This window comes from Methylobacterium sp. M6A4_1b, from assembly GCF_053345175.1.
In genome coordinates, this window is the sequence record NZ_JBKEZQ010000022.1 from 1 (window position 1) to 56,701 (window position 56,701).

Consider the following 56,701-nt stretch of genomic DNA (forward strand, 5'->3'; position numbering starts at 1 on the left):
GCCCGCACGAGCGTCGCCGTCGCCTCGGAGACCGTCGGCCTGGCCCGGCCGCGCCCGAACCTGGCGGCCCTGCGACCCGCCCTCGATCCCGTCCTGGCCGCCCTCGCCCTGGTCCTCCTGGCCCCCCTGCTGGTCCTCGTCGCCCTGCTGGTGCGCCTCGACAGCCGCGGCCCCGTCCTGTTCCGCCAGACCCGAACCGGCAAGGACGGGCGCGCCTTCCAGATCTACAAGTTCCGCACCATGCGCGTGCTGGACGACGGGGCGGTCGTGCACCAGGCCACCCGCGGCGATGCCCGCGTGACCCGCGTCGGCGCCCTCCTGCGCCGGACCAGCATCGACGAGCTGCCCCAACTCCTCAACGTCCTCCAGGGCGACATGGCCCTGGTCGGTCCCCGCCCCCATGCCCTGGCCCACGACCTCTATTACGGCGCCGAGATCCCGACCTACCGCCAGCGCTTCGCCGTCAAGCCCGGCATCACCGGCTGGGCCCAGATCAACGGCTCGCGCGGGCCCACCCCCACCCTGGCCGACATGCAGCGCCGCGCCGCCCTCGACCTCTGGTACATCGAGAACCAGAGCCTGCGCCTCGACATCCAGATCCTCGTACGCACCGTCCTCGCCGAAATCACCCGCCGTACCAACGCGTTCTGAGTGAAGCGCCGGACGCCGTCGCGCCGGGTTCGGGCAAGTGCCTTTCTGGTGAGCAGAGCTTCGGCGCTTCGGAGCCGGGCGAAAGCAAAATCTACGATCCGCGCCGATCGGTGAGATCCTGGCCGATGCGCTCCGCCGAAATCCATGGGCCTAAGAGGTCAACGGATTGAAATGGTGGAAGACGCGGTGGCGGTCCATTTCCAAGATCCCGTGATCCCGCCGGATCGCCCAGACGATCAGCCCCTTCTCCAGAAACTCTCCTGCCACGGCCAGCGCTTCCTCCTCACCGCGCAGGGCAACGTGGACGTGGGGCGTGATGTCCTCTTCCGTCAGACCGGGTTCGACCGGCTCGCTCCAGTGGACGGTCCAGGACATGGGAGTCTCCTTTCAGGGCGTGAGCCCGCCTCGCCGACGGGCTGGGTTCGTGGTGCGTGGCCGGTGCGTGTGCGCCGGTGGCTGCACGCGAGCGACGCTCATACAAAGCGTCCGGTACCCGAGGCAATGAATGCGCCGGTCGCCTGCTGGTGCCGCGAGGCCGTCCGTCTCGAAGGCGGCCAACCTCGCGAGCACCCGTGCACGAGCACCTGTGATGGAAACGCGCTCGACCCTGGCCCGCGGCGGTCCCGCGAAGGTTTTTCAGCGTCATCGCCGGCGGGAGGCAAGATCCGGTGCCAGTCACCGGCCTGATGACGGCGCGGGGACCTGTGCCGGCTGCCGGCGTCTGTTCAGCCGGGCGTGCCGCGTTCGATTTCCGATGTCTTTGCCATGCGCCGAGTCCCCGCGACCGATTCCAACCCGTTCCGGCTCCAAAACGGGAACGGATTCACTACGAAGCGCTTGTTGGCTGGATGCGCAACCGGCGTGTCGACGGAAGATGGAAATCATGACGAAACTTGCGATCGCTCTGGCCGCCAGCACCCTGCTCGGCGCCATCGGACTGACATCCGCATCGGCCGCTCCCGTGATGCCGGCGCCGGCCGTCGCCGTGGCCGGTGACCAGGGCGTCGAGCAGGTGGCCTACCGTCGGCACCACCAGGGCATGCGCCACCATCGTCATCACCGCCGCATGCACCGCATGCCGCGCTCGCGCATGATGAGCGATCCGAACTCCCGCAACCCGTCGCAGCCCGGCTATCAGCAGCAGAAGGGCAACACCTCGGGCGGCCCGCGCTACTGATCCCTGTCCGAGGCCCAAGCGGCCCGTTGTCGATCGGGGGCTGGCGTGCTCGGCACGCCGGCCCCTTCTGCGTTCGGACCCGAGGCGTCGCCGCGGTTTCTCCCCAGGCCAGACGCACCGCCGCGCTGATCCTCGGGCGGCCGCTCTGCTATGCTGGCGCCATGTCACAGCGTCCCGCCCGCTCCGTCGCCAAGACCGGTTCCGCCCCCTCGGACTACACCACCAGCGCTGCCGTCCTCGACACGGTCGGCGCCACGCCGATGATGGCGCAGTACATCGAGATCAAGGCCGCCAACACCGACTGCCTGCTGTTCTACCGGATGGGCGACTTCTACGAGCTGTTCTTCGAGGATGCGGAGATCGCTTCGCGCGCCCTCGGGATCGTGCTCACGAAGCGCGGCAAGCACGGGGGGGCCGACATCCCCATGTGCGGCGTTCCGGTGGAACGTGCCGACGACTATCTCAGCCGCCTCATCGCTCTGGGTCACCGCGTCGCCGTCTGCGCGCAGACGGAGGACCCGGCCGAGGCGAAGAAGCGGGGTCCGAAATCCGTCGTCCGGCGCGAGGTGGTCCGCCTCGTCACGCCCGGCACCATCACCGAGGATCGCCTCCTCGATCCCGCCCGCGCCAACGTCCTGCTGGCGATCGGCCGGCGCAAGGCCGGCGAGACGGCCTCCGTCTACGGGCTGGCCGCGGTCGACATCTCCACCGGGCGCTTCGCCCTGAGCGAGGTCCCGGCGGGCGAACTGGGTTCGGCCATCGCCCGCCACGATCCGCGCGAGATCGTCCTGTCGGAGGCGATCCATGCCGATCCGGCCCTGGCGCGGCTCTGGCGCGAATGCCCGGCACCCGTGACCCCGCTGGCCCAGGCCGAACTCGAACCGTCGGCGGCCGAGCGCCGGATCAAGGCGCAGTTCGGCGTCTCCACCCTGGAGGGCTTCGGGCAGTTCGGCCGGGCCGAGATCGCCGCCGCCGGGGCGGCTCTGCTCTACATCGAGCGTACGCAGATCGGTGCGCGCCCGACGCTCTCGCCACCGACGCGGGAAAGCTCGGGGGCGACCCTCTCGATCGATGCATCCACCCGGGCCAATCTCGAGCTGACCCGGACCCTTTCCGGCGAACGCAGGGGCAGCCTGCTGGACGCCATCGACCGGACCGTCTCGGCGGGCGGGGCCCGCCTCCTCGCCGAACACCTCGCCGGCCCCCTGACCGACCTCGAAGTGATCCGCCACCGCCATGCGGCGGTCGAGTTCCTGGCCGACGACGCCGCGACCCGCGCGGCCGTCCGCGACAGCCTCGCCCGGGCGCCGGACCTCGCTCGCGCGCTCTCGCGCCTCGCCCTCGGACGGAGTGGACCGCGCGACCTCGCGGCGCTGCGCGACGGCCTCGACGCGGCGCAGGACCTCGCGGACAGCTGCGCCGCCCTGGAGCGCCTGCCGGAGGATCTCGTGGCCGCCGCGACCCGACTGGCGGCGGTCGACCGCGCCCTGGTGGCGGAACTCCGTGCGGCCCTGGCCGACGACCTGCCCCTGAAGCGTCAGGACGGGGGCTTCGTGCGCGCGGGCTACGATGTCGAGATCGACGAGAGCCGCTTGCTCGGACAGGATTCCCGGAAGGTCGTCGCCGCCCTGCAGGCACGTTACGCCGAGCAGACCGGCTGCCGCACCCTGCGGATCAAGCACAACAACATGCTCGGCTACTACATCGAAGTGCCGCAGGGGGTGGGCGAGGCCTGCCTCAAGGGCGTGCTGCGCGAGACGTTCATCCATCGCCAGACCATGGTCGACGCGATGCGCTTCACCAGCGTCGAGCTCGGCCAGCTCGAGAGCCGGATCTCGGGCGCGACCGACCGGGCCCTCGCCCTGGAGAACGCGGTGTTCGACGCCCTCGCGGGACGGGTCCTGGCGCAGGCGACCGCCATCGCCGAGGTGGCGGAAGCCCTGGCCGGCCTCGATGTGGCCGCTTCCCACGCCGAGCTTGCCGTCGAGCGCGACTGGCGCCGGCCCGTGGTCGACGAGAGCTACGCCTTCGTGGTCGAGGGTGGGCGCCACCCGGTGGTGGAGGCGGCGCTGCGGCTTTCCGGTGCGCCCTTCATCGCCAACGATTGCGACCTCTCGGGGGAGGGGCGTGGACGCATCCGGCTCGTCACGGGGCCGAACATGGGCGGCAAGTCGACCTTCCTGCGCCAGAACGCGCTGATCGCCGTCCTGGCGCAGATCGGCGCCTTCGTTCCGGCGACCCGCGTTCGTCTCGGCCTCGTCGATCGGCTGTTCTCCCGCGTCGGGGCGGCCGACGATCTTGCACGCGGGCAATCGACCTTCATGGTCGAGATGGTCGAGACCGCCGCGATCCTGAACCAGGCGACCCGCCGCTCCCTCGTCATCCTCGACGAGATCGGTCGCGGCACCGCCACCTTCGACGGTCTCTCCATCGCCTGGGCCTGCCTGGAGCATCTTCACGAACAGAATGGCTGCCGCGCCCTGTTCGCGACCCATTTCCACGAGCTCACCGCGCTCGGGCAACGCCTGTCCCACCTCGACAACGCGACCTTGCGTGTGGCCGAGCACAAGGGCGAGGTCGTCTTCCTGCACGAGGTGGTGCCGGGCGTGGCCGAGCGCTCCTACGGGCTGCAGGTGGCGCGGCTCGCAGGCCTGCCGGCAGGCGTCATCGCGCGGGCGGGGTCTATCCTGAAGCATCTGGAAAAGGCCGAGCGCGACCGCCCGTCCCGTTCCCGCATCGACGACCTGCCGCTCTTCGCCAATCTCGCGCCGCCGCCGATGCCGGAGCCGACCCCCGAGGCGCCCGACGACGCCTTGCGGCTCGCCCTCGACGCCATCGATCCCGACGCGCTGACACCGCGCGAGGCCCTCGAGGCCTTGTACCGGCTCAAGGCCGCGGGCGGCCACGGCAACTGAGGCCGTCTTCGATGGCTTCCATCCCGACGCGTGGGGCCGACGTCGGGCGCAGATTCCGGCTGCCCGCAAGCGGCGCCATCCCGGGTGTCATCCGCGCAGGGTGAGCCGGCCGCCATTCATGCTGAATTCGTTCAGGCGCTTCAGGAACGACATGCCGAGGAGGCTGGTGGTCAGGCGCCCGCGCGGCATCACCAGGCCGTTGACGCCCTGGACGGTGATGGTGCCGATCCGCATCTCGCGAACGCGGATCGCCGCCGCCATGGCGACACCATTGGCGGTCTGGACCGGAACGCGGAAATCGCGTTCGCTCACCCGCAGCCCGGCGCGCTCCGCATCCTCGTAGGTGAAGGCGCAGGTCGTCGCCCCGGTATCGACCAGCATGCGCAGGCGCTGCCCATCGAGCACGACGTCGGTGGAGAAGTGTCCCTGCGCATCGGCGAAGAGAGTCATGGTGCCCGGGCCGCTGCGGACGTGTGGGGGCGGCGAACGCTCCGTGAGCGGCGTCGCGACCGCGGCACTCTCCGGGGCCGTACGCTGGAATCGATCCGCCAGGCCGACGGCCCAGATCGCCGCCGCCGCCGTCACTCCGAGCGCCCATACGATCGGTCGCGTCATCCAGTCCATCCCTCGCCGAGGCCGAAGGTTAGGGCCGGGAGGGTGAACGAGCCGTCGGCAGCGGGCCGGATCTCGGGCGCCAGCGCCAGCGACCCGGTTCTACGGTTTCGAAGTCGCTGACGATCTCGATCGCATTGCGGGGGCGCGATCCCGCCGGGGTCAAGTGGACAGGGCGGCGATTGCGGATCGAAACGTGTCCTGTCCGACCCCGGCGAGTTGCTTCGCGCAGGCCTTCTGGGCCGCCTGCCAGAGCGGATAGGCTTCGTTCAGCAGGTGGCGACCCGCGTCCGTGAGCACGATGCGCCTGACGCGGCGATCGTCGGCGTCGGGTCGGATCGCGAGGAGCTCCCGGCGCTCCAACGGCTTCAGGTTCGCCGTGATGGTGGTCCGATCGGAGGCCAGATGCTGTGCCAGGGCCGTGACGGTGGGGGCTTCGTCGCGCACCAGCATCATCAGCAGGGTGAACTGCCAGTTCGACAGACCCGTCGGCCGCAGGGCGGCATCGTACCGGCGCCCGATCGCGCGCGCCGCCCGCTGGGCCGCGAAGTTGAAACAGGCCTGCTCGACCGTGGCGGCGACGGCCGGGGTGAGATCGGGTGAACGCGTCATGCGGCGTCCCTCTTCGGGTTGATACCAACCCTATAGCCGATCGATCCCGCTTTGGGACCCGCACGACCCCATCGGTGCGGCCTGAGGTGAAACATTGACATCAACCTATGTGCGCCGCAGCACAGCGATCGCAGGCGGAACGTTTATATCAACGTTATCGCAACGAGCAGCGGTGCTTCGCCAGGACGGCGAGCGGGATCCGAAGCTCGCATACGGGAGAAAGACCATGACCGTTCGGACCACATTCGCCGCTGTCCTCGTCGCCGGCCTCGCCGTCGCCGCCGCTCCAGCCAACGCCGCCGAACCGCGCACCTATCAGGCCTGGGGCCACACATTCGAGGCGCCGGACCAGCTTTCGGCCCAGATCGTTCTGCCGGCGGGGCGCGTCGGCACCCGCGTGACGGCCGCCCCGGTCGCGCCAGCGCGAGCCTACACCGCCGGCGGCACCGTTGCCGCGCGGGAGTTCGCACCGGCCGAAGCGACCCGGACGCTCAACGTCTGGGGCGCACGGCTCGACGCTCCAACGCGCTGACCGGACCGACATACCATCGTCACCGCCGCACCATCATTGATCAAGTCGATACCGACTATTGAAAGCATCTGTTTGAATGATGGTGCAGTGCAAATACATTGCGATCACCGAACGGGGCACGAACCCCCGGAAAACCAAGGACCTTCATCATGACCCTCCGTACTCTCGTCCTCGCGACTCTCGCGACGGCCAGCCTGGCCAACACCGCCCTGGCGGACGATCGCACCTTCCTCACCCCGCCCCTGTATCGTGAGCAGGCCCGCGTCACGGCCGCCGTGCGTCCCGCTTCCGAACTCACGACGACGCCCTCGCTGACCCCGCGAGCACCCGTTGCCCGGCGGAGCGTCGCTGAGACCGCCGACGCGTCCGTCCGTTGAGACGGCCGCCCCGTGCATCACGGCAGGCATTTTCCGAACCGCGCTCCAACGGGACGTCTCCCGTTGGAGCGTTCTCGTTTCGAGCTGAGATAAGCACCGGGAGACCGGCCGAATCATCCGACCCGTCGTGAGTTCGAAGGGAGACAGGGCGTCCGCCGCGCGAGCCGGTCCCGTCGAACGGCATGCCGGGCCGCCACAGCTCGATGGCGATCCATATGGGAGTCCGGGCCTGCTCGATGGCCTTCAGGGAAGCCGGTCGATCCGAAACGACCCCATCGGGAAGACACCTCGGTTGCGCCGCGCGACGCTTGCGGGTATAGGCCGCGCCAGCGCCCGCCAGACACCCTTGGAGGCACGGGCGCTTCGGGGAACGGGACTTCGACGATCGAGGCTCGGCCGTCCGTTTCGGGCGGCCTTTCGCGTTTCTCCGTAATTTTCATTTTCAAAAGGATCACGCCATGAGCGCAGTCAAGACGCTTGAGGCCGTGGCACGCGACCGGGTCGGCAAGGGGGCCGCCCGGGCCGTTCGTCGCCAGGGTCAAGTTCCCGCGGTCATCTACGGAGGCGGTCAGGCGCCGCAATCCATCGCCATCGACCTCGTCCGCGTCCGCACGCTGATCTACGCCGGTGGCTTCAAGACCACCCTGTTCGAGATCAACGCCGGCGGCAAGAAGACCCGCGCGATCCCGCGCGACTTCCACCTCGATCCGGTGTCGGGCGTGCCGATTCACGTCGATTTCCTGCGGGTCGTCGCCGGCCAATCGATCACGGTCGAGGTTCCAGTGCACTTCGTGAACGAGGACGCGGCGCCCGGCATCAAGCAGAACGGCGGCACGCTCAACATCGTGCTCCACACGCTGCCCCTCGAAGTCGCACCCGACGCGATCCCGGAGGCCATCGAGGTCGACCTCACCGGTCGCGAGATCGGCGATGCGATCCACATCACCGAGGTGAAGCTGCCCGCCGGCGCGACCTTCACGGGTGAGCCCGAAGCCACCGTCGCCAACATCGTGCCGCCGACCGTTCTCGGCGCCGAGGTCGAGGCCGAGGAGGCCGCGATCGCCGAGGCGCAGTCCGCCGAGGCCGCCGAGGAGAAGGCCGAGGAAGAGGCTTCCGAGGAAGCCGCCGAGGACGAGAAGAAGGAGGATTGAGGCCGGGGCGCAAGCCCTGTCCCGTCCCATCCCTGCGGGTGCCCCGGCCATCAGGTCGGGGCATCTCCGTTTCCGGAGCCGCGCTCCGCAGTCCCTCGAGAAAATCTGTCTGGATCGATTCGTGCCATGCGCCTGATCGTCGGCCTCGGCAATCCCGGCTCCCGCTACGCCAAGAACCGCCACAACATCGGCTTCCTCGCCGTGGACGAGATCGCGCGCGTGCACCGCGCCGGGCCGTGGCGCCGCAAGTTTCAGGGTGAGATCGCCGAGGTTGCCCTCGGCAGCGAGCGGGCGATCCTGCTCAAGCCGCAAACCTTCATGAACGAATCCGGGCGCGCGGTGCAGGAAGCGCAGCGCTTCTACAAGATCGCCCTCGGCGACGTGATCGTGCTGCACGACGAACTCGACCTCGCTCCGGCCAAGTTGCGGGTGAAGACGGGCGGCGGCAATGCCGGCCATAACGGGCTGCGCTCGATCACGGCGCAATGCGGCAACGATTATCGCCGGGTCCGCCTCGGCATCGGCCATCCCGGGGACAAGGCGCTGGTGCACGCTTACGTGCTGAATGATTTCGGCAGGGGCGAGGAGGCCTGGGTTGACGACCTCAACCGGGCCATCGCCGACCACGCGGCCCTGCTGGCCGCGGCCGAGGATGCGAGCTTCCAGAACAAGGTCCACCTCGCCATGGCGGGGCGCGGCTGGGACGACGTCAAGCAGGTGAACGCGCGCGATTGACCGCGGCGGCCACATCGGATTTCACGCGGGCAGGCTTCCAGCGGACCCGCGAACGGACAGGTGACCCATGGGCTTCAAATGCGGCATCGTCGGCCTGCCGAACGTCGGCAAGTCGACCCTCTTCAACGCGCTGACGCAGACGGCGGCCGCACAGGCGGCGAATTACCCGTTCTGCACCATCGAGCCGAATGTCGGTGAGGTTGCGGTGCCGGACCCGCGCCTCGACGATCTGGCGAAGATCGCCGCGTCGAAGGAGATCATCCCGACCCGGCTCACCTTCGTGGACATCGCCGGCCTCGTGCGCGGCGCCTCGAAGGGTGAGGGCCTGGGAAACCAGTTCCTCGCCAACATCCGCGAGGTCGACGCCATCGCGCACGTGGTCCGCTGCTTCACCGACGGTGACGTGACCCATGTCGAGGGCAAGGTCGATCCGGCAGCCGACATCGAGACCATCGAGACCGAGTTGATGCTCGCGGACCTCGACAGCCTGGAGAAGCGCGTCATCGCCCTGGAGAAGAAGGCGAAGGGCGCCGACAAGGAAGCCAAGGAAACCCTCGACCTCGTCCAGCGCGCCCTGCCGCTGCTGCGCGAGGGCAAGCCGGCACGCCTCGTACAGCGCAAGCCCGAGGAGGAGCGTCTGTTCCAGAGCCTCGGGCTGATGACGGCGAAACCCGTCCTCTACGTCTGCAACGTCGACGAGGGCGATGCCGACAAGGGCAACGCCTATTCGGAGGCGGTGATGGCCCGCGCCGAGGCGGAGGGGGCCAAGGCCGTGGTGGTCTCCGCCAAGATCGAGAGCGAGATCGCCGTGATGCCGCTGGCCGATCAGGGCGACTTCCTGGAGGCCGTCGGCCTCGCCGAGCCCGGCCTGAACCGCGTCATCCGGGCCGGCTACGAACTCCTCGGCCTCATCACCTACTTCACCGTCGGCCCGAAGGAAGCGCGCGCCTGGACCATCGAGAAGGGCACCCGGGCCCCCGCCGCCGCCGGCGTGATCCACACGGATTTCGAGAAGGGCTTCATCCGCGCCGAGACCATCGCCTTCAACGACTACACGAGCCTGAAGGGTGAGGCGGGCGCCAAGGAGGCCGGCAAGTTCCGCCTCGAGGGCAAGGAGTACGTGGTGCAGGACGGCGACGTGCTGCACTTCCGCTTCGCCAACTGATCCGAAACGGGCGGGAGCGGCCTCGCGCCCGCCTCGCCGGGCCGCGGCCTGCGCCCCGGCCCGTGATCCCCACTGCGTGAAAGGACCCGCATGACCGGCATCGCCTTCGAGGACTTCACGCCCGGCGCGGTGATCGAGGGGGGGCCGGTGACGGTGACGGAGGCCGAGATCATCGCCTTCGCACGGGACTTCGACCCGCAGCCGTTCCACCTCGATCCGGAGGCCGCCAAGGCGACCTTCGTCGGCCGGCTGATCGGCTCCGGCTGGCAGACCGCCGGGTTCGGGATGCGGCTCCTGCAGGCGCACGTCTTCCGCGGCGCGACCTCGATGGGCTCGCCCGGAATCGACGAGCTGCGCTGGCTCAGGCCGGTGCTGCCGGGCGATCGCCTCAGCATCTCGGTCCGGGTCGACACCTGCCGCGTCTCCAACACCAAGCCGGACCGCGGCTTCGTTGGCTTCGCCATGACCGTCCTGAACGGCGACGGCGAACGCGTGATGACTCAGATCTTCACGGTGATGTTTCCCCGCCGCGGTGCGGCGCCCCTGCCGCCGCGGGCGGTGTCCCTGCAGGAGGTCGTGCCGCCCGCTGAGTCCGATGACGCCGAACGGCTCTCCTTCCTCGAAGCGGCTCCCATCGGCGCAATGCGGGACCTCGGCGCGCACCATTTCACGCCGGATGCCGTGATGGCCTTCGCGCGGGCCTACGATCCGCAGGCCTTCCATCTCGATCCCGAGGCCGCGCGCCACACCCATTTCGGCGCGCTCTGCGCCTCCGGCTGGCACACCGCAGCCGCCTGGATGAAGCGCCTCCACATCACCCGCGGCCGCGACGTCGTCCATACGGCGATGTCCGGCCCCGTCCCGCAGCTCGGCCCCTCGCCGGGCTTTCGGGACCTGCGCTGGCTCGCGCCGGTCTATGCCGGCGACGTCATCCGGTACGGCTGCACCCTGGTCGACAAGCGCGAGACCGCGTCGCGCCCTGGCTGGGGCCTCGCGACCCACCAGAACACCGGTGTGAACCAACGCGGCGAAAAGGTCTTCGCCTTCACCGGCTCGGTGTTCTGGCAGTGGTCCCCCGACGCTTGAGGCGTCAGGCGGCCCTGCGCCGCTCCGGATAGAGGCTCAGCAGCCCCTCGGCATCGGCCGAGGCGATGCCGCGTTCGGTGATGATGCCGGTGACGAGGCGGGCCGGCGTCACGTCGAAGGCGGGGTTCGCCACGGGGCTTCCCGGCGAGACCACCTCGACGGTGGCGAAGCCGCCATCCGCCAGGCGCCCGGTGAGATGGGTGACCTCGCGGCCGTCGCGCTCCTCGATCGGAATCTCGCGCACGCCGTCCTGCAGGGTCCAATCGATCGTGGAGAAGGGCAGGGCGGCGTAGAACGGCACCCGGTTGTCGCTGGCGGCCAGCGCCTTCAGGTAGGTGCCGATCTTGTTGCAGACGTCGCCCGAGGCCGTGGTGCGGTCCGAGCCGACGATGCAGACGTCGATGGCGCCGTGCTGCATGAGGTGCCCGCCGGCATTGTCGGCGATGACGGTGTGCGGGATGCCGTGGGCATTGAGCTCGAAGGCCGTCAGGGCCGCGCCCTGGTTGCGCGGGCGGGTCTCGTCCACGAAGACGTGGACCGGCACGCCGGCCTCGTGCGCCACGTAGATCGGAGCGAGGGCCGTTCCCCAATCCACGGTGGCGAGCCAGCCGGCGTTGCAGTGGGTCAGCACGTTGATCGCCCGGCCCTTCTGGCGATGAAGGTCGCCGAGGATCCGCGCGCCATGGACGCCGATGGCGTGGCAGCTCTCTACGTCCTCCTCGGCGATGCGCCCGGCTTCGGCGTAGGCGAAGGCGGCCCGTTCGGATTCCGGCACCGTACGGAGCTTGGCGGCGACGCGGTCGAGGGCCCAGCGCAGGTTGATCGCGGTCGGGCGCGTGGCGGCCAGCGTCGCGACGGCCCGGTCGATGCCGGCCTCGGAGGCATCCGCGCGCAGGCCGAGGGCGAGCCCGTAGGCGGCGGTCACACCGATGAGCGGGGCTCCGCGCACCACCATCGTGCGGATCGCCACGGCCGCGGCGTCGAGGTTCGAGAGCGTCTTCAGCTCGAAGGCGAAGGGCAGGCGCGTCTGGTCGATCACCGCGACGGAGGCGCCGTCCTCGGCGGGGAAGATGGTGCGGTAGGGCTTGCCGTCGATCTTCATGGGGCGGGTCCGGATGCTGGCGGGGCCGAGGCCCGTGGCCTCTTCGTCGGATCGCGTTTACGTCAGAATGCGCTTCGGAGGCCAGCTTGCAGCCTGGCCTTTGCGGAATCGGACACGCTCAGAATCGCAGGGGCCGCACGCGCTTCACCTGCGGGATCGCGGCGATCCGGACCAGGACCGCGTCGCTCACCGGCGCGTCGATGGCGCAGAAGCAGATCGCGTTGCCGCCCTTTGAGTCGCGCCCGAGGCTGAAGGTCGCCACGTTGACGCCGGCCTCGCCCAGGACGCTGCCGAAGCGTCCGATGAAGCCCGGCTGGTCGCGGTTGCGCACGTAGAGCATGTGCTCGGCGAAGGCGGCGTCGATCGGTATCGAGCGGATCTCGATCATGCGCGGCTTGCCGTCGTGGAAGACCGTGCCGGCGGCGTCGCGCGGCATGTCCTCCGCCTCGACGGTGATGCGGATCACCGATCCGAAATCGGGCGCCGCGCCGGCGCGGGTGACCTCCTCGACCATGATGCCGCGCTCGCGCGCCACCGCCGGAGCGGAGACCATGTTGATGCCCGACAGGACGGGGCGAAGCACCCCGGTGACGGCGGCCGCGGTGAGGGCGCGGATGTTCATCTCAGCGACCGCGCCCTCGTAGGTCACCCGGATGCCGCGGATCGGTGCGTCGGTGAGCTGGCCCAGAAACGAGCCGAGATTTTCCGCCAGTGCCACGAAAGGCCTCAGGCGCGGCGCCTCGTCGGCCGAGATCGACGGCATGTTGACCGCGTTGGCGACGGCGCCGTCCAGCAGGTAGTCGGCCATCTGATCGGCGATCTGGAGGGCGACGTTCTCCTGCGCCTCGTTCGTCGAGGCGCCGAGATGGGGCGTACAGACCACGTTGGGGTGCCCGAAGAGCGGGTTCTCGTAGGCGGGCTCGGTCGCGAAGACGTCGAAGGCGGCGCCGCCGACCCGACCGGATTCCAGGGCGGCACGCAACGCGACCTCGTCGACGAGGCCGCCGCGGGCGCAGTTGATGATGCGGATGCCGGGTTTCACCTGAGCCAGGGCTTCGGCCGAAAGGATGTTGCGGGTCCGCTCGGTCAGGGGGACGTGCAGGCTGATCAGGTCGGCCCGGGCCAGGAGCGCGTCGAGGTCGAGCTTCTCGACGCCGATCTCGGCGGCGCGCTCCGGCGTCAGGTAGGGATCGTAGGCGATCACCCTGAGCTTCAGGCCGATGGCGCGGTCGGCGACGACGGCGCCGATGTTGCCGCAGCCGACGATGCCCAGGACCTTGCCCGTCAGCTCGGTGCCCATGAAGCGAGCCTTCTCCCAGCGGCCGGCTTGGGTCGAGGCATCGGCCTGCGGGATCTGCCGGGCGAGGGCGAACATCATCGCGATGGCGTGCTCGGCGGCGGTGATCGCATTGCCGAAGGGCGTGTTCATCACGATGACGCCGCGGGCGGTGGCCGCCGCCACGTCGACGTTGTCGACGCCGATGCCGGCGCGGCCGACGACCTTCAAGCGCTGGGCGCGGGCCAGCAGCTTGGCGGTGACCTTGGTGGTGGAGCGGATCGCGAGGGCGTCATAGGCGCCGATCAGCGCCGCGCAGGCGTCGCGGTCCCGCCCGAGTTCCGGACGGAAATCGACGTCGAGGCCGCGGTCGCGCAGGCGCTGCACGGCCGATTCGGAGAGGGCGTCGGAAATGAGCACCTTGGGCGCTGGCATGACGGCGTCCGGCTCGGGAGCGTGCGGACGCGCGACAGGGCCGGAACACGACTCCGTCGCGCGTGGCGAACGACGCTGGGTTCGACGAACCTGGATTTTCAAGCCGCCCGGGCGAGCTTCGCCTTCTCGGCCGCGAAGGCCCAGTCCAGCCACGGGGTCAGCGCCTCGAGGTCGGAGGCCTCGACGGTGGCGCCGCACCAGATCCGGATGCCGGCCGGGGCGTCCCGATAGGCACCGATGTCGTAGGCGACGCCCTCGCGGTCCAGGGTGTCGGCGATGCCCTTCGCCACGGCGCCCACCACGGCGTCACCCATCGCGAGGATGTCCGGGTCGGTGACGACGAGGCAGACACCGGTGTTGCTGTAGGTGCCGGCATCGGCGGCGAGGTGGCCGATCCAGGGGGTTCGCGCCACCCAGTCGTGGATGATCCGGGCATTGGCGTCGGCCCGGGCATGCAGGGCCGGGAGACCGCCGATGCGTGTCGCCCATTTCAGGGTGTCGAGGTAATCCTCGACCGCGAGCATCGAGGGGGTGTTGATGGTGTCGCCCTTGAAGATGCCCTCGATCAGCTGGCCATCTTTGGCGAGGCGGAAGACCTTCGGCACCGGCCAGGCCGGGACGTTGGATTCGATGCGCGCGACGGCGCGGGGGGAGAGCACGATCATGCCGTGCGCGGCCTCGCCGCCCATCACCTTCTGCCAGGAGAAGGTGACGACATCGAGCTTGGACCAGTCCAGCGGCATCGCGAAGGCGGCCGAGGTGGCGTCGCAGATGGTGATGCCCTCGCGGTCGGCGGCGATCCAGTCGCCGTTCGGAACGCGAACGCCGGCGGCGGTGCCGTTCCAGGTGAAGATGACGTCGTTGCGCCGGGTGTCGACGGCCGAGAGGTCGGGCAGGATGCCGTACGCGCCGACATGCACGCGCGGCGCGATCTTGAGTTCCTTCAGGGCGTCGGTGACCCATTCGAGGCCGAAGGCCTCCCAGGCGACGACCTCGACTGTCTTCGGCCCCAGCATCGACCACATCGCCATCTCGACGGCGCCGGTGTCGGAGGCCGGCACGATGCCGATCCGGTAATCGGCCGGCACCTGCAGCACGGTGCGGGTGAGGTCGATCGCCTCCTTGAGCTTGGCCTTGCCGACGGCGGAGCGGTGCGAGCGTCCGAGCGGCGCGCCGGCCAGGGCCTCGAGGCTCCAGCCAGGGCGCTTGGCGCAGGGGCCGGACGAGAAATTCGGCACGCGGGGGCGCGTGGCGGGTCGGTTGGTCACGTGCGTCATCCTTCCAGATGAGAGCTCCTCGTTGGGGAGGAGTGGCCCGGAGACGCCAATGGACCCGCGCCGTTACGGACGCAAGCGGCCGGCGTCGCGGCGGGGATCAATCCGCACTCGCACGGGCCGTCGGACATCCCTGCCCGGACGCGGACGACCAGGGCCGGGCGGCAGGAAACCTTACGCTTGTGAGCCGCACCGCCGCGTCACTGGGCCAACCGCACGACTTCCGAAAAGTTGATCGGACCCTCGGCGGCCGGACGGCCCGATCCGGCTTGATCGGGGTCGGTGCTCATGTCCATCTGCGCGAACGGGAACTTGAAATAATTGACCAGGTGTCGACGACCGTGATCTTCGCCCAGCGTCAGACGACCCGAGACGTCGAACCCGTTCGTCGCTTCGATTACTGGCGCAGCACGGCGCTGGCACGTGTCGATGCCTCCAACACCGAGGACGTCGGGAGCTTCGCGGCCGACCGCCTGCTCGCCGTCTCGTCCCACGGAACGCTGATGCACACACGCAGCAGCGGCGTACAGGTCGAGCGGCACCACCGGCACGTCCGTTCGGACAATGTCGACGACGTCTGCGTCAGTCTGCTCGTGGCCGGCCGGGCGCATCACGAGCAGGGCGCACGCGGCGGCGTTCTCGAGGCCGGAGACCTGGGTTTCACGGCCCTCGACCGTCCCTTCGTGTCCGGTCTTCCGAGCGCCTACGAGGAGATCCGCCTGCACGTTCCGCGCGCGGCCTTCGTCTCCCACGTCGGAAGCGTCGGGAGCGTCGCCGGTCGCATGATCCGCGGCGGCGGCCCCCTCTCCGACCTGCTCGCCAGCTACCTGGCGTCGTTCGCCGGTTCGATCGAGCGCATGTCCGAAGCCGAGACGGCCCATGGTTTCGGTGCCGTGTTGCATCTCCTGAGGGGGGTCGTGGATCCGGAGGCCGGATTGCCGGACGACGCGGCGTCGAGCGTCGGTCTTCGCTCCCTGGCGGGCGCCTATATCGAACGCCGTCTCCACGATCCGGGCCTGACGCCGGACGAGGTCCGGGTGACGCTGAAGGTCTCCAGGACCCGCCTGTACGAGGCGTTCCTCGCCGATGGCGGCATCGCGGCGGCGATACGGGACGTGCGGCTCGACCGGGCACGACGCCGCCTGTCCTCCGTGGGCCGCCGCGGCAGGAGCATCACGGACATCATGCTGTCCTGCGGCTATCGCGATCCTTCGCTGTTCAGCCGGGCCTTCAAGAGCCGGTTCGGCCTGCCGCCGCGGGACTATCGCGAGACGGCGCGCCTCTGAACGGACCGCGAGCCATCCGAGGCCGCTCCCAACGCGACATCCTTGCCCGCGCGCACCGGTTCAGCCCTCGGGTGGGCGCAGCAGGTCGGGCCGGCGCTCCCGGGTGAGGCGCAGGGCTTCGGCCCGGCGCCATCGTGCGATCGCGCCGTGGTTGCCGCCCGTGAGCACGTCGGGGATCGCGTGGCCTTCCCAGTCCCGGGGCCGGGTGTAGTGCGGGTATTCGAGCTGACCGGTCTCGAAGCTCTCCTCCTCGCCGGAGGCGACCTTGCCCATGACGCCGGGCAGCAGGCGCACGCAGGCATCGAGCACCACCAGCGCGGCGATCTCGCCGCCGGAGAGGATGTAGTCGCCGATCGACACCTCCTCGAGGCCGCGCCCGGCGATCACCCGCTCGTCGACGCCTTCGAAGCGGCCGCAGACGACGAGCACGCCCGGCCCCTCGCTCAGGGCCCGCACCCGGCCCTGCGTCAGGGGACGGCCGCGCGGGCTCATGAGGAGCCGGGGCCGGGGATCGTCCGGCGCGGCGGCCGCGTCGATGGCGGCGGCGAGGACGTCGCAGCGCAGCACCATGCCGGCGCCGCCTCCGGCGGGGGTGTCGTCCACCGCGCGGTGACGCCCGAGACCGTGCTCGCGGATATCGCGGGCCTCCAGCGTCCAGGTACCCCGCGCCAGCGCCTCGCCGGACAGGGACGCGCCGAGCGGCCCCGGAAACATCGCGGGGTAGAGGGTGAGGACGGTGGCGTTCCAGGGGCTCAGGGTCATGGCGCTTGATGGCGCGGGGAGGCGCGCGCGGTCAACGTGGCACCGAACCGGCGGCGACGGGTTGTCCTGCCATGTCCGCGTCCCGCTCGCTCCGTACCCGTGCAGTCGTTCCGCTCCTGCGGACCGTCACCCTGTCCCTCGCGCTGTCGGGTTTCGCACGGCCCGCGCCGGTCCGCGCGGCCGAACCCCTGGCCCCGGCGGGCACGCCCGCCTCCGCCTTTCCCAGACCCGACCGGCCGGTGGCCGAGATCGTCGCGCCGCTCTGGGCCTCGGAGAAGCAGCGCGATTCGGTCGACGAGGTCGGGCAGGTGGTCCGCCTGATGGGCATCGCGGCCGGCCAGAGCGTCGCCGATATCGGCGCCGGCAGCGGCTACTACACGATGCGGCTGGCCGAGCGGGTCGGCCCGCAGGGCCACGTCTACGCCGAGGATGTGACGCCCCGCTACCTGCAGGGGCTGGAAGCACGCATCGCCAAGAGCGCGCTCACCAACGTCACGGTGGTGCGGGGCGAGCCGCACGACCCGCGCCTGCCGGTCGCCTCGCTCGATGCGGCCGTTCTGGTCCACATGTACCACGAGATCGCCCAGCCCTTCGGACTGCTCCACAACCTGGCGCCGATGATGAAGCCGGGGGGCAGGGTGGGCATCGTCGACGCCGACGACGTGCCCTCGCGCCACGGGACGCCGCCCGCGCTCCTGGCCTGCGAGCTCTCGGCGGCCGGATACCGTCAGACCGGCGTGACGGTGCTCGACGGCGGCGTCGGCTATCTCGCGATCTTCGAAGCGCCGGCTGCGGCCGACCGGCCGGACCCGCGCGCGATCCGTCCCTGCCGGGACGACGCCACCCGGCGCGCGAAGGACGGAGCGGGCAGCCCGCCGCGATGAGGGGCGCGGCTCACTCCTCCGCCTCGATTCCACGCAGCGGCGCCGTGAGTTCGCAGGCCAGACCCACGGGCGCGTAGGTCGTGCGGACGCTGCCGCCGACGGCACCCGCGAGGCCGCGCTCGATCAGCCGGCTTCCGAACCCGCGGCGCGTGGGCGGGACGACAGCCGGTCCTCCGCGTTCCCGCCACGACAGGGTCAGCATCGTCTCGGGGCCATCGGCCGCCACGGACCAGGTCACCGCGACGATCCCCTCCGGACAGGAGAGGGCTCCGTACTTGGCCGCGTTCGTCGCGAGTTCGTGGACCATCAGGGCGAGGGACAGGGCGGCCTTCGAGCCGACCTGGACGAACGGCCCGGCGAGCCGCAGGCGTCCCGACTCGGCATCGTCGTGGATCTCGAGCGCCCCGCGGATCACCGCCTCGATGCTCGCGCTCTCGCGCGCCCCGTTGAGGAGCAGGTCATGGGCCTTGCTCATCGCGAACAGCCTGTCGGCCAGGACGTCCCGGGCCGTGTCCAGGTCGGGAGCGTTGCGGAGCGTCTGGGTGGCGATGGCCTGGACCATGGCCAGCATGTTCTTCATGCGATGGCTGAGTTCGCGGTTGAGGACCGCCTGCTGCTCCTCGGCCCGCAGGCGCGCGATGCCGACCTGGACCCGATCCGCGACGTTGCGGACGAAGGCGACCTCCTCGGGATGCCAGGTGCGCGGCGCCCGGCTGTGGACGAAGAACAGGCCGACGCTTCGGCCGCGCTCGCGCACCGGCACGTTGAGCAGGGCGCCCACATCGATCCGGGCGAGACGGCCGGCCGTCTCCGCCGTCCGCGGGTCGTCCGCCACGGCGTCGACGACGAGGGTTTCCCCGCGCGCGAAGTCGGGACCGAGGGTGTCCTGATTCACGAAGGGATGCCGGCCGACGAGGCTGGCCGTGCCGGCGGTCGTCCAGTCGCGGTGGACGGTGATGTGCTCGCCGGCCGCGTCGAGCTCGCCGTAGCCGGTCCGATCGGCGTCGAGGGTCCGGCCGACGATCTCGGCTGCCCGCTGGGTCATGGCCGGAACGCAGGCCTCGTTGCGCAGGAAGTCCCCGAGTTCGATCAGCGCGGCGCGCCGGAGCGACGCCGCCCGGGCGTAGATCTCCTCGGCCTTGACCAGCGCGATCTGCCGGCGCTCATGGATGAGGGTCGTCACCTGGCGCGCGAGGCGCCGCAGGCCGTCGGCCTGATCGTCCGTCAGCCCGTCCGGGCGCGGCTGATGATCGAGCACGCACAGGCTGCCGAGCACCTGGCCGCTCCGCATCCGCAGGGGTGCTCCGGCATAGAAGCGGATATGCGGCGCGCCCGTGACGAGCGGATTCCGGCAGGTGCGCGGATCGTCCGCCAGGTCCGGAATCACGAGCAGATCGGCCTCGCTCAAGGCATAGACGCAGACCGAGGCGTTGAGATCGGTCTCGCAGGGCGGGAAGCCGGCGCGCGCCTTGAACCACTGGCGGTCCTCGTCCACGAGACTGATCAGGGCGACCGGCGACCCGCACAGCAGACGGCACAATTGCACGACGTCGTCGAAGGCCTGTTCAGGGGCGGTATCGAGAATGTCCAGAGCCCTGAGCTCAGTAAGCCGCGCGGGATCGCCTGTATCTGGCCTGATACCTTGCTCGAGGTGGTAACTCATGGGGGAACTTTCCCGGCGGCCAATCGTTGTACCGACCATTTAAGTTCATGTCACTTAGTTCGAATGGGTTTGCCTGCACGCGTCCCGGACGTCGCGCCGCCCCACGCACCGTGTTCTTACCCTCCCGAAACCACTGCCCGCCTGGCCCGGGTTCGCACGACGATCCGGAGCCGGCACAGGGATCCGCGACGCCGCGTCCCTCCATCGACATCCCATTATGCAACTCCAGATTAGGATTTGCCGTGGCATGTGAAGCAATGCTCACGAACGGATGTGGGATGATCGCCGATGCGGATGCTGGTTGATCTGATGCACCGGCTGCGCTCGGCGCAGACCTGGATCGGGCTGGGCATCCTGGCACCACTCGGGTTGCTCGCGATCGCCGGGCTGATGTTGCTCGACCTGCGCGCGGATGCCTGGGACAAGGCGACGCAGACCTCGCGCAACCTGCTCCAGGTGATCGAGCGCGACATCGCCCGCAACATCGAGATCATCGACCTGTCGCTGCGCGGGGTGGCCGACAACCTGACGGCGCCCGGATTCGCGGCGAGCAGCCCCGCCCTGCAGCAACTCATCCTCTTCGACCGGGCCGTGATGGCGCGGGACATGGGCGTCATCCTCGTGGTGGACGAGAACGGCAAGACCCGCTTCGACGCCAACGGGATCCCCGCCCGTCCCCTGAACAACGCGGATCGGAGCTACTTCCGGGTCCACCGCGATCGGCCCGATGCCGGACTCTTCATCAGCGAGCCCGTGGTGTCGCGCCTCCTCGGCGTGCCGGTCATCGTCCTCAGCCGCCGGATCAACGGACCCGACGGCCGCTTCGCCGGTGTGGTCCAAGCCTCCCTGAAGCTCACCTTTTTCAGCGGGCTCTTCGCCAACATCGCCCTCGGGACCAAGGGGGCGATCAACCTCTATCTCGCGGACGGACGGCGCCTGATGCGCCACCCCGTCGTCGACGCGGATATCGGCGTCACCGTCGCGGACGCGCCGACCTTCCAGCGCTTCGTGCGGGAGGGCGCCGGCACCTTCGTCGGCGCCTCGGTCCGCAGCGACGAGAACCGGCACCACGCCTTCACGCGAATCGGCGATCTGCCGCTGATCCTGGACGTCGCCCTGGCGGCCGAGGAGATCGAGGCGGAATGGCGCGCCAAGGCGCTGGTGATCGGCAGCGCCGTGATGATCCTGTGCGGCCTGTGCGCCGGCCTCTCGCTGCTGTTCGGGCGCGAACTCCGGCACCGGAGCCGGATCGAGGCGGAGCTGGCGCGCCTGTCGCTGACCGACGCCCTGACGGGCCTGCCGAACCGGCGCCGCTTCGAGGAGGCCCTGGCGGAGCGCGGAAGGTCCGGCCGGCCGCCCGACCAGCCCCTGTCCCTGCTCGTGATCGATGCGGACCACTTCAAGGCGGTGAACGACCGCCACGGCCATGCCGTGGGCGACGAGGTCCTGAAGGGGCTGGCGCATTGTCTGACGGCGAGCGCCCGGCGCCCCGGCGACCTCGTGTGCCGCGTCGGCGGAGAGGAATTCGTGCTGTTGCTCGCCGCCGACCTGGCGGCCGCCCAGCGCGTCGCCGACCGGATCCATGCCGAAATCCGCCGTTTCGGCCTCCCCGGCGCCGGCATCCCCGTCGGCTCCCTGACGGTGAGCATCGGGCTCGCGAGCACGTCCACGGGAGGCGGCGGGCCGAGGGCGGTCCTGGACCTCTACCGCGACGCCGATGCGGCGCTCTACGCGGCCAAGGCGGACGGCCGCGATAGGACCCGCATCGGCCGGACGCCGCGTGAAACGTCGGCCGGCGCGGATCGGGCGCCGACCTGGGCCGTGACGTCCGAGACCGGTTCCGTCTGAGGGCGGACCGCGATCCGGCTCTCGGGCGGGCTCTTCCCCTCAGATACGTTCTTTCATTCAGACGGGCTCTTCGGGCGGGCGCGGCTGGGCCGGCGCGAACAGATCGTCCGGCGGATCCACCACGACGCGGCCGCCGGCGACGTCGAGCTCCGGCACGAAGGCCTTGGTGAAGGGCAGGAGTGCGGTGGCGCCGCCGAGCGCCGGCTTGATCTCCAGGAGATCGCCGCCGCCGTAATTCGGCACGTCCGCGACGGTACCGAGGACCGCGCCCTGCGTGTCGACCACTGCGAGGCCGACGAGGTCGGCGGTGAAGAATTCGTCCGCGTCCGCCACGGTGCCGAGGCGCTCGCGGGGCAGGAACAGGGCGAGGCGGTTCAGTCCCTCCGCGCCGGTGCGGTCGGTCACGCCCTTCACCCGCACCACCAGGAGGTCGGGGGCGCCGCCGCCGGCCTGGCGGATGTCGGTGAACTCGATGCGGCGGCCGTCGGCGCCGATCAGCGGCCCGTAGGACGCGATCGCCTGCGGGTCGCCGGTGTAGGATTTCAGCCGGACCTCGCCGTTGAGCCCGTGCGCCCGCCCGAACTCGCCCATCTGGACGAGGCTCGGGTCGGTGGGCGGTAGCGGCGCGTCGGCTTCGGGCTTCGGCCGGTGGGCCGAGGTGGCCGCATCGCTGCCGATGCGGCCGGGGCGCGCACGGCGGCCACCGTCACCGTGGGATGAAGTGCCTCCGGGACGGCGGGCCATGCGCGGACGCGCCTCAGGCCGCGGCGTCTTCGGCCGGGGCGGCGGCCTTCTCGGCGCGCTTGGCGGCGCGCTCCTTGGCCTTTTCGCCCGGCTCGGCCTTCTGCGGGTTGTTGCGCGCGGGGCGCTTGGCGAGGCCGGCGGCGTCGAGGAAGCGCAGGACGCGGTCGGTGGGCTGGGCGCCCTTGGCGAGCCAGGCCTGGATCTTGTCGGCCTCGAGCACGATGCGGGCCGGATCGTCCTTGGGCTTCATCGGGTCATAGACGCCGACCTTGTCGATGAAGCGGCCGTCGCGGGGTGCGCGGGCGTCGGCGACGACGATGCGGTAGTACGGGCGCTTCTTGGCGCCGCCACGGGTGAGGCGGATCTTGAGGGACATGGTTCTACTCCAAAGGTCAGTGTGTCGTGTGAGGGCGAAGAGCGCGTAGCGAATGGCGAGTAAGTGGGCGCGAACCCGACTCGCAATGCGCTACGCCCCCCGTCGCTACTTCTTCTTCCCGAAGGGAAATCCGCCGAGACCCGGCAGGCCGCCGGGGCCCTTGGGACCCCCGAGCCCGGGCAGGCCCGGCATCTTGCCCCCAAGGCCCGGAGGCATCGGGGGGAGCTTGCCGCCGAGCTGCTTCTGCATGTCGGCGATCATTTCCGGCGTCGGCTCGGCCATGCCGGGGGGCAGGCCGGGCATGCCGCCCATGCCACCGCCACCGCCCATGCCTCCCGCGCCCATGCCGAACATCGAGCCCAGGGCCTGGCCGATGCCGCGCTTGCCCGAGCCCATCGCCTTCATCATGTCGGCCATGGTCCGGTGCATCTTGAGGAGCTTGTTCAGCTCCTCCACCTTCGTCCCCGAGCCCGCAGCGATGCGCTTCTTGCGGGAATTCTTGAGGATGTCGGGATTCTTCCGCTCCTGCGCGGTCATCGACGAGATGATGGCCCTCTGACGGGCGAACATCTTCTCGTCGAGGTTGGCGTTCTCGACCTGCTTCTTGATCTGGCCCATGCCCGGAAGCATGCCCATCAGGCCGCCGATGCCGCCCATCTTCTCCATCTGGGCGAGCTGCATCGACAGGTCGTCGAGGTCGAACTTGCCCTTGCGCATCTTCTCCGCGGTGCGGAGCGCCTGCTCGTGGTCGATGGTCTCGGCCGCCTTCTCGACCAGGCTGACGATGTCGCCCATGCCGAGGATGCGGTTGGCCACGCGGGAGGGGTGGAACTCCTCCAGGGCGTCGACCTTCTCGCCGGTGCCGACGAGCTTGATCGGCTTGCCGGTGACGGCGCGCATCGACAGGGCCGCGCCGCCGCGCGAATCGCCGTCCATGCGGGTCAGCACAATGCCGGTGACGCCGAGGCGTTCGTCGAAGGCGCGGGCGGTGATCACCGCGTCCTGGCCGGTGAGCGCGTCGGCGACGAGGAGCACCTCGTGCGGGTTGGTGGCGGCCTTGACCTCCGCCGCCTCCGCCATCAGCGGCTCGTCGAGGGTGATGCGGCCGGCGGTGTCGAGCATGACCACGTCGAAGCCGCCGAGGCGCGCGGCGTCCATGGCCCGACGGGCGATCTGCACCGCCGACTGGCCGGCGACGATCGGCAGGCTCTCGACCTCGACCTGCTTGGCCAGGATGGCGAGCTGCTCCATCGCCGCCGGGCGGCGGGTGTCGAGGGAGGCGAGCAGCACCCGGCGCTTGTCGCGGGCCACCAGGCGGCGGGCGATCTTGGCGGTGGTGGTGGTCTTGCCCGAGCCCTGCAGGCCGACCATCAGGATGGCGACGGGGGCGGGGGCGTTCAGGTCGATGATGCTCGCATCCGAGCCGAGCATCGCCACGAGTTCGTCGTTGACGATCTTGACGACCATCTGGCCGGGGGTGACCGACTTCAGGACGACGGCGCCGACCGCCTTCCCGCGCACCTTCTCGGTGAATCCGCGCACCACTTCGAGGGCGACGTCGGCCTCGAGCAGGGCGCGCCGGACCTCGCGCAGGGCGGCGGTGACGTCGGCTTCGGTGAGCGCGCCGCGCCGCGTGAGGCCGGAGAGAATTCCGGAGAGGCGATCGGACAGGCCTTCGAACATGCGTCAGGCTCCCTGGACCGGCATCGTCGTCGAACCGGTCACTGGTTCACGCCCGCGCTTTCGGCCCGGCGCGCCTGGAGCGCATCCTCGAAGCCGCGAATCGCCTTGGCGAACTTGTCCCGGCACTCCGGGTTGCAGAAGCCCACCACCGCGCCGTTGTAGAGGGTGAGCGAGTCGGCCGCGATCGGCTTGCCCGACCAGGGGCAGGTGTCGTTCACCGCATCCTCGATGCGCAGGGTCGTGTTCGCGGCAGCGTTGGGCATCGGGACTCGACGACGACGGTGTGACCGGGGCCGACGCTCTATCCCCAACGCGAAGCTCGCCCGAGGGCGCAGCGCGCTGTCGGGCGTTGACCTCCGGCCTCGCAGGGCCGGTCGGCGTTCGTGATGACGATCAGACCGTCGAATGAATAGGGAGGCGGTTAGTCCGACGGCGTGGGCAAGTCAAGTTTTGCCGGTCCTGAACGGCTTCGCGCTTGACAGGGTCCGGCGGAGAATATAGGAAGAAAATCCTTATCGTCGGTCGCCCGGGGGATAAAACGTCGACACGCAGGGTCACCAGAGAGGACTGGCCTCCTGGCTTCGAGAACGCACGCTCGTTCCCTCCGCGCCCGTCACCGACAGGAGATCGTTTGCGTGTTGGACGAACCCATGCGCGGACGCGGTGCCGGTAGAGATCCCCCGCGGCTGGCGCCCTCCCTCACCCCTCTGGGAGGCGGAGGGATTTTCGCGAGCGCATCCTCGCCGGCACGTTAAGCTGTCATAACCCTGTTCGAGGCGCCATGGACGAGCCACACGATGCCACGACGCAGCTAATCGCGAACGAGCGCGCCAAGCTGACCGCCACCTACGTGAACGGTGTGGCGATCGCGGTGCTCGCCGTCGGAGGTCTGGCCCCGCTGTTTTCCCAACGGGCGGCGCAGGCGAGCCCACCGGACAGGCCGTGGCTGACACCCGTGCTTTCCCTGCTTTGCATCTGCGTCAGCGGAGTCCTACATTGGGCTGCGAGAGGTTTCTTGCGGGAACTCCGGTAATGGACGCCCACACCCTGACCCTGCTGCTGTTTCCGCTCGGCGCCTTGGCGCTGGGCCTCGGAACGCTGTGGTTCGCCCGCCGCGCGCATTGAACCCGGCCGGCTGACCGATCCGATCAGCGTCCCGACGCCGGAAGCCCCGGCAGCGCCGTCAGGGTCGCGTCGGAAAACGCCATCGCCTTGAACAGACTGCCCATGCCCCGCCGGGACGGGTCGGCGAGACGCGTCGCCGCCGCTGTGATCGTCTCCCGCTGCGCCGGCGAGGCGTTCCCTCCCAGCCGCTCGGCGCGCTCGCGCAGGCCGAGGGCGAGGAGGAAGTCGCGCTGGTCGACGGGGCCGTGCAGGGACGCGCCTTCGCCGGTGGCGGCCCGCCCGAGGGCGGCGAAATCCACGTGGGTGGTGAGGTCGGCTTCGCCGGGCGCGTCGAGGGGCGGGACGAAGGCGTGGCCGCGCACCGCCTGCAGCGAGTCGCCGAAGCCCGGGCGGACATGGCCGTAATCGACGGCCAGCACCGCGCCCCGGTCGGCGACGACGCGGCGGGCGAGGCCGCGCACGGTGTCGAGGGCGGCGCTCGGCAGGGTCATCAGGACGCCGGTGGGGCCGCTCGCGGTGATGCGCGTGTCGGGCTCCGCCGCGAGGCCGAAGGCGAGGCCGCTGCCGTCCGGCGAGAGGCCGACGAGGCGCTCGAACCAGCCGCGCTCGGCACGCTGGAACTGGCGGACCGGGAGGGCGTCGAAGAACTCGTTGGCGACCACGAGGGTCGGGCCGTGCGGCAGGGTCGCGATGGAATCGTGCCAGGTCGGGGCGGCGTCCGAGAGGCGGGCCGCCTGTTCGGCCCGGAGCACCGGGCTGGTCTCGACGAGGTGAAGAGCCGGGCGCAGGTCCGGCGCGGCGCGGGCCAGCGCCCGCAGCGCGTCCTGCATCAGGGTGCCGCGACCGGGTCCGAGTTCCACCAGGGCGAGCTCGGCGGGCGCATCCATGGCAGCCCAGGTCGCCGCGATCCAGATCCCGATGAGCTCGCCGAACATCTGGGAGATCTCGGGGGCGGTGACGAAGTCGCCGGCCGGCCCGAGAGGGTCGCGGGTGCGGTAGTAGCCGTGCACCGGATGGGCGAGGCAGAGGCCCATGTAGCGGTCGAGCCCGATCGGGCCCGAGGCCAGGATCTCGTCGCGGATCTCGGCGAGGAGCGGCCTCGTCACGCCGCGTCGACCTTGGCGGGCGTGACGGGGCCGGCCTCCTCCGCCGAGCCGCGCGGGCGGGTGGTGCCGCGCAGCGCCAGGACGATGGCGCCGATGCCGACCAGCGCCATCGGCACGCACAGCACCATCCCCATGGTGATGCCGCCGGTGGACCAGGTCTCGGTGCCGAACAGGTAGCCGAGCTGCCGGTCGGGCTCGCGGAAGAACTCGCAGAAGGTCCGCGCGATGGCGTAGCCGAGGACGAAGATGCCACCCATCAGGCCGGGCCTGCGGAAGCCGCTGGCGCGCACCGCGACCATCATCACGACGAACAGGAGCGCGCCCTCGATGGCCGCCTCGTAGAGCTGGCTCGGATGGCGGGGCAGGGGGCCACCCGTGGGAAACACGACGGCATAGGGGAAGTCCGGGGCGATGCGGCCCCAGAGCTCGCCGTTCACGAAATTCGCGATGCGCCCGAAGAACAGCCCGATCGGCACCACCACGCCCGCGAGGTCGAGGAGGGTCAGGGCCTGGAGCTTGCGGGCGCGGGCGAAGAGCACCATCGCCAGCACGGCGCCGAGGAAGCCGCCATGGAAGGACATACCGCCGTTGCGGATGGCCAGGATCTCGACGGGATCGGCGAGATAGAGCGGCAGGTTGTAGAACAGGACGTAGCCGATGCGGCCCCCAAGGACGACGCCCAGCGCCACCCAGACGATGAGGTCGTCGATGTCGTTCAGGCTCGGGCGCCGCACCACGCCCCAGGAGCGGTCCGCCGCCACCAGCCGGCGCGCGTAGTACCAGCCGCCGAGCAGGCCGACGATGTAGGCGAGCGCGTACCACTTGATGGTGATCGGCCCGATCGCCACCGCCACCGGATCGATGGCGGGGAAGGGCAGGGCGAGGAGCGGCGGCATCGGCGAGGCGTCCCGGTTGAGCCGGGGCATTGGGCCCGAGCCCGCCGGGGGGTCAAGCCCGGTCGGGACATGGCCGGCGGGCGCCGCCGGCCTAGGCAGGGGTCAGACGGCCTGCGCTCAGGCAGCCCGGACGGTGGCGAGGAAGCCGGCGACTTCCGTGCGCAGCTGCTCGGACTGGCGGGACAGGTCGGCGGAGGCGCGCTGGACCTGGTCGGCCGTGGCGCCGGCCTCGGCGGCCGAGCGGGCGACCGCCTCGATGTCGTGGCTCATGGCGCCCGTACCCGAGGAGGCCTGGCCCATGTTGCGCACGATCTCCTGGGTCGTCACGCCCTGCTCCTCCACCGCGGCAGCGATGCTGCTGGTGACGACGCTCATGCCCTCGATCCGCGTCACGATGCTGCGGATCGCGCCGGTGGCGCCGGTGGTGGCCGAGCGGATGGCGTCGACCTGCTCGGCGATCTCGGTGGTGGCCCGGCTGGTCTGCTCCGCGAGGTTCTTCACCTCCGCGGCGACCACGGCGAATCCCCGACCGGCCTCGCCGGCCCGCGCCGCCTCGATGGTGGCGTTCAGCGCCAGGAGGTTGGTCTGGCTGGCGATCTGCGAGACGAGGCCGACGACATCGCCGATCCGGGTCGCGGCATCGGACAGGGTCTGCATGGTGGCGGCCGTGCGCCCCGCCTCGTCGACGGCCTGGGCGGACATGGTGGAGGCCTGTTCGACCTGACGGCCGATCTCGCCGACCGTGGCGCCGAGCTCTTCGGCCGCCACCGCCACGGCGTTCACGTTGCCGGCGGTCTCCTGCGCGGTCGCCGCCACGGAGGTGGAGCGACGCGCCGTGCCGGCCACCGCCTCGGTCATGCCGGTCGCGGCACCCTGCAGGTCGCTGGAGGCCTGCGAGACGGTGCCGACGATGCCGCCGACGGAGCGCTCGAAGCGATCGGCGAGGTCGCGCAGCAGGGTCCGGCGTTCGGTCTCCTCGCGCAGGCGCGCCGCCTCGGTGGTCTTGAGCTGCTGCGCGGCCTCCTCGAGGGAGATGTCGCGGATGGTGACGACGGCCCGGGCGATGTCGCCGATCTCGTCGGCCCGGCGGCTGCCCGGCACCTCGGCCAGGGCCTCGCGGCGGGCCAGGGCCTGCAGGGCGCGGGTCAGGGCGCCCAGCGGGCCGACGATGGTGCGTGCGAAGAGGAGACCGAGGATCGCCGTGACGGCGAGGACGGCGAGCGCCGTCATCGCCAGGGCGCGGGTGAGGGTGCCGACGGCCGCGAGGGTCTCGTCCTCGGCCTGCTCGGCGATGATCGTCCAGGGCGCGCCGAGAACCGACACGCGGGCGGTGGCGACCATCCGGTGGCCGCTGCCGCTCGTGTAGGTGAAGGGCCGGTTGCTCGCCAGATCGCCCTTGTCGAAGCCGAGCGCCGTCGCGGGCTTGCCGGCGATGACGGAGCGGGACAGGGGCGGGTTGCTGCGCAGGGCGCCGTCCGCGCCGACGGCCATGACCTGGCCGGTCTCGCCGAGGCCGCCGCGGTCCGAGAGGGTACGGTCGAACAGGGCCGGTGTCAGGCGCAGCAGGACGAAGCCGATGCGCGACGCTTCCTGGCCGGTGCCCATGGCGACGTTGGCGCGGCGGGCGATGGCCCGGCCGATGAAGGCCGACGGAACCGCTTCGGCCGGATAGGCGGCGTAGTCCTCGTAGAGCGTCGCATCGGGGTCGGCGGTCTTCAGGCGCGCCACGAGGCGGGCAAGACCCGTCGCGGCGAGCTCCGGCTCGGCCAGCGCGCGGCCGAAATCCGCACCCTTGGTCGTGGTGTAGACGATGCGTCCGTCCTCCGAGACGAAGACGAGGTCGGCGTAGCCCGGCCGCTCGAGAATCTTACGGGCCACCTCCTGCACCTTGGCGTGGCGCCGGCCGTACATCGACCCGGACACTTCGGCACCGAGGCGCGCCTCCAGGGTGGCACCGCCGGTATAGGTCCGGACGAGGCTGGCGAAGTCCGGCTTGGCCGGGTCCAGGGCCTCGACGAGGTCACCGAAATTGCCGCCGACCTGCGGATTGCCCGCCACCGTGACGAGATCGCCGCCGACGCGCTCGGCGACCAGCTCGATGCCGGCCTTGCGGGCGGAGGCCGCGAATTGCAGCCGTTCCTGGGCCGCGTCGACGAGGCCGGAGCGGGCGCTGTACCAGCTCAGGCCACCCATGACGGTGGCGCTGACGAGCGCCAGACCGACGGTGATCGCGGGGAGGCGGAAGTTGAGGCTGGTGAGACGAGGCATTCGAGGCGACCGGTGAGGAATTCGAGCGCCGCTTCTATGCTCAAATGTTGAAGTAAAACTTTCGCGGTTCAGTCCTCGAAAAGTATTAAAAATACCAGCACCACCGGTCGTGGTAATGAAAGAACCCTGAGTTGTTACGGTTGCCTTGGCGCGTGCATCGATGACCGATCGCTCGGACAATCCATCGTTGCGCTCGAGGGTTTCGACTGTCGGGTCTCAGGCCGCCACGTCTGCGCTGCCGCGACCGTCGTCGAGGAACATCCGGTAGGCCGGGTTGTCGGTCTCGTCGATGCAGGGATAGTGCAGCGCCTCGATGGCCGCGTCGAAGCGGGCGCGCTCGGCCGGCGGTACGTCGATGCCGGCGAGCACCCGGCCGTAATCGGCGCCGTGGTTGCGGTAGTGGAACAGGGTGATGTCGAAGCCGTCGCCGAGGGCGTCGAGGAACTTCATCAGGGCGCCCGGCCGCTCCGGAAACTGGAAGCGGTACAGGCGCTCGTCGGAGAGGCCGGTGGCGCGTCCGCCGACCATGTAGCGGATGTGGACCTTGGCCATCTCGTTGTCGCTCATGTCGACGGCGCGGTAGCCGGCGGCCTTCAGCGAATCGATGAGCGCGTGCTTCTCGCGGAGGCCGCCCGCGAGATTGATCCCGACGAAGATCTGCGCGTCGCCGCCGGCCGCGTGGCGATAGTTGAACTCGGTGATCGCCCGGGGGCCGAGGGTCTGGATGAAGGCCCGGTAGGCGCCCGGCCGCTCGGGGATGGTGACGCCGAGCAGAACCTCGCGCTGCTCGCCGATCTCGGCGCGCTCGGCGATGTGGCGCAGGCGGTCGAAGTTGAGGTTCGCCCCGCTGGAGATCGCCACGAGCGTGCCGGTCCCGCCCTCCTGGCGCGCGGCATAGGCCTTGGCGCCGGCGAGCGCCAGGGCGCCCGAGGGCTCCGAGATGGCGCGGGTGTCGTCGAAGATGTCCTTCACGGCCGCGCACATCGCGTCGGTGTCGACGGTGATGACCTCGTCGAGGAATTCGCGGCAGAGCCGGAAGGTCTCGGCTCCCGCCTCCCGCACGGCGACGCCGTCGGCGAACAGGCCGACGGTGGGCAGCACCACGCGCTCGCCGGCGGCGAGCGCCGCGGCCATGCAGGCGGCGTCGTCGGGCTCGACGCCGATGACCTTGGTCTCCGGGCGCAGGTACTTGACGAAGGTGGCGATGCCGGCGGCCAGGCCGCCGCCGCCCACGGGCACGAAGATCGCCTCGATCGGCCCGGAATGCTGGGTCAGGATCTCCATCCCGATCGTGCCCTGGCCGGCGATCACGTCCGGATCGTCGAAGGGATGCAGGAAGGTCAGCCCGTCGCGCGCCTCCAGTTCCCGGGCATGGCCGAGGGCCTCGTCGAAGGCGTCGCCGAACAGGATCACTTCGGCACCCCGGGCCCGGCAGGCATCGACCTTGATCGCCGGGGTGGTGCGCGGCATCACGATCACCGCGCGCACGTTCAGGCGGGCGGCGGCGAGGGCCACGCCCTGGGCGTGGTTGCCGGCCGAGGCGCAGACGACGCCCTTGGCCAGAAGCGCCGGGTCGAGCCCCGACATCTTGTTGTAGGCGCCGCGCAGCTTGAACGAGAACACCGGCTGCAGATCCTCGCGCTTCAGGAGCACCGGGCGGGCCAGGCGCGCCGACATGCGCGGCATCGGATCGAGGGGGCTCTCGATGGCGACGTCGTAGACGCGGGCGGTGAGGATCTTGCGGATGTAGTCGGTCAAGGAGACACGAGCTCCGGGGTGGCGCGATGCGTGGGATGTCGCCCGCACATAGACCTTCGGAGCCGCAGAAGCGAGCGAGGTGGATGCAGGCCCGACGCGCCCCGGCGCCGCGCTGGGGCTCAGGCCACACCACGGGCCGGTTCAGCCCTGGCGGCGTTCGAAGCGGAACGGGCGGTGTTCGTCAGCCAGGGCGCGCATGTCCACGCTCCAGAGACCGTCCGTGTCGCCTTCCAGGGTGAAGTGGAGCGCGTAGCAGACCGGATCCGACCCGGCGTGATCGCGGAACTCGATCTCGTCGAGCCACCAGGGCTCATCGGCGCGACCGCAGGCTCCCGTCCGGTCCACGAACTGATCGAGATAGGACGCGGCCTCGTCGCGCAGGGGGCCGAGCGACGCGGCCACGATCGCCGCGACCGCGGCCTGTGCCGGGCCGGGCGCCCCGTTCGCGTCGCACAGATGGAAACGGACATGGCCGATCTGCCGGACCCATCCGGCCGGTCCCGCCCGGCTGTCGTCCGCCTCCATCGCACTGGCTTCCCTACTTGTCGAACAGCGCCTGGAGCGCCGCCCGATCCTTGGTCGTCGGCAGGGCGATCAGGGTGAGGATGCGCGCCTTGTCCGGGGTCAGGTCGTCGGCGAAGACGGCCCCGGCCTTCAGCAGCGTGTTGCCCCCGCCCTTGAAGCCGTAAACCGGCAGGGCGCGGCCGTTATAGACCTTGGTGGCGACGATCACGGGGACGCCCCTGGCGATGACGTCCTTGATCGCGTCGTGCATCTCGGCGTTCATGTTGCCCCAGCCATAGGCCTCGACGACGATGGCCTCGGCCCCCGTCTCGGCGGCGTGGCGCACCTGGCTGCCGTCGGCACCGGCATACATCGCGACGAGATCGATCCGGGGCATCCGGTCGGGCAGGGGCAGCGTCTGACGGCGCAGCGACTTGCGGCTGAAGATCACGCGGTCCTCGTCGACGTAACCGAGGAACCCGGCATCACCCGAATTGAAGGTCTCGACGTTGCTCGTATGCGTCTTGCGGACCTCGCGGGCGGCATTGATGTGGTGGTTGAGCGTCACCGTGACACCCATGCCGGTCGAGCCGTCGGAAAGGATCTGCCGGGCCGCGTTGAGGAGATTGCGCGACCCGTCCGAATCCCAGTCGGAGGCGTTGCGCTGGGCGCCCACCAGCACGATGGGCTTGTCGCTCTTCACGGTCAGGTCGAGGAAGTAGGCGGTCTGGTCCAGCGTATCGGTGCCGTGCAGGACGATGGCGCCGCGAACCGACGGGTCGGCCAGGATCTCGTCGACCTTGCGGGAAAGGGCGGGCCAGCGGTCCGGTCCCATGTAATCGCTCGGGACGTTGCTGAACTCCGTCACGGCGATCGCGGCGATGTCCTTCAACTTCGGGACCGCGGCGACGAGATCCTCGCCCGAAAGCGCGGGCACCGGCGCGTGGGTGGTGGGGTCGAGCTTCATCGCGATCGTGCCGCCGGTCGCGATCACGGCGATCTTCGGGAGATCGGCCGCACCCGCTGGATGCATGAGGAGAAGTAGACCGCTCAGGCCGAGTAAAGTTTGTCTCAGGATTGCGACGACTGCCATGAACGCACCTCGGCTGACTCAGGTCGTTCCGACAGGGGCCGACCGTAGGTTCAGCGTTGGAGGAGCGTAATGGACCTGTCCAGGCCGCACCGACCGTTGGTTCTTTACGAAACCGACGAAACTTCTCCGAAAAAGTATTTCACCTGCGCCTCAGAAAACGCTGGAGAGCCGCTCGAACAACGCCGCCACCCAGACCAGGGCCGCGATTCCCTGCGCGGAGAAGGTCCCGGCCGAGGCCAGATCCTTGACGATCCCGATCTTGGGGTGCCGGCCCGGATGGAGATGGTCGCAGAGCTTCTCCACCGCCGTGTTGAGGAACTCGGCGGCGAGCATCAGGAGCAGGCTCGCCACCAGGGCCACCCGGACCCAGAGGCCGGAGCCGAGCACCAGCGCCAGGGGCAGGCCGACGAGGAGGAGCGCGAGTTCGAGGCGCACCGCCCGCTCGGTCCGGGCACCGTGCACGAGGCCGCGCCACGAATTCAGGAAGGCGAGGTAGAGGGCGTGCATCTCAGGGCGCCGCCGGCGCGCCGCGGGCGATCCACTTCGCCACGATCGGACCCGTCACCAGCACCACGAACAGCCGCAGCGTCTGCACCGCGAGTACGAAGGAGACGTCGACCTTGGAACCGACCGCGATGATCGCCACCGAATCGAGGCCGCCCGGGCTGGTGGCGAGGTAGGCGGTGAGGAAGTCGATGGGCAGCAGGAAGGTCAGCCCGTAGGCCCAGCCGCCGCAGAGCGCGATGACCCCGAGGGTCGCGATGACGATGCCGGGCAGCGCGCCGAATGTCTCGCGCAGGGTCTCGCGGCGAAAGCGCAGGCCGACATACCAGCCGATGGTGGCGTAGGCGAGGTCGAGGACCGGCATCGGCAGGGCCATGGAGACCAGGCCGGATGCATGCAGGGCGGCCCCCAGAAGCATCGGCCCGGTGAGGGCGAAGGCCGGCAGGCGCAAGAGCTTGGCCAGGGTCGCCCCGCACGCCGCGACGGCCAAGGTCGCCAGGATCGCGAGCGGCGCCACGGTCATGGGGTCGGGCGCCGGGACGACGTCCGAGACGTTCGTCAGCAGCCGCGCCATGACGGAGGCCGAGAGCACCACGGCCACCACCCGGACGTACTGCATGAACGCGACCAGGCGCGGGTCGGCGCCGTATTCCTCCGACATCGCCACCATGGCGGCGGCGCCGCCGGGCGAGGAGCCCCAGGCGGCGGTGGAGCCCGGCAGGACGCGCAGGCGCGTCAGGGCCCAGCCGACCGCCCCGCCGACCAGGACGGTGACGAGAACCACCGCGAGGATCAGGAAGCCGTCATCGACCACCGTGCCGACGATCTCTCCGGTCACGGTATGGGCCACGAGGCAGCCGATCATCGCCTGGGCAGCCTGGAAGCCGAACTTGGGCACCGAAAGGTCGGCGCCGCCGACCCCGAAGGCGATGGCCGCCACCATCGGTCCGAGCAGGAGCGCCGCCGGGAAATGCGCATGGTCGAGGGCGTAGGCCAGGAGGCCGGAGGCCGCGAGAAGAGCCGCCCAACGGCCGATGAAGCGCAGTGAGAGCACGATGATGCCGGGAGTTGGATGCCGGGACTTCGGACGCCGGGTGGGGGACAGGCCGGAACGCCCGTCGCGCCGGGCGCTACACCGGATCGGGCACGCTGTCACGGCGCCCGGCGCGCGGACGCGGCATGCCGTCGTCGCGGCAGGCGGTGGTGCCCGCCGGTGCGTGGGCGCGGAAGAATGCGGCCAGATGCGCGAGGCCGTCGGCGCGCGGGTCGCTGGTGCGCCAAGCGAGCGCGACGGTGCGGCCGGGCCCGTCCACGTCGAAGCTGCGCGTCACCGTCAGGCCGCTCGGATCGGGTCCCGAGGGCACCGCCAGGGTGGGGAGCAGGGTGTAGCCGGCGCCCGCCGCCACCATCGAGCGCAGGGTCTCCAGACTGGTGGCGTGGCGCCCGGCGGCCGAGCCGGCGCCGCAGGCGGCCACGGTCTGGTCGCGCAGGCAGTTGCCCTCGTCGAGGAGGAGGAGGTCGGGCCCGGCGATGTCGGTCGCCCGAAGCGCGCCGCCCCGGGCCAAGGGATGTTCGGCCGGGCAGGTGAGCTGGAACGGCTCGACGAAGAGCGGCGATACCGTGAGTCCCGAGGCCGGCACCGGCAGCGAGACGAGGGCGGCGTCGATGCGGCCGTTGCGCAGGCCCTCCAGAATCTCGGCGGTGCGCGCCTCGCTCAGGGCCAGGGCGAGGAGCGGAAACTCCTGCCGCAGGGTGCGCAGGATCAGCGGAAAAAGGTAGGGCCCGAGCGTCTGGATCGCCGCCAGGACGAGGCGGCCGGTGAGCGGCGCGCCGCGGCCCTCGCTCGCCAGCACCAGGAGGCGCTGGGCCTCGGCCATCACCACGCGGGCCTGGCGCACGATGGATTGCCCGGCCGGGGTGAGCATCACCCGGCGGTGGCCGCGTTCGAACAGGGCGAGCCCGAGAAGGTCTTCCAGCTTGCGGACCTGGACGCTGAGCGTCGGCTGGCTGACGTTGCAGCGCTCGGCGGCGCGGCCGAAATGCATCTCCTCCGCGACGGCGACGACGTATTCGAGGTCGCGCAGGGAAAGCCCGGACATATTCATAGGCTATGCCTATCATCGTGTTCGCCACGATGCATTAGTCAAATCGATCAGGGCGGGTCATAAGGCTGTCTCAGAACCATTCCAGGTTCTCAGGCAAAGGTCTGGATGCGGTCATCGCCGCGTCGACCCTTTCCGAGCGAGAGAGCACCGCATGAGCGATCAGCGCCCGATTCTGACCACCCGCCAGGGCCACCCGGTTCGCGACAACCAGAGCACCCGCACGGTCGGCGAACGCGGTCCTGCGACCCTCGAGAACTATCAGTTCATCGAGAAGATCACCCATTTCGATCGTGAGCGGATCCCGGAGCGGGTGGTGCATGCCCGCGGCGCCGGCGCGCACGGCTACTTCGAGGCCTACGGCAAGATCGGCAACGAGCCGGCCTCCAAGTACACCCGCGCCCGCGTCCTCAACGAGACCGGCGTGAAGACGCCGATGTTCGTGCGCTTCTCCACGGTCGCCGGCGCCAAGGAGAGCCCGGAGACCGAGCGCGACCCGCGCGGCTTCGCGGTGAAGTTCAAGACCGTCGACGGAAACTGGGACCTCGTGGGCAACAACCTCAAGGTCTTCTTCATCCGCGACGCGATCAAGTTCCCCGACATGATCCACGCGTTCAAGCCCGATCCGGTGACGAACCGCCAGGAGGCGTGGCGCTTCTTCGACTTCGTGGCGCAGCACCCCGAGTCGATCCACATGGTCACGCACCTGAAGTCGCCGTGGGGCATTCCGGCCAACTATCGCGAGATGGAAGGCTCGGGCGTGAACACCTACAAGCTGGTCAACGACCAGGGCGAGGCCGTGCTCTGCAAGTTCCACTGGGAGCCCAAGCAGGGCGTGCGCAACCTGACCTCGGCCCAGGCGTCCGAGATCCAGGCCAAGGACGTCGGCCACGCCACGCGCGACCTCTACGACAACATCAAGGCCGGCAACTTCCCCGAGTGGGAGTTCTGCGTGCAGATCATGCCCGACGGCCCGAACGACCACCTGTCGTTCGATCCGCTCGACGACACGAAGCTCTGGCCGGTCGACCAGTTCCCGCTGCTGCCGGTCGGTCGCATGGTACTGGACCGCGTTCCGGACAACTTCTTCGCCGAGGTCGAGCAGTCCGCCTTCGGAACGGGCGTCCTCGTCGACGGCATCGACTTCTCGGACGACAAGATGCTCCAGGGGCGCACGCTGTCCTACTCGGACACGCAGCGCTACCGGGTCGGCGCCAACTACCTGCAACTGCCGATCAACGCGCCGCAGCCGGGTGTGAAGGTCTATTCCAACCAGCGCGACGGGCAGATGACCTTCGGCGTCGACGGCACCGGCCCGAACAGGCACATCAACTACGAGCCCTCGACTCTCGCCGAGGGCCTGCGCGAGGCGCCCAAGCCGGCCAAGGATTATCACCAGCCGGTGCAGGGGAACCTCGGCCGCTACCAGACCTCGCGCACCGAGGACGACTACACCCAGGCCGGCGTGCGCTACCGTTCGTTCCAGGATTGGGAGCGCGACGACCTGATCGCCAACCTCGTGGGCGACATGAAGCAGTGCCCGGAGCCGATCCAACTGCGGATGGTCTGGCACTTCCTGCACGCCGATGAGGATTACGGCCGCCGCGTCGCCGAGGGTGCGGGCATCGATCTGGAGAAGGCGCGCGCCCTGCCGCCCCTGCCGGGCCGTGCCGCCCCGGGCAAGCGCCTCCAGGCCGAGACCTACACCGACGGCAGCCAGGCCCACAGCATCGCCGCCGAGTAGGCCTCCGGGTCAGGCTTAAGCCTTCGGGTAAGCTTGACGGAAATCCGCGATGCCATCGCCCCGCTGGGTCATCCGACCCTGCGGGGCTTTTTGTCGCCCCGAGCATGCCGCGCCGCCGCGTGCGGATCGCGCTCCGGGCGTCCCGGCCCCGGTTCGCTCAAGATATTCGGTCGACCAGGACCGATCGCACCGGAATCGACGAAGACGTCTGGCAAGCCCGCGAAACCCAAACCTTCCGCGGTATCGCGGTTCATGGCGGGAAACCGTCGCCGCGCGTCATTGCCCAACCGCGAATATCGCCCAAGAGACTTCCGTCCGTGACGTCGCCGGATTGAATTCTACAAATATTGGTTCGAATACACCGGCAAATAATACAGATCAGATGCACGGACTGCGCCAGTTAGATCAATCGTATGTTTACATCTCTGGGGGACTAATCCGGCAGTCGTAGGCTTCCGAACTCCGGTCGACCGGTCCTCCGTCCAGCAGCAGCAGCAATGAACCGAGTGACGACCATCACGAGCGTGATCGAACGTGACCGGCTGGCCGAGGTCCTTCGGGGCCTGCCGATCACGATGGTCTCGAACCTCTTCGTCGCGACGTCCCTTGCGGTGGGCATGTGGGACAGTCTTCCGCGTACCGTGCTCGCCGCATTCATCGGATGCAACACACTGGTCAACGCGTCGCGCGTCGCCCTCGCATGGGTGTGGCAACGGCGCGGTCTCCTCGACGAGAACCCTCGGCGGCTCCTCATGTGGTGCTGGGTCGGCGCCCTGCTCTCCGGGCTCTGCTGGGCCGGGATCCTCCTCGCATGCGCCCAGTACGGTCAGGCTTACTCGGTCGGCGTCGGGCTCACCTTCTGCGGCATCAACGCGGGTGCGACCGTGCAGAGCAAGGCCAGCCGGGCCCAGGTCCTCGCCTTCATCCTGCCCAACAGCATCCTCCTGATGATCCTCTTCGCCCTCGCGGGCTCGCTGGCCGCCAACACCATCGCCATCAACCTGGCGCTCCTCACCGCGCTCATGATCCGCAGCGCGAACGATCAGGAGCGGCACTTCCGGCTCTCGAGCCGCCTCAGGCACGAGGCCGAGGCCCTGACGGCATCCTTGAAGGTGGCCAACGTCGCATCGGTGCAGGCGGTCGAGCGCCTGAAGCACGCCGCCACCCACGATCACCTCACGGGTCTGATGAACCGTGCGGGGTATCAGGCCGCCTTCGAGGACCGCCTCGCGGGCGTGGCGCGGGACGGCGGCACCCTCATGATCGCGCTGATCGACCTCGACCGCTTCAAGTTGATCAACGACCGGTACGGACACGTCGTCGGCGACGCGGTGCTGGTGGCGACGGCGGACCGGTTGCGCCGGTATGCCGGTCCGAATGCCGTCATCGCCCGCCTCGGCGGCGACGAGTTCGCCGCCCTCGTACCCGTCGCGGATCGGGACGCCGCCGCGAACCTGGCCCAAGGCCTCGTCGAGGGTCTGGCGACCCTGAGCATGCCGTCCGGGCAGATGATGCAGGCGGGCGTCAGCGTCGGACTCGCGCTTTATCCGCGTGACGGGGACACGGCCAGGGACCTCCAGACCTTCGCCGATCTCGCCCTCTACGCAGCCAAGGAAAGCGGGCGTCGGTCCTGGCGTGAGTTCGACGAGGCGATGCGCAACGGGACCCGGATGAAGCGGGCGATCGAGGCCGACCTCGCGCAGGCGCTGGCCCAGGATGCCGTCGAGGTCTGGTTCCAGCCCCAGGTCGATTGTTGGACCGGCACGGTCGTCGGCGTCGAGGCGCTGCTGCGCTGGCAGCACCCGCGCTTCGGCTGGGTCAGCCCACCCCTCGTGGTCAGCGCGGCCCAGACCACGCGGCAATGCGAGGCCCTGACGCGGGCGATCCTCCGGAAGGCCTGCCGCATGATCGCCCTGCTCGACAGGAGCGGACACGGCGACGCGGTGGTGTCGATCAATATTTCGCCCGAGGAATTCGGGACCTACCCGGTCGCCGAACTCATCGCGACCGAACTGGCCGCCAGCGACCTCGATCCGTCGCGCCTCGCCATCGAGATCACCGAGGAGGCCGTTTACTCGACCGAGCGCGGCGGGTCGGACATCGCTGCGCTGACCCGCCTCGGGGTGCGCGTCATCGTCGATGATTTTGGTGTCGCCTACTCGTCCATCGGGTCCCTGCGCGACCTGCCGCTCGCCGGCCTGAAGATCGATCGCAGCTTCATCCACGGCGTGGCCGACAACACGCGCGACCGCCTGCTGACCGAGGCCGTGCTGGCCTTCGCCAATACCCTGGGCGCGCATGTCGTCGCCGAGGGGGTGGAGACGCGCGAGCAGGTCGAAGTCCTGCGCGTCCTCGGCTGCCAGGTGCTGCAGGGCTACTACTTCGCGAAGGCGATGCCCGAGACGGAAGCCCTGGTCTGGATCGGCCGGAACGCCGGCGTCGGCGCGATGGAGCGGATCACGCCGCCGCCGATGCTGCGGCAGGCCTGAGGTCAGCGACGGCCCGAAACGAGCAAGGTCCGAAATGCGCAAGGTCCGAAATGAGCAAGGTCCGAAATGGGCAAGGTCCGAAATGAGCAAGGCCCGCTCGGTGTCCCGAGCGGGCCTTCGCCTTGTCCGGGCCGGATCGCTCCGGCCGGACGTGCCCTGCGGCGACGGACTTAATCGGCGGCGGACTTACTCGGCGGCGGTCTTCGCGGCGCTCTTGGCGGCCTTCTCGGCCTTGCGGGCGTCCTTGTTCGCCTTCGAGGCATCGGCCTTGGCGGCCTTCTCGGCCGGGCGGTCGGCACGCTCGACGATACGGGCGGACTTACCGCGACGGTCGCGCAGGTAGTACAGCTTGGCGCGACGCACCTTGCCTCGACGGACGACGGCGATCGAATCGATCAGCGGCGAGTAGAGCGGGAACACGCGCTCGACGCCCTCACCGTAGGAGATCTTGCGGACGGTGAAGCTCTCGTTGAGGCCGCCGCCGGAGCGGGCGATGCAGACGCCCTCATAGGCCTGCACGCGGGTGCGCTCGCCTTCCTTCACCTTGACGTTCACGGTGACCGTGTCGCCGGGCTGGAAATCGGGGATGGTCTTGCCGAGCGAAGCGATCTGCTCCTGCTCGAGCTGCTGGATGATGTTCATGGTTCACGTCCTGCCGGTGCGCGCCCGCGATCCCCGGATGGGACCGCGTGCGTCAGGATTTCGGCATCCTGTTTTGAATTGAGGCGGGCCTTACACGAGGCGCGGCCGCTTGTCCAATAGCCGGCGGCTGACATCGCGGGCAGGCCTGCGCAGCCGGCGCGGTTGAGAAAATCCCGCCCGCGGTCCACATGGAGGGGGTCGGCGGAGACTTCCGCCGCCATTCCCGGCCGGCCTTGAACCGGCGCAGCGGACGAGGACCTTTCGCAGCCATGTTCATCCAGACCGAAGCCACCCCGAACCCCGCCACCCTGAAGTTCCTGCCCGGTCGCGTCGTCCTGACCGAGGGCACCTTCGAGGCGCGCGATTCCGAGGCCGCCGCCCGCTCGCCCCTGGCGAGCCGGCTGTTCGACGTGCCCGGCGTGAGCGGGGTCTATCTCGGCCACGACTTCATCTCGGTCACCAAGGCCGAGGACGACAACCTCTGGCCCCAGGTCAAGCCGGCGGTGCTCGGCGCGATCATGGAGCATTTCCAGTCCGGCGCCCCGACGCTGGCCGAGGGCCACGTCGCCGGCAGCGACGATGCCGAGGAGTTCTTCGATCCGGCCGACATCGAGACGGTCGAGACCATCAAGGACCTGCTCGAGACCCGGGTGCGCCCGGCAGTGGCCGGCGACGGCGGCGACATCACCTTCCGGGGCTACAAGGAGGGCGTGGTCTACCTGGAGATGAAGGGCGCCTGCTCGGGCTGTCCGTCCTCCACCGCCACCCTGCGCAACGGCGTGCAGAATCTCTTCCGGCACTTCCTGCCGGAGATCCGCGAAGTCCAGGCCATCTAGAGCCGCTCGAATTCCGGCGCGCCGACGCAAAGCCGCAACAGGTTCGCCCGAATTTGCCCATGATGGCCGCTCCGCCCTGACGGAGCGGCCGTTTTTGTCTTAAAGTCGTGTCCCCGGACGCCTCCGCGCGGTCCGGGCATGTGGCACGATCGGGAGTGACGTTGCGTATCCTCGCCATCGACACGGCGCTCGACGCCTGTTCCGTCTGCATCGCCTCGGATTCGACCGACGATCTCCTCGCGCACGAGTCGATGGTCCTCGGGCGCGGCCATGCGGAGGCGCTTCTGCCGATGGTCGAGCGGGTGGTCGCGCGGGTGGAGGGCGGCTTCGAGGCCCTGGACCGCGTCGCCGTCACGGTCGGCCCCGGCAGCTATACCGGGCTGCGCGTGGGTCTCTCCGCCGCGCGCGCCATCGGGCTCGCCACCGGCATCCCAGTGGTCGGCGTCACGACCCTCTCGGCTCTGCTCGCGCCGCTGCTCGCCCTGAACGGCGAGGGTCTCATCGTGGCCGCCATCGACGCCCGGCACGGCTCGGTCTACCTCCAGGCGATGAGCATGACCGACGGCATCGTTGTGCCGCCGAGCCACGTGCCGGTGGAGGAGGCGGCGGCGATGCTCGACGGGGTGGTCACCCTCGTCGGCTCCGGCGCACCCCTGGTCGCCCGGGCCGCGAAGGCGCGGGGCCTCGACGTCGCGGTCGCCGGCACCGGCGCGGCGGAGATCGCCTGGGTGGCCTCGCTGGGCATGCTCGCCGACCCCGCCCAGGCGCTCGCCCGTCCGCTCTACCTGCGCGGTCCCGACGCCCAGCCGCAAGATCACGCGAGACTCGCCCGCCGATGACCCGTTCGCTGACGCCGTTCTGGCCCTTCGAGGTCTGGTCCGCCTGGTGGGAAGCCTGGGGCACGGCGCCCTACGTCACCCTGCTGCGGGATTCCGGGCAGGCGCGGGCGCTGGCCCGCATCCACGCCACCGCCTTCGCCCGCTCCTGGGACGCGCACGAGTTCGAGCGCATGCTGTGCGAGCGCTCCACCGAGGCGCACGCCCTGTGGAAGGGCGGCGCGATCCAGGGCTTCGTCCTGTCGCGCCGGGCGGCGGACGAGGCCGAAATTCTCACCGTCGTGCTGGCGCCCGCCGCGCGGGGCGGCGGCCTCTCGCACAAGCTCGTCGCCGCCCATCTCGATCACCTCGTCCAGGCCGGGGTGCGAACGGTCCATCTCGAGGTCGACGAGGGCAATGCGCCGGCACTCAAGCTCTATGCCCGGCACGGATTCCGGCAGGTGGGCGAGCGGACGGGCTACTACACCCGCGCCGACGGCGCGCGCGCGACCGCGCTGACCATGACGGCGGTACTGGCGTGACGCCAACCGGCGGGTGCTGACCGGCCGATGTCACGCCTCGGCGCGTTCTGCCGTCTGGCGCTCTGCGCCCTGGCCTTCCTCGCCTTCGTCGGGCCGCACTTTCTCAGCCTCCGCTTCGGGCGCGGTCGCATCGCCGCCTGGATGCCGGTGCTGTTCCACCGGGTGTTCGTCGCGCTGTTCGGCCTGCGGGTGACGCAGAGCGGCACGCCGCCGGAGGCGGGCGAGCCGGCGCTCGTGCTATCGAACCACGTCTCCTGGCTCGACATCATCGTCCTCGGCTCCCTGCGGCCCCTCTCCTTCGTGGCGAAGTCCGAGATCGCCGGCTGGCCGGTGGTCGGCACCCTGGCGCGGCTGCAGCGCACGGTGTTCATCGACCGGGCGCGCCGGGCCGACACCGCCAACGTCAACGCCACGGTGGCGCAGCGCCTGGGCCGGGGTGACCTCATCGTGCTCTTCGCCGAGGGGACTACCGGTGACGGCACGCGGCTGCTGCCGTTCCGCTCCTCGCTGGTCGGTGCCGCCCGCGCGGCGGTCGCCGGCGAGGGGCCGACCCGCATCCGGCTCCAGCCGCTGGCCATCACCTATCCGCGCCGTAACGGCCTGCCGCTGGTGCGCGCCGAGCGCCCGGAGGTGGCTTGGTACGGCGACATGGACCTGGCGCCCCACCTCGACGCCTTCTTCGCCGGCGGACCCATCGACGTCCACGTGGTCTGGGGAACGCCGATCGCCGTCGAAGCCGGCACAGACCGGAAGCGCGCCACCGCCCTGGCCGAGGCCTCGGTGCGGGCTGCCGTGCAGCGCGGCGTGACGGGTCGGCCGCCGCTGGGGCCGGTCTGGTCCGGACGTGGGCTGCAGCCTCGATCGGATGACAGATCGTCCCCGGATCGAGGGGTCGCGACGCCGCTGACGAACCGTGCTATGCGCGGCGCGGAGATGGTGTCACCGGAATCGGACTGTTGAAGAAAGCTTACGTCAAATCCTACGGCTGCCAGATGAACGCCTACGACGCCGCCCGGATGGCGGACGTGCTGGGCGCCGAGGGCTACGCGGCGACCGACGCCGTGGAGGAGGCGGACGTCGTCATCCTCAATACCTGCCACATCCGCGAGAAGGCCGCCGACAAGGTCTATTCGGAGCTCGGCCGCCTGCGGGTGCTCAAGGGCGAGCGGGCCGAGGCCGGGCACGAGACCCGGATCGTCGTGGCCGGCTGCGTCGCCCAGGCCGAGGGCGCCGAGATCCTGGCCCGCGCTCCTGCCGTCGACGTTGTGGTCGGCCCGCAGAACTATCACCGCCTGCCGGACCTGCTGGCGCGCTCGGCCACGAAGCGCGTGGTCGACACCGAGTTTCCCGTCGAGGACAAGTTCGACCACCTCCCGGCCCGCCGCACCCACGGGGTCACCGCCTTCCTCACCGTGCAGGAGGGCTGCGACAAGTTCTGCGCCTTCTGCGTCGTGCCCTATACCCGCGGTGCCGAGGTCTCGCGCCCGGTGGACGCGATCCTGGCCGAGGCCGAGAAGCTGGTGCGCGGCGGCGTCCGCGAGATCACCCTCATCGGCCAGAACGTGAACGCCTATCACGGAGCCGGACCCGACGGTGGCAGCGCGACCCTGCCGGCGCTGATGCGCGCCCTGGAGCGCATCCCCGGCCTGCTGCGCCTGCGCTACACCACCAGCCACCCCAACGACATGGACGACGACCTCATCGCCGCGCACGGTACCTTGCCGGTGCTGATGCCCTACCTGCACCTGCCGGTGCAGTCGGGCTCCGACCGGGTGCTCCGGGCGATGAACCGCCGGCACACGGGCGACGCCTATCGCCGCCTGATCGAGCGGGTGCGCGCCGCCCGGCCCGACATCGCCCTGTCCTCCGACTTCATCGTCGGCTTCCCCGGCGAGACCGATGCGGAGTTCGAGGACACGATGCGGCTGGTGCGCGAGATCGGCTTCGCCAGCGCCTTTTCGTTCAAGTACAGCCCGCGCCCCGGGACACCGGCGGCGGAGAGCGTCGACGCGGTGCCGGAGGCCGTGAAGTCCGCTCGTCTCGCGGCCCTCCAGACCCTCCTCGACGCTCAGCGTCACGCCTTCAACGCCGCCGCCGTCGGCCATGTCGTCGAGGTCCTGGTGGAAAAGGCCGGCCGGCATCCCGGACAGGTCGCCGGCAAGACGCCACATCTTCTGCCGGTCCAGTTCGACGCGCCGACCTCCACCATCGGCACCGTGGTTCCGGTGCGGGTCGTCCGGGCCGGGTCGAACAGCCTGTTCGGCGAGGCCGTCGGCGGCGCGGCGGCGGCCGCTTGAGGGTGCGCACCGGCCCCGTCGGGCGATACGCCGCGCCGGCCGGACCCTGTCCGGTGCGACCCGGGTGCCCATCTCGGGTTCGTCTGCGAATCTCTGTACCGAACGAAGGACAACGGCGTGCCAGGATCTGAAGGGGCGGGGGGGCGCGGTGGCGCGCTGCGCGGGCGCGGCCCGGCGGCGCGGATCGGGGGGCTGGTCGAGACCGAGGAAGTCTCCCTGACCTTCGACGACAATCGCCTCGCGAGCCTCGTCTTCGGCCAGTACGACCAGAACGTCGCCCATATCGAGCGGCGCCTCGCCGTGACCGCCACCGCGCTCGGCAACCATCTCGTGGTCAAAGGCAGCGTCGAGGCGGCCGAGAAGGCCCGCAAGGTGTTCGAACGGCTCTACGCCCGGGTGAAGGCGAGCGGCCTCCCCCTGACTCTCGGCGACGTCGACGGGGCGATCCACGAGACGACGCAGCAGGGCAACCTCTTCCCGGCCGCGGAGGTCAGCGCCGAGCCCGACCGGCCGGTGTTCGACCAGCTCGCCACCCGCAAGCGCGGCGCGGTGCGCGCCCGCAACGCGGCGCAGGACGCCTACATCAGAGCCTTGCGGAGCCAGGAGCTCGTCTTCGCGGAGGGGCCGGCCGGCACCGGCAAGACCTGGCTGGCCGTCGGCTACGCCGTCTCCCTGCTGGAGCAGGGCCATGTCGAGCGCCTGATCCTGTCGCGCCCGGCCGTCGAGGCCGGCGAGCGCCTCGGCTTCCTGCCCGGCGACATGCGCGACAAGGTCGATCCCTATCTCCGGCCGATCTACGACGCCCTCTACGACTTCATGGAGGCGCGCCACGTCGACCGCGGCCTGCAGACGGGCGTGATCGAGATCGCGCCCCTGGCCTTCATGCGCGGCCGCACGCTCACCAACGCCGTGGTGCTCCTGGACGAGGCGCAGAACACCACCTCGATGCAGATGAAGATGTTTCTCACCCGCCTCGGCGAGAATTCCCGGATGATCATCACCGGCGATCCGAGCCAGATCGATCTGCCGCCGGGCCAGAAATCCGGCCTCGTCGAGGCCGTGCGCGTCCTCGACGGCGTCGAGGGCATCGGCCGCGTCACCTTCCGCGACGTCGACGTGGTGCGGCACGACCTCGTCCGCCGCATCGTCACCGCCTACGAGGCCGCGTCCCACGGGGAGAGCGATGCCGACCGCAACGCGGTCTCGCGCCGGAGGCCGCTCTCGTGAGCGCGGTCGCCGCCTACGAGGCGGAGATCGACGTGGCGATCGAGGACCCGCGCTGGGAGCAAGTCGCGCCGGACCTCGAGGCCTTCGTGATTGGCGCCGTGGAGGCCGGCCTCGCCGTCGCCCCCGAGCCTCCGGATGGAGCCGTCGAGATCAGCATCCTGCTCGCAACCGACGCGGTGGTGCAGGAGCTCAATCGGACCTGGCGCGGCAAGGACAAGCCCACCAACGTGCTGTCCTTCCCCGCGCCGGCGCAACCCGCCCATGCGGGCATGCCGGTGCCTCTCGGCGACGTGGTTCTTGCGTATGACACGATGCTGCGCGAAAGTGCGGAGCAGTCGAAGCCGCTCAGCGACCATCTGGCCCATCTCCTCGTCCATGGCACCCTTCACCTCCTCGGTCAGGACCACGAGACCGGCGAGGCGGATGCCGACGCGATGGAAGCCCTTGAGGTGGCGGCTCTCCGCACGCTCGGCGTTCCCGATCCTTACGCGGCAGAACCCTCGGCCGCGTGAGCGGCACCGCGGGCGGCCATCCTGCCCGACCTCCCAGATCAGAGAGTCATGACAAACGATCGAAGTCGCGGCGCGGCCCAGGCCGCGCCCAGTTCAGGCGACGGTGAGAGCCAGGCCCGCGAGCCCTGGTACGACCGCCTCCTGCACGTCTTCCACCTGCGTCCCCGCGATTCGCTGCGCGACGACATCGAGGACGCGCTGGCCGAGCCCGATACCGGCGAGAACGCGTTCTCGCCCCTCGAACGCGCCATGCTCAAGAACGTCCTCGGCCTGCACAAGGTGCGGGTCGACGACGTGATGATCCCGCGCGCGGACATCGTCGCGGTGTCGATGGAAACCAGCCTCGGCGACCTCCTGAAGCTGTTCCGAACGGCCGGTCACTCGCGCCTGCCGGTCTACGGCGAGACCCTCGACGACCCGCGCGGCATGGTTCACATCCGCGACTTCGTCGACCACATCGCAGCCCGGGCCGAGGCCGGCAGTCGCCGCAACCCGCCCGCGACGCCCACGACCGAGGGCGAGGCCGCCCCCGTGCTGCCGCCTCGGGCGCGGCGGGGCACGCGGGCTCTGCGCTCGCTCAACCTCGCCAACGTCGACTTCTCGGCCACCCTGGCGGCCACCCGCATCCAGCGTCCGGTGCTGTTCGTGCCGCCGTCGATGCCGGCCATCGACCTCCTCGTGCGGATGCAGGCGACGCGGACCCACATGGCCCTCGTAATCGACGAGTACGGCGGCACCGACGGTCTGATCTCCATCGAGGATCTCATCGAGATGGTGGTGGGCGACATCGAGGACGAGCACGACGTCGCCGAGGGTCACCTCGTCCAGCGCGTCGACGGTGAGGGCGACGTCTTCGTGGCCGATGCCCGCGCGGGCCTCGCCGAGGTCTCGGCGGCCAGCGGGGTCGACCTCGTGGCGGCTGTCGGCGAGATGGCCGAGGAAATCGACACCATCGGCGGCCTGATCGTCACCCTCGCGGGGCGGGTGCCCTCGCGCGGAGAGCTCATCAGCGGGCCCGGCGACCTCGAATTCGAAGTGCTCGACGCTGATCCGCGCCGGGTGAAGCGCCTGCGCCTGCAACGCGGCGACGCGCGCATCACCGCCGTGGTGCCGCTGGCCCTGCCGGCCCCGAAGCCCGCGCCCGAATCGCCAGTCCCGTGACGGAGCCGGCATGACCTCGATCCCCGCGGACCGCGCCGGGCGCGGTCCGGCGACGGGACCGCTCACCGCCCTGGCCCAGTGGATCATGCTGACCGCCGGCTGGCGCCGCCTCGCCGTCGCCGCGGCATCCGGCGCGGTCGGCGCCCTCGCCATGCCGCCCTTTGGGCTCTTCCCCGCCCTCGTGGTCTCCCTGAGCGTCGCCGTCTGGCTGGTGGACGGGGCGGCCACCGGGCGCCGGGCCACCCGCGGCGCGGTGCTCGCCAGCGCGCTGATCGGCTGGGCCTGGGGCTTCGGCTACCTCACCGCGGGCCTGTGGTGGCTCGGCTCGGCATTCCTCGTGGAGGCCGAGGAATTCCTCTGGGCGCTGCCCCTCGGCGTCGTCGGCCTGCCGGCGGTGCTCGCCCTGTTCTACGCCTTCGGCTTCGCCGTCGCCCGCCTGCTCTGGTCGCGCGGGGCGCTGCGCATCGTCGCCCTGGCCCTCGGTCTCTCCGCCTGCGAGTGGATGCGCGGGCATCTCTTCACCGGATTTCCCTGGAATACCCTGGGCATGGCGCTGGGGCAGAACCTCTGGCTGATGCAGAGCGCGTCCGTGGTCGGCCTCTACGGCCTGACGTTCCTGGCGATCCTGGTCGCGGCGGTCCCCGCGACCTTGGCGGTCGCTGAGACCCGGCGCGGACGCTTCGTCCCCCTTGCTCTCGCCGGCCTCGCCCTCGCGGGGCTCGCCGGATTCGGCGCCCAGCGGGTGCCGACCGTAGCCGATCCTGTCGTTCCGGGCGTGCGTCTGCGCCTCGTCCAGCCGAACCTCAACCAGGACGCCAAGTTCCGGCCGGAGAACCGGCAGGACATCCTCGACCGCTACCTCGAACTCAGCGACCGCGCCGCCGCGCCCGACCGCACCGGCATCGCAGACGTCACCCACGTGATCTGGCCTGAATCCGCCTTTCCGTTCCTGATCCAGCGCAACCCGGAGGCCATGGCCCGGATCGCCGCCGCCTTTCCGCCCGGCAAGCAGCTCATCACCGGCGCGGCCCGGGCCGAGGTGCCGGTGGGCGACGAGCGGCCGCGCTTCTTCAACAGCATCCTGACGATCTCGGCCGGGCCGAAGCTCGGCGACATCTACGACAAGGTCCATCTGGTGCCCTTCGGCGAGTACCTGCCGGGGCCCCTCGACGCGACCCTTCGAGCCCTGCGCATCCGGCAATTCGTCTCGATCCCGGGCGGCTTCACGGCGGGTGATCGCGCGACCCAGCGGATCATGACCGTGCCGGGCCTGCCGCCGGTGGCGGCGACGATCTGCTACGAGGCGATCTTCCCGGGAGCGATCGTACCCGGCGCGACGCCGAACGGTCCGGCGCCGGTGCCGGGGCTGATTCTCAACCTCACCAACGACGCCTGGTTCGGCGATACGCCGGGGCCGCGGCAGCACCTCGCCCAGGTGCGCCTGCGCGCCGTGGAGGAAGGGCTCCCCCTCGTGCGCGACGCCAATACCGGTATCTCGGCCGTGATCGACGCCCATGGCCGGATCACCGCCAGTCTGCCGCTGGGCGTCGAGGGTGTCCTCGATGCCGCGCTGCCGGCCCGCCTCGCGGGGCGGACGGTCTATGCCAGCCTCGGCGACCTGCCTTTCGCCCTGATCTGGGTCGGCGCCTTCCTGACCAGCCTGACGGCACGGCGGCGGAGCGCGTGAAGAGCACCCTTCCGGCCACCGCGCGGCCGATCCTCCTCGGCCTCGGCATCATGCTGGTCGCCTTCAACATGCGCCCGGCCCTGACCACGGTCGGCCCGCTGCTGGAGCGCATCCGCGGGGAGACGGCGCTGACCGCGGCCGGGGCGGCGCTGCTCACCACCCTGCCGGTGCTCTGCATCGGCCTCGCCTGCACCCTCGGACCCTGGGTGATGCGCCGCCTGGGCGCGGAACGCGGCGTCCTCGTCGCCGTGGCGATCGTCGCCCTCGGCTCCGGCCTGCGGGGCCTCGGCGGCCTCGGGCCGCTCTTCGTCGGCGCCTGCCTCGCCGCCATCGGAATCGGGCTCTCGGGCGTGCTGCTGCCGGGTCTGGTCAAGCGCGACTTTCCCGGCCAGACCGGCTTCGTCACCGGCCTCTACACCATGGTGCTCTGCCTGGGCGCCGCGGCCGGGGCGGGCCTGGCGGTGCCGCTCGCCGACGGGCTCGGCGGCTGGCCCGGGGCGCTCGCCCTCTGGACCGTGCCCGCCCTCCTGGCGACCCTCGCCTGGACCCCCTTCGCCCGGGCGCCCGAGGCCGGCGAGGGGGCGGCGCGGCGCATCTCCCTGTGGCGCGACCGCCTGGCCTGGCAGGTCACCGGCTTCATGGGCCTGCAATCGTCGTTGGCCTACATCATGTTCGGCTGGCTACCCCTCGTGCTGCACGACCGGGGGCTCAGCGCCGTCGAGGCCGGGTTCGTGTCCTCGCTGATGAGCATCGGGCAGGCCCCGGCGGCGCTGCTGGTGCCGTCCTTCGCGGCCCGGGTCCGCGACCAGCGCGGCTTCGCGGCAGGCCTGCTCGGCCTCTGCACCGTGGCCCTTGTCGCCCTGGTCTACGGCCCGCTCGCCTGGGCGCTCCCGATCGGCATGCTGCTGGGCGCCGGCCTCGGCGGCCTGTTCGGCCTCGGCCTCACCATCATCGTCCTGCGCACCCGCGACCCCGCTGCCGCCGGCAGCCTCGCGGCCATGTCGCAGAGCGTCGGCTACACGGTGGCCTCCCTCGGCCCCCTGAGCTTCGGGCTGGCACACGACCTGACCGGCACCTGGGCCGCCTCGACGGCCCTGTTCTGCACCATCGCGGCCTGCGCGTTCCTGTGCAGCCTGGGCGCCGGACGCGATCGCTACGTCGGCAGGGTCTGAGGGCGTCGAAGGGCAGGGGGCGCTGATCCGACCGAGGCAGCGAGGAACGCCCTGCGTCCCTCGCCTCGTCCTCGGTCCGACGCATCCCGCACCCAGCACGAGATCCGTCGGACGAAGGGCAGGGCTTTGCCGACCCGAGGGCGGCGGGCGCCCTCAGAACACCTTTTCGGTGGACTCGCCGCGCGGGATCGCCCCGGCGATGCCGGCCTTGGCGTCGGCCTGTTCGGCGGCGCGCTTGTCGAGGGCGCGCTCCACCACCTTGGCGATGCCCACCATGATGGTGTCGAGGACATAGTCCTTGGGCGTGTAGACCGCCGTGACGCCCATGTTCTTGAGCACCAGCTCGTCGTCCGGCGAGATGATGCCGCCGACCACGAGGGGGACGTGGTCGAGGCCGGCCTCGCGCATCTTCGCCCGGACGTCGCGCACCAACGGCACATGCGACCCCGAGAGGATCGACAGGCCGACGACGTGGGCTCCGGTCGCCTTGGCCTTGGCGACGATCTCGGCCGGGGTCTGGCGGATGCCGTCGTAGGTCACGTCGAAACCGACGTCGCGGGCGCGCAGGGCGATCTGCTCCGCGCCGTTCGAGTGGCCGTCGAGGCCCGGCTTACCAACCACGAGCCTCGGGGTCTCGCCCAGTCGCTCGCCGAGATCGGCGATGAGAAGCTTGGCGTCCTGCGCCGCGCCCGAGGAGACCGTCTCCAGGGTGACGCCGGTGGGGGCGCGGTACTCGCCGAAGACCTGCCGCAGGCGTCCGCCCCACTCGCCGGTCGTCACGCCGGCCTTCGCCGCCGCGATGGAGACCGGCATGATGTTGGCGCCGGAGCGCGCCGCGGCCTCGAGCTCGTCGAGCGCCTTCTCGACGGCCTTGCCGTCCCGCTTGGAGCGCCACTCGCGGATGCGCTGCTCGGCCTCCATCTCCACCGTCTCGGAGACGGTGAAGATCGCGCCCTCGCCGGCGGTGAGCGGGGAGGGCTCGCCGGCCTGGAACTTGTTGACGCCGACCACGACCTGGTCGCCGGTCTCGATGGCCGAGATGCGCTTGGCGTTGGATTCCACCAGGGCGCGCTTGAGGGCGCCGGTCTCCACCGCCGCCACGGCGCCGCCGATGCCTCCGATCTCCTCCAGGGCCTTGCGGGTCTCGGCCTTCAACGCCTCGACCTTGGCGTCGATGACCTTCGAGCCGTCGAAGATGTCGTCGTATTCGAGGAGATCCGTCTCGAAGGCGAGAATCTGCTGCATGCGCATCGACCATTGCTGGTCCCACGGGCGCGGCAGGCCCAGCGCCTCGTTCCAGGCCGGCAACTGGACTGCACGGGCGCGGGCCCGCTTGGAGAGTGTCACGGCCAGCATCTCGATGAGGATGCGATGGACGTTGTTTTCGGGTTGCTGTTCCGTCAGTCCGAGGCTGTTGACCTGGACGCCGTAGCGGAAGATCCGCTTCTTTGGGTCGGTGATCCCATAGCGTTCCTGGGCGATCTCGTCCCAGAGTTCCGAGAATGCCCGCATCTTGCAGATCTCGGTGACGAACCGCATGCCGGCATTCACGAAGAACGAGATCCGACTGAACACGTCGGCGAAGCTCGCCTCGTCGAAGTCCGGATCGTCGCGCACGGTGTCCAGCACCGCGATGGCGATGGCCAGCGCATAGGACAGTTCCTGAACCGGCGTCGCCCCGGCCTCCTGCAGGTGGTAGGAGCAGACGTTCATCGGGTTCCACTTCGGCACTTCCTTGGTCGTGAACAGGATCACGTCCTTGGTCAGGCGAAGCGAGGGCGCGGGCGGGAACACGTAGGTGCCGCGCGAGAGGTATTCCTTGATGATGTCGTTCTGGGTGGTGCCCTGCAGACCCGCGAAGGGCGCCCCCTGCTCCTCGGCCACCGCGAGATAGAGCGACAGCAGCCACGGTGCCGTGGCGTTGATCGTCATCGAGGTGTTCATCTGCTGGAGAGGGATCTGGTCGAACAGGGTCCGCATGTCGCCCAGATGCGCGATCGAGACGCCGACCTTGCCGACCTCGCCGCGGGCGAGTTCGTGATCGGGATCGTAGCCGGTCTGGGTCGGCAGATCGAAGGCCACCGAGAGGCCGGTCTGCCCCTTGGCCAGGTTGCCGCGGTAGAGTTCGTTCGACTCCTTGGCATTGGAGTGGCCCGCATAGGTGCGGATGATCCACGGCTTGTCGCGCTTCGTCGTCTCCGCGACCGCTGCCTGTCCGCTCATCCCGGAACTCCCCCTCAAGACTGAATTTGATGTGATCTCAAATTGCATTTGACTGCGGTCGACCACTTGCCGCGCACCCTAGCGAAGCGCGTTCGCCGCGTCATCAGCACCGGGGGACATCCTGCGCGCGCTCGCCCCGATGCCCTCGCCGGACCGAAGGCGCTCACGGAAACGTGCCGTCCGTGGGTGCGCCGGCGAGAACGCGATGCCAGCCGCTTGTGGACAAGATCGGCCCCGCGGCGGGGACTTCCCATCGACGATCGCGGATTGGATGCCTGGACATTGGTACACGACGCACGCCGACCTGTGCCGCGGCGTGACCGACGGTCCCACCGTCGAATGGGCCGTTTCACGTCCGGCCGTCTTGGATCCCCCAAGCTTCCAAAGGCCCGCAGCACAACGATAATATTGAATACATCGGAGCGGCGGTTCAGCCGGCGCCTTCTTCTTGTGCGCCTTAACCTTTCTTGCAGGCAGACAAAAAGATTCTTGGCCGTTCGGGGTCTTGGAGGGTCCCCGGTTCGCCGATATAGCGGGCAGCACAAGAAGTAACGGGGAGAGCCGAGATGGCCGCGACAGCTGCGTCGAGCACGACTGAAATCAAGGACCTGTACGAGATGGGCGAGGTCCCGCCCCTCGGTCACGTGCCGGCGACGATGTATGCCTGGGCGATCCGGCGCGAGCGGCACGGACCTCCGGAGCAGTCGCACCAGCTCGAGGTTCTGCCGGTCTGGGAGATCGGCGACGACGAGGTGCTGGTCTACGTCATGGCCGCCGGCGTGAACTACAACGGCGTCTGGGCCGGCCTCGGCGAGCCGATCTCGCCCTTCGACGTCCACAAGGGCGAGTACCACATCGCGGGCTCGGACGCCTCCGGCATCGTCTGGAAGGTCGGCGCCAAGGTGAAGCGCTGGAAGGTCGGCGACGAGGTCATCGTCCACTGCAACCGCGATGACGGCGACGACGAGGAGTGCAACGGCGGCGACCCGATGTTCTCGCCCTCGCAGCGGATCTGGGGCTACGAGACCGGGGACGGCTCCTTCGCCCAGTTCTGCCGGGTGCAGTCGCGCCAGCTCATGGTCCGCCCGAAGCACCTGACCTGGGAGGAGGCGGCCTGCTACACGCTGACCCTCGCCACCGCCTACCGCATGCTGTTCGGGCACGCGCCGCACACCGTCCGCCCGGGCCAGAACGTCCTCGTCTGGGGCGCGTCGGGCGGCCTCGGCGTGTTCGCGGTGCAGCTCTGCGCGGCCTCGGGCGCCAACGCCATCGCGGTGATCTCCGACGACACCAAGCGCGACTACGTCATGAGCCTCGGCGCCAAGGGCGTGATCAACCGCAAGGAGTTCGACTGCTGGGGCCAGCTGCCCAAGGTCAACAGCCCTGAGTACAACACCTGGCTCAAGGAAGCCCGTAAGTTCGGCAAGGCGATCTGGGATATCACCGGCAAGGGCAACGACGTCGACATCGTGTTCGAGCACCCGGGCGAGTCGACCTTCCCGGTCTCGACCCTGGTCGCCAAGCGCGGCGGCATGATCGTGTTCTGCGCCGGCACCACCGGCTTCAACATCACCTTCGACGCCCGCTACGTCTGGATGCGCCAGAAGCGCATCCAGGGCTCGCACTTCGCGCACCTGAAGCAGGCCTCGGCCGCCAACCAGTTCGTGCTCGACCAGCGCATCGATCCGTGCATGAGCGAGGTCTTCCCCTGGGACAAGATTCCCCAGGCCCACACCAAGATGTGGAAGAACCAGCACGCGCCGGGCAACATGGCCTGCCTCGTGAACGCTCCGCGCGCCGGCCTGCGCACGGTCGAAGACGTGATCGAGGCCGGGAGGCTCTAAGCCGCCCGAGCTTTCGTCGGCGACACGATCACCTGCCCTTCTCGGAGGGCAGGTGCTTTGCATATTCCTCGCGTTCCTCCTTCTGCTTGATCAGATCCGCGTAGGCTTGGCGCATCTCGGGCGACACCGTCACCGAGCGGGCCTTCTCCTTCTTGCGCTTGGGCGCCTTCTTGAACTGGTTCGTGGTCTCGGCCATCCCTGCCCCCATTCGTCCGTTCGCGTGAACATAGGCGCGAAGCGCGACGATCGCGAGACGCGAGGGGCCGGCTTCCGGCGCGTTGCGCGGGCTGATAGACCGATCCTCAAGCGACCGGCCCCACCTCTGATCGGGGAGGCCGGGCCGTACGGCGTTCACGGACCACGGCGACCATCATGGACAAGTTCACCACCCTGGAGGGCGTCGCGGCGCCCATGCGGATCATCAACGTCGACACCGACCGGATCATCCCGAAGCAGTATCTCAAGACCATCAAGCGCACCGGCCTCGGCAAGGGCCTGTTCTCGGAGATGCGCTACAACGACGACGGCTCCGAAAACCCGGACTTCGTCCTCAACAAGCCGGCCTACCGCAACGCCAGGATTCTCGTCGTCGGCGACAATTTCGGCTGCGGCTCCTCACGCGAGCACGCACCCTGGGCGCTGACCGATTTCGGCATCCGCTGCGTCATCTCCACCAGCTTCGCCGACATCTTCTTCAACAATTGCGCCAAGAACGGCATCCTGGCGATCACGGTCTCGCCCGAGGACCTGGAGAAGCTGTTCGAGGATGCCGAGCGGGGCTCCAACGCGACCCTCTCGGTGGACCTCGCGGCCCAGACCATCAAGGGGCCGGATGGCGGCACTCTGCACTTCGACATCGATCCCGGCCGCAAGGAGAGCCTCCTCAACGGCCTGGACGAGATCGGACTGACCCTGAAGCGCGCCCCGGCCATCGACGCATACGAGCAGAAGCTCGCGGCGCGCGGCTTCGCCTGAAGACCGTCCGGGCCGACAACGCCCGTACCGATCATCGGAAGGGTCGGGACGTCCCTGTCCCGCAGGGAAAGTGGGACGTACCCGCGGACGGCTCCGGAATGTATCCGACGACACCCCGCGGAACGAATCCGCGCCGGCCTCAACCGTTCGTTAACCCTGGTATCGCCTGAATTCGCGCTCACATTCCCTGCGAACGCATTGGCGGAGATCACCATGGCATTCGGCCGATCGGGTCAAACGGCGACCCTCTCCCTCGGAGCGGCCGCGGTCCTCCTGGCGATCTGTGGGCCGGCCCGCGCCGACTTCCAGGATTGCCTGGCCGGCCTGCAATCCCAGGCCGCGGCGCAGGGCATCTCGACCCAGACCTTCCGGGCGGCCACGGCCGGCATCACCTACGACGAGAAGGTGCTCGAGCTCAGCCAGGCCCAGCCCGAGTTCAAGACGCCGATCTGGGACTACATGGCCGCCCTCGTGGACGAGGAGCGCGTCGACGACGGCAAGGCCGCCATGCGTCAGCACGCGCAGGCGCTCACCAATGCCGAAGCCCGGTACGGCGTCGACCGGCACACCATCGCGGCGGTCTGGGGCGTGGAGTCGAACTTCGGCAAGAATCTCGGCAAGATGCCGCTTGTGCAGTCCTTCGCCACCCTGATCTGCGCCAACCACCGCCGGAAGGAGTTCTTCAAGGGCGAGCTGATGGCCACCCTGAAGATCATCGAGCGCGGCGACATCGATCCCTCGCGCCTCAACGGCTCCTGGGCCGGCGCCTTCGGGCAGACCCAGTTCATGCCCACCACCTACCAGCGGCTGGCCGTCGACGGCGACGGCGACGG

51 protein-coding genes (1 of these 51 cut by a window edge) are annotated in these 56,701 nt (G+C 70.1%); 27 read left to right on the forward strand and 24 right to left on the reverse strand.

Annotation, left to right across the window (positions count from 1 at the left end):
• The coding region (locus ACLBWX_RS17965) for an exopolysaccharide biosynthesis polyprenyl glycosylphosphotransferase (RefSeq protein WP_447678368.1) at window positions 1-651 on the forward strand (651 nt) is incomplete at its 5' end.
• A 150-nt stretch (window positions 652-801) separates the two neighbouring features.
• On the opposite strand, the gene ACLBWX_RS17970 is transcribed toward ACLBWX_RS17965, so the two are convergent.
• On the reverse strand, window positions 802-1,026 hold the full coding sequence (locus ACLBWX_RS17970; protein ID WP_447678369.1) for a hypothetical protein: 225 nt from the start codon (window positions 1,024-1,026) through the stop codon (window positions 802-804).
• Between the two features lie 508 nt (window positions 1,027-1,534).
• On the opposite strand from ACLBWX_RS17970, the gene ACLBWX_RS17975 reads away from it, so the two are divergent.
• The gene (locus tag ACLBWX_RS17975) at window positions 1,535-1,828 is read left to right on the forward strand and encodes a hypothetical protein (protein ID WP_447678370.1); all 294 of its coding nucleotides are present in this window, start codon (window positions 1,535-1,537) and stop codon (window positions 1,826-1,828) included.
• Between the two features lie 161 nt (window positions 1,829-1,989).
• A complete protein-coding gene (mutS, locus tag ACLBWX_RS17980; RefSeq protein WP_447678371.1) occupies window positions 1,990-4,743 on the forward strand; it encodes a DNA mismatch repair protein MutS in 2,754 nt (917 codons plus the stop codon).
• A gap of 87 nt (window positions 4,744-4,830) precedes the next feature.
• On the opposite strand, the gene ACLBWX_RS17985 is transcribed toward mutS, so the two are convergent.
• Window positions 4,831-5,358 carry a retropepsin-like aspartic protease family protein gene (locus ACLBWX_RS17985; RefSeq protein WP_447678372.1) on the reverse strand — a complete coding sequence of 176 codons (528 nt, stop codon included), beginning with the start codon at window positions 5,356-5,358 and terminating at the stop codon, window positions 4,831-4,833.
• A gap of 159 nt (window positions 5,359-5,517) precedes the next feature.
• On the reverse strand, window positions 5,518-5,967 hold the full coding sequence (locus tag ACLBWX_RS17990; RefSeq protein ID WP_447678373.1) for a MarR family winged helix-turn-helix transcriptional regulator: 450 nt from the start codon (window positions 5,965-5,967) through the stop codon (window positions 5,518-5,520).
• 226 nt (window positions 5,968-6,193) lie between these two features.
• Here ACLBWX_RS17990 and ACLBWX_RS17995 point away from each other — a divergent pair, with 226 nt between their 5' ends.
• The 6 genes from ACLBWX_RS17995 (at window position 6,194) to ACLBWX_RS18020 (ending at window position 11,013) form a co-directional block, all read left to right on the forward strand.
• A complete protein-coding gene (locus tag ACLBWX_RS17995; RefSeq protein WP_447678374.1) occupies window positions 6,194-6,499 on the forward strand; it encodes a hypothetical protein in 306 nt (101 codons plus the stop codon).
• Between the two features lie 149 nt (window positions 6,500-6,648).
• Window positions 6,649-6,876 (forward strand): hypothetical protein, encoded by a 228-nt coding sequence (locus tag ACLBWX_RS18000; protein WP_447678375.1) that lies wholly within the window; start codon window positions 6,649-6,651, stop codon window positions 6,874-6,876.
• Window positions 6,877-7,334: 458 nt separating this feature from the next.
• Complete coding sequence (locus ACLBWX_RS18005) at window positions 7,335-8,027, forward strand: 50S ribosomal protein L25/general stress protein Ctc (RefSeq protein ID WP_447678376.1); 693 nt, start codon at window positions 7,335-7,337, stop codon at window positions 8,025-8,027.
• Window positions 8,028-8,153: 126 nt separating this feature from the next.
• Window positions 8,154-8,762, forward strand: coding sequence for an aminoacyl-tRNA hydrolase (gene pth / locus ACLBWX_RS18010; RefSeq protein WP_447678377.1), 609 nt, complete (start codon window positions 8,154-8,156; stop codon window positions 8,760-8,762).
• A 67-nt stretch (window positions 8,763-8,829) separates the two neighbouring features.
• Entirely contained in the window at window positions 8,830-9,927 is a 1,098-nt protein-coding gene (ychF, locus tag ACLBWX_RS18015) for a redox-regulated ATPase YchF (RefSeq protein ID WP_447678378.1), read from the forward strand.
• Between the two features lie 90 nt (window positions 9,928-10,017).
• A complete protein-coding gene (locus ACLBWX_RS18020) occupies window positions 10,018-11,013 on the forward strand; it encodes a MaoC/PaaZ C-terminal domain-containing protein (RefSeq protein ID WP_447678379.1) in 996 nt (331 codons plus the stop codon).
• 4 nt (window positions 11,014-11,017) lie between these two features.
• Here the strand turns inward: ACLBWX_RS18020 and mtnA are convergent, their stop codons facing one another.
• The 3 genes from mtnA to ACLBWX_RS18035 form a co-directional block, all read right to left on the reverse strand.
• The gene (gene mtnA / locus ACLBWX_RS18025) at window positions 11,018-12,115 is read right to left on the reverse strand and encodes an S-methyl-5-thioribose-1-phosphate isomerase (RefSeq protein ID WP_447678380.1); all 1,098 of its coding nucleotides are present in this window, start codon (window positions 12,113-12,115) and stop codon (window positions 11,018-11,020) included.
• 118 nt (window positions 12,116-12,233) lie between these two features.
• Window positions 12,234-13,826 carry a phosphoglycerate dehydrogenase gene (gene serA, locus ACLBWX_RS18030; RefSeq protein WP_447678381.1) on the reverse strand — a complete coding sequence of 531 codons (1,593 nt, stop codon included), beginning with the start codon at window positions 13,824-13,826 and terminating at the stop codon, window positions 12,234-12,236.
• Window positions 13,827-13,924: 98 nt separating this feature from the next.
• The gene (locus ACLBWX_RS18035) at window positions 13,925-15,103 is read right to left on the reverse strand and encodes a phosphoserine transaminase (protein ID WP_447678382.1); all 1,179 of its coding nucleotides are present in this window, start codon (window positions 15,101-15,103) and stop codon (window positions 13,925-13,927) included.
• A 326-nt stretch (window positions 15,104-15,429) separates the two neighbouring features.
• Between ACLBWX_RS18035 and ACLBWX_RS18040 the strand changes: the two genes are divergently transcribed.
• Window positions 15,430-16,386 carry a helix-turn-helix domain-containing protein gene (locus tag ACLBWX_RS18040; protein ID WP_447678383.1) on the forward strand — a complete coding sequence of 319 codons (957 nt, stop codon included), beginning with the start codon at window positions 15,430-15,432 and terminating at the stop codon, window positions 16,384-16,386.
• Between the two features lie 60 nt (window positions 16,387-16,446).
• On the opposite strand, the gene trmD is transcribed toward ACLBWX_RS18040, so the two are convergent.
• On the reverse strand, window positions 16,447-17,148 hold the full coding sequence (gene trmD, locus ACLBWX_RS18045; RefSeq protein ID WP_447678384.1) for a tRNA (guanosine(37)-N1)-methyltransferase TrmD: 702 nt from the start codon (window positions 17,146-17,148) through the stop codon (window positions 16,447-16,449).
• A 71-nt stretch (window positions 17,149-17,219) separates the two neighbouring features.
• On the opposite strand from trmD, the gene ACLBWX_RS18050 reads away from it, so the two are divergent.
• Window positions 17,220-18,032, forward strand: a complete 813-nt coding sequence (locus ACLBWX_RS18050) for a class I SAM-dependent methyltransferase (protein WP_447678385.1) — start codon at window positions 17,220-17,222, stop codon at window positions 18,030-18,032.
• Window positions 18,033-18,042: 10 nt separating this feature from the next.
• Here ACLBWX_RS18050 and ACLBWX_RS18055 read toward each other — a convergent pair whose 3' ends face one another.
• Entirely contained in the window at window positions 18,043-19,695 is a 1,653-nt protein-coding gene (locus ACLBWX_RS18055) for a sensor histidine kinase (RefSeq protein ID WP_447678386.1), read from the reverse strand.
• Window positions 19,696-19,983: 288 nt separating this feature from the next.
• On the opposite strand from ACLBWX_RS18055, the gene ACLBWX_RS18060 reads away from it, so the two are divergent.
• Window positions 19,984-21,543: a sensor domain-containing diguanylate cyclase gene (locus tag ACLBWX_RS18060; protein WP_447678387.1), complete on the forward strand. Its 1,560-nt coding sequence runs from the start codon at window positions 19,984-19,986 to the stop codon at window positions 21,541-21,543.
• Window positions 21,544-21,600: 57 nt separating this feature from the next.
• Here ACLBWX_RS18060 and rimM read toward each other — a convergent pair whose 3' ends face one another.
• From rimM to ACLBWX_RS18125, 13 genes are all read right to left on the reverse strand, one after another.
• Entirely contained in the window at window positions 21,601-22,287 is a 687-nt protein-coding gene (rimM, locus tag ACLBWX_RS18065; protein WP_447678388.1) for a ribosome maturation factor RimM, read from the reverse strand.
• A 13-nt stretch (window positions 22,288-22,300) separates the two neighbouring features.
• A complete protein-coding gene (rpsP, locus tag ACLBWX_RS18070) occupies window positions 22,301-22,663 on the reverse strand; it encodes a 30S ribosomal protein S16 (protein ID WP_108034162.1) in 363 nt (120 codons plus the stop codon).
• 105 nt (window positions 22,664-22,768) lie between these two features.
• Complete coding sequence (gene ffh / locus ACLBWX_RS18075; protein WP_447678389.1) at window positions 22,769-24,346, reverse strand: signal recognition particle protein; 1,578 nt, start codon at window positions 24,344-24,346, stop codon at window positions 22,769-22,771.
• A gap of 38 nt (window positions 24,347-24,384) precedes the next feature.
• Complete coding sequence (locus ACLBWX_RS18080; protein ID WP_056475430.1) at window positions 24,385-24,609, reverse strand: hypothetical protein; 225 nt, start codon at window positions 24,607-24,609, stop codon at window positions 24,385-24,387.
• Window positions 24,610-25,494: 885 nt separating this feature from the next.
• Window positions 25,495-26,577 carry a class I SAM-dependent methyltransferase gene (locus ACLBWX_RS18085; protein WP_447678390.1) on the reverse strand — a complete coding sequence of 361 codons (1,083 nt, stop codon included), beginning with the start codon at window positions 26,575-26,577 and terminating at the stop codon, window positions 25,495-25,497.
• Window positions 26,574-27,473 carry a prolipoprotein diacylglyceryl transferase gene (gene lgt / locus ACLBWX_RS18090; protein WP_447678391.1) on the reverse strand — a complete coding sequence of 300 codons (900 nt, stop codon included), beginning with the start codon at window positions 27,471-27,473 and terminating at the stop codon, window positions 26,574-26,576. The genes ACLBWX_RS18085 and lgt overlap by 4 nt, the downstream gene beginning before the upstream one ends.
• A 117-nt stretch (window positions 27,474-27,590) precedes the next feature.
• The gene (locus ACLBWX_RS18095; RefSeq protein ID WP_447678392.1) at window positions 27,591-29,741 is read right to left on the reverse strand and encodes a methyl-accepting chemotaxis protein; all 2,151 of its coding nucleotides are present in this window, start codon (window positions 29,739-29,741) and stop codon (window positions 27,591-27,593) included.
• 216 nt (window positions 29,742-29,957) lie between these two features.
• Window positions 29,958-31,547, reverse strand: coding sequence for a threonine ammonia-lyase, biosynthetic (gene ilvA / locus ACLBWX_RS18100; RefSeq protein WP_447678393.1), 1,590 nt, complete (start codon window positions 31,545-31,547; stop codon window positions 29,958-29,960).
• Between the two features lie 93 nt (window positions 31,548-31,640).
• A complete protein-coding gene (locus tag ACLBWX_RS18105) occupies window positions 31,641-32,024 on the reverse strand; it encodes a hypothetical protein (RefSeq protein ID WP_447678394.1) in 384 nt (127 codons plus the stop codon).
• A gap of 13 nt (window positions 32,025-32,037) precedes the next feature.
• On the reverse strand, window positions 32,038-33,096 hold the full coding sequence (locus tag ACLBWX_RS18110; protein ID WP_447678395.1) for an asparaginase: 1,059 nt from the start codon (window positions 33,094-33,096) through the stop codon (window positions 32,038-32,040).
• A 150-nt stretch (window positions 33,097-33,246) separates the two neighbouring features.
• Entirely contained in the window at window positions 33,247-33,603 is a 357-nt protein-coding gene (locus ACLBWX_RS18115; protein WP_447678396.1) for a diacylglycerol kinase, read from the reverse strand.
• Between the two features lies 1 nt (window position 33,604).
• Window positions 33,605-34,654: an AbrB family transcriptional regulator gene (locus tag ACLBWX_RS18120; protein WP_447678397.1), complete on the reverse strand. Its 1,050-nt coding sequence runs from the start codon at window positions 34,652-34,654 to the stop codon at window positions 33,605-33,607.
• Window positions 34,655-34,730: 76 nt separating this feature from the next.
• Entirely contained in the window at window positions 34,731-35,705 is a 975-nt protein-coding gene (locus tag ACLBWX_RS18125; RefSeq protein ID WP_447678398.1) for a LysR substrate-binding domain-containing protein, read from the reverse strand.
• Between the two features lie 151 nt (window positions 35,706-35,856).
• On the opposite strand from ACLBWX_RS18125, the gene ACLBWX_RS18130 reads away from it, so the two are divergent.
• Both ACLBWX_RS18130 and ACLBWX_RS18135 read left to right on the forward strand, forming a co-directional pair.
• Window positions 35,857-37,446, forward strand: a complete 1,590-nt coding sequence (locus tag ACLBWX_RS18130) for a catalase (protein ID WP_447678399.1) — start codon at window positions 35,857-35,859, stop codon at window positions 37,444-37,446.
• Between the two features lie 524 nt (window positions 37,447-37,970).
• Complete coding sequence (locus tag ACLBWX_RS18135) at window positions 37,971-39,935, forward strand: putative bifunctional diguanylate cyclase/phosphodiesterase (protein WP_447678400.1); 1,965 nt, start codon at window positions 37,971-37,973, stop codon at window positions 39,933-39,935.
• Between the two features lie 186 nt (window positions 39,936-40,121).
• On the opposite strand, the gene rplS is transcribed toward ACLBWX_RS18135, so the two are convergent.
• Complete coding sequence (gene rplS / locus ACLBWX_RS18140; protein ID WP_055957797.1) at window positions 40,122-40,577, reverse strand: 50S ribosomal protein L19; 456 nt, start codon at window positions 40,575-40,577, stop codon at window positions 40,122-40,124.
• Window positions 40,578-40,846: 269 nt separating this feature from the next.
• Between rplS and ACLBWX_RS18145 the strand changes: the two genes are divergently transcribed.
• From ACLBWX_RS18145 to ACLBWX_RS18190, 10 genes are all read left to right on the forward strand, one after another.
• Window positions 40,847-41,413 (forward strand): NifU family protein, encoded by a 567-nt coding sequence (locus ACLBWX_RS18145; RefSeq protein ID WP_447678401.1) that lies wholly within the window; start codon window positions 40,847-40,849, stop codon window positions 41,411-41,413.
• Between the two features lie 161 nt (window positions 41,414-41,574).
• The gene (tsaB, locus tag ACLBWX_RS18150) at window positions 41,575-42,252 is read left to right on the forward strand and encodes a tRNA (adenosine(37)-N6)-threonylcarbamoyltransferase complex dimerization subunit type 1 TsaB (protein ID WP_447678421.1); all 678 of its coding nucleotides are present in this window, start codon (window positions 41,575-41,577) and stop codon (window positions 42,250-42,252) included.
• Window positions 42,249-42,770, forward strand: a complete 522-nt coding sequence (locus ACLBWX_RS18155; RefSeq protein WP_447678402.1) for a GNAT family N-acetyltransferase — start codon at window positions 42,249-42,251, stop codon at window positions 42,768-42,770. The genes tsaB and ACLBWX_RS18155 overlap by 4 nt, the downstream gene beginning before the upstream one ends.
• A 27-nt stretch (window positions 42,771-42,797) precedes the next feature.
• Window positions 42,798-43,730 (forward strand): lysophospholipid acyltransferase family protein, encoded by a 933-nt coding sequence (locus ACLBWX_RS18160; protein WP_447678403.1) that lies wholly within the window; start codon window positions 42,798-42,800, stop codon window positions 43,728-43,730.
• A complete protein-coding gene (gene miaB, locus ACLBWX_RS18165) occupies window positions 43,727-45,067 on the forward strand; it encodes a tRNA (N6-isopentenyl adenosine(37)-C2)-methylthiotransferase MiaB (RefSeq protein ID WP_447678404.1) in 1,341 nt (446 codons plus the stop codon). The genes ACLBWX_RS18160 and miaB overlap by 4 nt, the downstream gene beginning before the upstream one ends.
• 183 nt (window positions 45,068-45,250) lie before the next feature.
• Window positions 45,251-46,294 (forward strand): PhoH family protein, encoded by a 1,044-nt coding sequence (locus tag ACLBWX_RS18170; RefSeq protein WP_447678422.1) that lies wholly within the window; start codon window positions 45,251-45,253, stop codon window positions 46,292-46,294.
• Complete coding sequence (gene ybeY, locus ACLBWX_RS18175) at window positions 46,291-46,806, forward strand: rRNA maturation RNase YbeY (protein ID WP_447678405.1); 516 nt, start codon at window positions 46,291-46,293, stop codon at window positions 46,804-46,806. Before ACLBWX_RS18170 ends, ybeY begins: the two co-directional genes overlap by 4 nt.
• Window positions 46,807-46,854: 48 nt before the next feature.
• Window positions 46,855-47,967, forward strand: a complete 1,113-nt coding sequence (locus ACLBWX_RS18180) for a hemolysin family protein (RefSeq protein ID WP_447678406.1) — start codon at window positions 46,855-46,857, stop codon at window positions 47,965-47,967.
• A gap of 10 nt (window positions 47,968-47,977) precedes the next feature.
• Entirely contained in the window at window positions 47,978-49,654 is a 1,677-nt protein-coding gene (gene lnt / locus ACLBWX_RS18185; RefSeq protein WP_447678407.1) for an apolipoprotein N-acyltransferase, read from the forward strand.
• The gene (locus tag ACLBWX_RS18190) at window positions 49,651-50,826 is read left to right on the forward strand and encodes an MFS transporter (protein ID WP_447678408.1); all 1,176 of its coding nucleotides are present in this window, start codon (window positions 49,651-49,653) and stop codon (window positions 50,824-50,826) included. The genes lnt and ACLBWX_RS18190 overlap by 4 nt, the downstream gene beginning before the upstream one ends.
• Before the next feature lie 153 nt (window positions 50,827-50,979).
• On the opposite strand, the gene ACLBWX_RS18195 is transcribed toward ACLBWX_RS18190, so the two are convergent.
• Window positions 50,980-53,049, reverse strand: a complete 2,070-nt coding sequence (locus tag ACLBWX_RS18195; protein ID WP_447678409.1) for a protein meaA — start codon at window positions 53,047-53,049, stop codon at window positions 50,980-50,982.
• A gap of 566 nt (window positions 53,050-53,615) precedes the next feature.
• Here ACLBWX_RS18195 and ccrA point away from each other — a divergent pair.
• Window positions 53,616-54,893 (forward strand): crotonyl-CoA carboxylase/reductase, encoded by a 1,278-nt coding sequence (gene ccrA, locus ACLBWX_RS18200; RefSeq protein WP_447678410.1) that lies wholly within the window; start codon window positions 53,616-53,618, stop codon window positions 54,891-54,893.
• Between the two features lie 28 nt (window positions 54,894-54,921).
• Here ccrA and ACLBWX_RS18205 read toward each other — a convergent pair whose 3' ends face one another.
• A complete protein-coding gene (locus tag ACLBWX_RS18205) occupies window positions 54,922-55,089 on the reverse strand; it encodes a hypothetical protein (RefSeq protein WP_181017318.1) in 168 nt (55 codons plus the stop codon).
• 176 nt (window positions 55,090-55,265) lie between these two features.
• On the opposite strand from ACLBWX_RS18205, the gene leuD reads away from it, so the two are divergent.
• Together leuD and ACLBWX_RS18215 are read left to right on the forward strand one after the other, a co-directional pair.
• On the forward strand, window positions 55,266-55,868 hold the full coding sequence (gene leuD, locus ACLBWX_RS18210; protein WP_447678411.1) for a 3-isopropylmalate dehydratase small subunit: 603 nt from the start codon (window positions 55,266-55,268) through the stop codon (window positions 55,866-55,868).
• A 213-nt stretch (window positions 55,869-56,081) separates the two neighbouring features.
• Window positions 56,082-56,701: the 5' portion of a lytic murein transglycosylase gene (locus ACLBWX_RS18215; RefSeq protein ID WP_447678412.1), read on the forward strand. It continues 586 nt past the right edge of the window; 620 of the gene's 1,206 nt are visible here — the first part of the coding sequence; it begins with the start codon at window positions 56,082-56,084; the stop codon falls past the right edge of the window.

Excerpts from the sequence above, each read along its gene's own strand:
- ACLBWX_RS18195 (WP_447678409.1), bottom strand. The coding sequence starts at position 53,049 with ATGAGCGGACAGGCAGCGGTCGCGGAGACGACGAAGCGCGACAAGCCG.
- ACLBWX_RS18180 (WP_447678406.1), top strand. The coding sequence starts at position 46,855 with ATGACAAACGATCGAAGTCGCGGCGCGGCCCAGGCCGCGCCCAGTTCA.
- ACLBWX_RS18155 (WP_447678402.1), top strand. The coding sequence starts at position 42,249 with ATGACCCGTTCGCTGACGCCGTTCTGGCCCTTCGAGGTCTGGTCCGCC.
- ACLBWX_RS17990 (WP_447678373.1), bottom strand. The coding sequence starts at position 5,967 with ATGACGCGTTCACCCGATCTCACCCCGGCCGTCGCCGCCACGGTCGAG.
- ACLBWX_RS18080 (WP_056475430.1), bottom strand. The coding sequence starts at position 24,609 with ATGCCCAACGCTGCCGCGAACACGACCCTGCGCATCGAGGATGCGGTG.
- ccrA (WP_447678410.1), top strand. The coding sequence starts at position 53,616 with ATGGCCGCGACAGCTGCGTCGAGCACGACTGAAATCAAGGACCTGTAC.
- trmD (WP_447678384.1), bottom strand. The coding sequence starts at position 17,148 with ATGACCCTGAGCCCCTGGAACGCCACCGTCCTCACCCTCTACCCCGCG.
- mtnA (WP_447678380.1), bottom strand. The coding sequence starts at position 12,115 with ATGAAGATCGACGGCAAGCCCTACCGCACCATCTTCCCCGCCGAGGAC.
- rimM (WP_447678388.1), bottom strand. The coding sequence starts at position 22,287 with ATGGCCCGCCGTCCCGGAGGCACTTCATCCCACGGTGACGGTGGCCGC.
- ychF (WP_447678378.1), top strand. The coding sequence starts at position 8,830 with ATGGGCTTCAAATGCGGCATCGTCGGCCTGCCGAACGTCGGCAAGTCG.
- rplS (WP_055957797.1), bottom strand. The coding sequence starts at position 40,577 with ATGAACATCATCCAGCAGCTCGAGCAGGAGCAGATCGCTTCGCTCGGC.
- ACLBWX_RS18160 (WP_447678403.1), top strand. The coding sequence starts at position 42,798 with ATGTCACGCCTCGGCGCGTTCTGCCGTCTGGCGCTCTGCGCCCTGGCC.
- ACLBWX_RS18060 (WP_447678387.1), top strand. The coding sequence starts at position 19,984 with ATGCGGATGCTGGTTGATCTGATGCACCGGCTGCGCTCGGCGCAGACC.
- ACLBWX_RS18000 (WP_447678375.1), top strand. The coding sequence starts at position 6,649 with ATGACCCTCCGTACTCTCGTCCTCGCGACTCTCGCGACGGCCAGCCTG.
- ACLBWX_RS17985 (WP_447678372.1), bottom strand. The coding sequence starts at position 5,358 with ATGACGCGACCGATCGTATGGGCGCTCGGAGTGACGGCGGCGGCGGCG.
- ACLBWX_RS18125 (WP_447678398.1), bottom strand. The coding sequence starts at position 35,705 with ATGAATATGTCCGGGCTTTCCCTGCGCGACCTCGAATACGTCGTCGCC.
- ACLBWX_RS18020 (WP_447678379.1), top strand. The coding sequence starts at position 10,018 with ATGACCGGCATCGCCTTCGAGGACTTCACGCCCGGCGCGGTGATCGAG.
- ACLBWX_RS18115 (WP_447678396.1), bottom strand. The coding sequence starts at position 33,603 with ATGCACGCCCTCTACCTCGCCTTCCTGAATTCGTGGCGCGGCCTCGTG.
- ACLBWX_RS18050 (WP_447678385.1), top strand. The coding sequence starts at position 17,220 with ATGTCCGCGTCCCGCTCGCTCCGTACCCGTGCAGTCGTTCCGCTCCTG.
- ACLBWX_RS17970 (WP_447678369.1), bottom strand. The coding sequence starts at position 1,026 with ATGTCCTGGACCGTCCACTGGAGCGAGCCGGTCGAACCCGGTCTGACG.
- ACLBWX_RS18005 (WP_447678376.1), top strand. The coding sequence starts at position 7,335 with ATGAGCGCAGTCAAGACGCTTGAGGCCGTGGCACGCGACCGGGTCGGC.
- leuD (WP_447678411.1), top strand. The coding sequence starts at position 55,266 with ATGGACAAGTTCACCACCCTGGAGGGCGTCGCGGCGCCCATGCGGATC.
- ACLBWX_RS18110 (WP_447678395.1), bottom strand. The coding sequence starts at position 33,096 with ATGGCAGTCGTCGCAATCCTGAGACAAACTTTACTCGGCCTGAGCGGT.
- lgt (WP_447678391.1), bottom strand. The coding sequence starts at position 27,473 with ATGCCGCCGCTCCTCGCCCTGCCCTTCCCCGCCATCGATCCGGTGGCG.
- ffh (WP_447678389.1), bottom strand. The coding sequence starts at position 24,346 with ATGTTCGAAGGCCTGTCCGATCGCCTCTCCGGAATTCTCTCCGGCCTC.
- ACLBWX_RS18095 (WP_447678392.1), bottom strand. The coding sequence starts at position 29,741 with ATGCCTCGTCTCACCAGCCTCAACTTCCGCCTCCCCGCGATCACCGTC.
- lnt (WP_447678407.1), top strand. The coding sequence starts at position 47,978 with ATGACCTCGATCCCCGCGGACCGCGCCGGGCGCGGTCCGGCGACGGGA.
- ACLBWX_RS17975 (WP_447678370.1), top strand. The coding sequence starts at position 1,535 with ATGACGAAACTTGCGATCGCTCTGGCCGCCAGCACCCTGCTCGGCGCC.
- ACLBWX_RS18035 (WP_447678382.1), bottom strand. The coding sequence starts at position 15,103 with ATGACGCACGTGACCAACCGACCCGCCACGCGCCCCCGCGTGCCGAAT.
- rpsP (WP_108034162.1), bottom strand. The coding sequence starts at position 22,663 with ATGTCCCTCAAGATCCGCCTCACCCGTGGCGGCGCCAAGAAGCGCCCG.
- pth (WP_447678377.1), top strand. The coding sequence starts at position 8,154 with ATGCGCCTGATCGTCGGCCTCGGCAATCCCGGCTCCCGCTACGCCAAG.
- mutS (WP_447678371.1), top strand. The coding sequence starts at position 1,990 with ATGTCACAGCGTCCCGCCCGCTCCGTCGCCAAGACCGGTTCCGCCCCC.
- ACLBWX_RS18145 (WP_447678401.1), top strand. The coding sequence starts at position 40,847 with ATGTTCATCCAGACCGAAGCCACCCCGAACCCCGCCACCCTGAAGTTC.
- ACLBWX_RS18130 (WP_447678399.1), top strand. The coding sequence starts at position 35,857 with ATGAGCGATCAGCGCCCGATTCTGACCACCCGCCAGGGCCACCCGGTT.
- ACLBWX_RS18205 (WP_181017318.1), bottom strand. The coding sequence starts at position 55,089 with ATGGCCGAGACCACGAACCAGTTCAAGAAGGCGCCCAAGCGCAAGAAG.
- serA (WP_447678381.1), bottom strand. The coding sequence starts at position 13,826 with ATGCCAGCGCCCAAGGTGCTCATTTCCGACGCCCTCTCCGAATCGGCC.
- ACLBWX_RS18055 (WP_447678386.1), bottom strand. The coding sequence starts at position 19,695 with ATGAGTTACCACCTCGAGCAAGGTATCAGGCCAGATACAGGCGATCCC.
- ACLBWX_RS18105 (WP_447678394.1), bottom strand. The coding sequence starts at position 32,024 with ATGGAGGCGGACGACAGCCGGGCGGGACCGGCCGGATGGGTCCGGCAG.
- ACLBWX_RS17995 (WP_447678374.1), top strand. The coding sequence starts at position 6,194 with ATGACCGTTCGGACCACATTCGCCGCTGTCCTCGTCGCCGGCCTCGCC.